We start from the raw sequence: 54,125 nt of genomic DNA on the forward strand, positions 1-54,125 counted from the left end.
TCATCTTAGGTGATGATCATGTTAAAGGTATCTTTGTTAATATCTTCGGCGGAATCATGCGTTGTGATGTTATCGCAGAAGGTATCGTAGCAGCAGTTAAAGAAGTCGACTTAACATTACCTTTAGTAGTTCGTCTTGAAGGTACAAATGTTGAAATCGGTAAACAAATCTTAAAAGATTCAGGTTTAGCAATTGAGCCAGCAGCAACTATGGCTGAAGGCGCTCAAAAAATTGTCAAACTTGTCAAAGAAGTCTAAGGAAAGGATGAGACACTAAGATGAGCGTATATGTAGATAAGAACACAAAAGTAATTGTACAAGGTATCACTGGGTCTACAGCCCTTTTCCATACGAAACAAATGCTTGAATATGGTACTCAAATCGTTGCTGGGGTAACTCCTGGTAAAGGTGGTCAAGTTGTTGAAGGTGTACCAGTATTCAACACTGTAGAAGAAGCGAAAAAAGAAACAGGTGCAAACGTATCAGTTATTTACGTACCAGCACCATTCGCAGCTGACGCAATTTTAGAATGTGCTGATGCTGAATTAGATTTAGCAATCTGTATTACAGAACACATTCCTGTATTAGACATGGTTAAAGTTAAACGTTACTTAGAAGATAAACACACTCGTTTAATCGGACCAAACTGCCCAGGTGTTATTTCACCAGATGATTGTAAAATCGGTATTATGCCTGGCTACATCCACAAAAAAGGCCACGTAGGTGTTGTATCTCGTTCAGGTACATTAACTTACGAAGCAGTGCATCAATTAACTGAAGAAGGCATTGGTCAAACTACAGCGGTAGGTATCGGTGGCGACCCAGTCAACGGTACAAACTTTATCGATGTATTAGATGCATTCAATAAAGACGAAGACACTAAAGCTGTCGTAATGATCGGTGAAATCGGCGGTACTGCTGAGGAAGAAGCGGCTGAATGGATTAGTAAAAATATGACAAAACCAGTTGTAGGATTCATTGGTGGTCAAACAGCACCTCCAGGAAAACGTATGGGTCACGCTGGTGCGATTATTTCTGGCGGTAAAGGTACTGCTAAAGAAAAAATCAAAACATTGAATGACAATGGTGTTAAAACTGCAGATACACCTTCTGAAATTGGTTCAACATTAATTGAAGCAGCTAAAGAAGCAGGTATCTATGAAGAGTTATTAACAGTTAAAAAAGACGCGTAATTCACTGCGTTTTATAAACCAGGCATGGATTTGTACTTAGATACAAGTCTGTGCCCTTTTTCATGTTAAAGTTGAGTATTCACATAGTCATTGAAACATAACTTGATTTTTCATATATAATAGTAGAAACTCTGAATAAGCTTTTTTATAGAAAAGTATTGTTTCCATTATATAAAAGGTCGTATAATAACGAAAAAACCACAAGAAAGCAGGTAAACGATTGAACCTCAAAGAATTAGATTTAGAACTCCTCAAATTACGCTACGCAGGTTACTCCACAAAGCAAATATACGCACTTTTATTCAGGTATCCAGACTATTTTGAACTAAATTTACCAGAAAGAATGACAAAACTTCGACAATTTTCACAAAATACTGCCTCTAAAACTATGCTTCTGCATTATCAAACATATTGTCAGATAGAGCCTAATGATATTTATCAATCTTTGGTCTCTCGAAACATCTACTTAATTTCCATTTTTAATCCTGATTATCCTCACTTGCTTAAACACATTTATGCACCTCCATTATTATTATTTTGTAAAGGCAATAGAACTTGCTTAAAAACACCTCACTATTTAAGTGTCGTCGGTTCTAGAGAAGCGACAAAGTATACACAAAATGCATTAGAATACCTCTTTAAGAATGAAGCATTACATGAACTCGTTATCGTTTCAGGTTTGGCTAAAGGCGGAGATGCATTTGCACATGAAGCGGCTTTACACTATAATATGGCAACGATTGGCGTTTTAGCATTTGGTCATTATCATCATTATCCTAAAGAAACGCGTGCATTACGAAAACGAATAGAACAAACAGGTTTAACCCTCTCAGAATATATCCCCACAGATAGACCTGCCAGATATAAATTTCCGGAACGTAATCGTATCATTAGCGGTTTATCGCAAGGCGTACTGATTACTGAGTCTAGAGAAAGAAGCGGCGCACAAATCACAGTAGATTTAGCTTTAGAACAAGACAGAAATGTTTATGTGTTGCCAGGCAGCTTATTTCAAAAATTGACCATTGGAAATTTAAAACGCGCACAAGAAGGCGCGAAAATCGTTTTGAGTGCGCAAGATATTATGGAAGATTATGAAACATTAAATTGATTGAAAAAATGAAATAAAGACTTAAATGAAATGATGTCTGTTCATTTTCAGGTGAATTAAAATATTGACAAATGTAAAATAAACCGTTTATCATTTATCTTTGTAACAAGGAACATTTTATTGAAGCAGAGGGGGATCTACTTTGGCAGATAATTTAGTCATAGTTGAGTCGCCTGCAAAAGCTAAAACAATTGAAAAATATTTAGGGAAACGATATAAAGTTATCGCTTCAATGGGGCATGTCAGAGATTTGCCAAGAAGCCAAATGGGCGTTGATGTTGAAGATGATTTTGAACCCAAATATATTACGATTCGTGGTAAGGGACCAGTCGTTCAAGAGTTGAAGAGACATGCTAAAAAAGCAAAGAAAATCTTCCTAGCAAGTGACCCGGACCGTGAAGGTGAAGCAATTGCATGGCACTTAGCAAACATTTTGAAATTAGATGAACATGCGAAAAACCGAGTAGTATTTAACGAAATAACAAAAGATGCAGTTAAAGAAAGTTTTAAAACGCCGAGAAGTATTGAAATTAATTTAGTGGATGCACAACAAGCACGTCGTATTGTAGACAGATTAGTAGGTTATAACATTTCTCCGGTATTATGGAAAAAAGTTAAAAAAGGACTTTCAGCAGGACGTGTTCAATCTGTCGCATTACGTTTAGTCATTGATCGTGAAAATGAAATCCGTAACTTCAAACCAGAAGAATACTGGAAAATAGAAGGGAAATTCCGTTATAAAAAATCTACGTTTACAGCGAAATTCCTTCATTATAAAAACAAACCGTATAAACTACAAAAAAATGAAGACGTTAAATTCATTACAGACCAATTAAATGGTAATGAGTTTGAAGTGACTAAAGTCACACGTAAAGAGAAGAAACGTAATCCAGCAAATCCATTTACAACGTCTACTTTACAACAAGAAGCTTCAAGAAAATTAGGCTTCAAAACAAGAAAGACTATGATGGTTGCACAACAACTTTATGAAGGTATTGACCTTAAACGTCAAGGTACAGTTGGTTTGATTACGTATATGCGTACTGACTCTACACGTATTTCTGCAGATGCGAAAGCAGAAACAAAAGATTTTATCACTGAAAAGTACGGTAAAGAATATGTATCTCATCGTAAACAAACAGGTAAGCAAGGGGACCAAGATGCACACGAAGCTATTCGTCCTACAAAGACTCTGCGTACACCTGACGAAATGAAATCATTCTTAACAAAAGACCAACACCGTTTATATAAATTGATTTGGGAACGTTTTGTCGCAAGTCAAATGGCACCTGCTGTAATTGACACAGTTGCGATGGATGTTGAACAAGGTGATATTAAGTTCCGTGCGAATGGTCAAGCTATCAAATTCAAAGGATTCATGACATTATACGTTGAATCTAAAGATGAAGAAGAAGAACAAAACAAACGCTTGCCGATTATTGATGAAGGTGAAACTGTAATCGCAACAGATATCGAACCTTCTCAACACTTCACACAACCACCTCCAAGATATACGGAGGCGCGTTTAGTTAAAACGTTAGAAGAATTGAAAATCGGTAGACCATCTACGTATGCGCCGACAATTGATACGATTCAAAAACGTAATTATGTGAAGTTAGAAAGTAAACGTTTCGTACCTACTGAATTAGGTGAAATTGTTTATGAGCAAGTTAAAGAATACTTCCCAGAAATCATCGATGTTGAATTTACAGTAAACATGGAAACATTGCTGGATAAAATCGCTGAAGGCGATGAAAACTGGCGTAATGTTGTCGGCAACTTCTACAATGGCTTCAAAGACGATGTAGAACGTGCTGAAAAAGAAATGGAAAAAATTGAAATTAAAGATGAGCCTGCTGGTGAAGATTGCGAAAAATGCGGTTCACCAATGGTGATTAAAATGGGACGTTACGGCAAGTTTATGGCTTGTTCAAACTTCCCAGATTGCAGAAACACGAAAGCCATCGTTAAAGAAATCGGCGTGAAATGTCCGAAATGTAAGGATGGCGAAGTGGTAGAACGTAAATCGAAGAAAGGCAGAATCTTCTACGGCTGTTCAAACTATCCAGAATGTGACTTTATCTCATGGGATAAGCCAGTCGGCAGAGATTGTCCGAAATGTGATCATCATTTAGTTGTTCGTAAAAAAGGACGTTCTAGTCAAGTTGTATGTTCGAACTGTGATTATAAAGAAGAAGTACAAAAGTAAAGTAAGAGCTGAGAGGTTGGACACAAAAAGCACAACGCTGCTTGCGTCTCGCCTCTTTTCATCTGAATGAGGAGGATTTATTTATGACAGAGACAGTTAACGTGGTCGGTGCAGGTTTAGCTGGTTCAGAAGCTGCATACCAGCTTGCGCAACGAGGTATCAAAGTTAATTTGATTGAAATGCGTCCAGTAAAACAAACACCAGCCCACCATACAGATAAATTCGCGGAATTAGTTTGTTCGAACTCATTACGCGGCAACTCACTGACAAATGCGGTAGGTGTGTTAAAAGAAGAAATGCGTCGCTTAGATTCATTGATTATTAGAGCGGCTGATAATGCACGTGTGCCAGCTGGCGGTGCGTTAGCAGTAGATAGACATGACTTTGCGGGTTATATTACTGATACTTTGAAATCACATCCGAATATTACAGTTATCAATGAAGAAATTGAGAAAATCCCTGAAGGTTATACAATTATTGCGACAGGTCCATTAACGACAGAAGGGCTTGCGAAAGAAATTGTGGACATTACAGGTGAAGATCAACTTTACTTCTATGATGCGGCAGCACCGATTATCGAAAAAGATACGATTGATATGGATAAAGTCTATTTGAAGTCACGTTATGATAAAGGTGAAGCGGCTTACTTAAACTGTCCGATGACAGAAGAAGAGTTCGACCGTTTTTATGATGCGGTGTTGGAAGCGGAAGTTGCGCCAGTAAACGAATTTGAAAAAGAAAAATATTTCGAAGGCTGTATGCCATTTGAAGTAATGGCTGAGCGTGGTCGTAAAACATTACTATTTGGGCCAATGAAACCTGTAGGATTAGAAGACCCTAAAACAGGTAAGCGTCCATTTGCGGTGGTTCAATTACGTCAAGATGACGCAGCAGGTACACTTTATAATATTGTCGGATTCCAGACACATTTAAAATGGGGTGCACAAAAAGAAGTTATCCGTTTAATCCCTGGTTTGGAAAATGTTGATATTGTACGTTATGGCGTTATGCACCGTAATACATTTATCAACTCACCGGATGTCTTAAGTGAAACATATCAACTTAAAGGACATGATCAAGTTTACTTTGCAGGTCAAATGACTGGTGTAGAAGGTTATGTGGAAAGTGCTGCCAGCGGTTTAGTGGCTGGTATCAATGTGGCGCATAAACTACAAGGCAAAGCAGAAGTGATTTTCCCGCGTGAAACAATGATCGGCAGTATGGCATATTATATTTCACATGCGAAGAACAATAAGAACTTCCAACCGATGAATGCAAACTTCGGTTTAGTGCCGTCACTTGAGAAAAGAATTAAAGATAAAAAAGAACGTTATGAGCAACAAGCGAATCGTGCTTTAACGTACTTAGAAAACTTTAAGCAAACATTGTGATAAATTATGAATATTTTGATAAAATAGATTTGTGTTTAGAAAACGTTTGCGGTTTCGAGACTTAAATCACTGCAGCTCCCTCTGTCTATATGCTACAATGCAAATGATGGAGGGGTTTTTATTGAATAAAATCCAAGATTCTTTTTTATACATGTTAAAGGTAGAACGCTTTTTTTCTAAACATACTTTGAAATCATATCACGACGATTTGATGCAGTTTAATTCTTTTTTAGAACAGGAGCATTTACAATTAAAATCTTTTGAATATAAGGATGCAAGAAATTATTTATCTTATTTATATTCAAAAGGCTTGAAAAGAACAACAGTTTCTCGTAAAATTTCAACGTTACGGTCTTTTTATGAATACTGGATGACGCAAGATGACACAGTAGTAAATCCTTTTGTTCAACTTGTGCATCCAAAGAAAGAGCAATATTTGCCTCATTTTTTCTATGAAGAAGAAATGAGTGCGTTATTTGAAACAGTTGAAGAAGATGAACATAAAGGCATGCGTGATCGTGTCATTTTAGAATTATTATATGGTACGGGCATTCGTGTTTCAGAATTAGTGAACATTAAGTTAGAGGATTTAGATTTAAATTCACCAGGTGTGAAAGTGCTTGGGAAAGGTAATAAAGAACGCTTTATTCCTTTTGGAAATATGTGCAGAGAGAGTATTGAACGTTATCTTTCAGAATTTCCTCCGCTCAAAAAAGCGTCTCATGATTATTTGCTTGTAAATATGAATGGGCGACCGATTACTGAACGGGGCGTTCGTTATGTGTTGAATGATATTGTGAAACGCACATCGGGCGTGACGGATATTCACCCGCATAAATTGAGACATACTTTTGCGACACATATGTTGAATGAAGGTGCGGATTTAAGAACAGTGCAATCTTTGCTTGGTCATGTCAATCTTTCAACAACAGGGCGATATACGCATGTTTCCAACCAACAATTGCGCAAAGTCTATTTAAATGCACATCCTCGAGCTAAAAAGGAGAAATAGGAATGAATAATTCAATTCATGCGACAACAATCTTTGCGGTCAGACAAAATGGTCATGCTGCAATGGCAGGCGACGGTCAAGTGACATTAGGACAACAAGTCATCATGAAACAAACAGCAAGAAAAGTTCGTAGACTGTATGATGGCAAAGTCTTAGCTGGCTTCGCTGGTAGTGTGGCAGATGCCTTTACACTTTTCGAAAAATTCGAAACTAAGTTGCAAGAATTCAGCGGTAATTTAGAACGTGCTGCAGTTGAACTTGCACAAGAGTGGAGAGGCGATAAACAGCTGAGACAACTTGAAGCAATGCTGATTGTAATGGACAAAAACGCAATATTAGTCGTCAGCGGTACAGGTGAAGTAATCGCACCTGATGATGATTTAATTGCGATTGGTTCAGGCGGCAATTATGCTTTAAGTGCTGGACGTGCTTTAAAACGTCATACAGACATGTCAGCAAAAGACATGGCTTATGCAAGTTTGAAAGTCGCTTCAGAAATTTGTGTTTTCACAAATGACAACATTATTGTCGAAGAATTATAAGTACAACGAAAATTAAGACAACATTATTTTTCCAAAACATTGGAAGAGGTAAATTATATATTGGAGGTTGATCAACGAATGGATGCTAGCGCAATCAAACTTACCCCAAGAGACATTGTATCGCGTTTGAATGAATACATTGTCGGTCAAGATGACGCTAAGAAGAAAGTAGCCATTGCTTTGAGAAACAGATATCGCCGAAGTCAGTTGGACGAAGAATTAAAACAAGAAATCGTTCCGAAAAACATTTTGATGATTGGTCCAACTGGTGTGGGTAAAACTGAAATCGCAAGAAGAATGGCCAAAATCGTCGGCGCACCATTTATTAAAGTTGAAGCAACTAAGTTCACAGAGGTAGGCTATGTTGGACGTGATGTTGAAAGCATGGTACGTGACTTGGTTGATGTTGCTGTCAGACTTGTTAAAGAAGCTAGAAAAGAACAAGTTAAAGACGAAGCGATTAAAAAAGCGAATGAAAAATTGGTTAAATTGCTCGTACCGAGTATGAAGAAAAAAGCGAACCAAAATGCAGGTAATCCTTTTGAATCATTATTCGGCGGAATGATGCCGAACTTTGGCAACCAAGATGATGAAGATGAAGAACCGCCAACAGAAGACGTTAAAACAAAACGTTCTGAAATTCGCCGCCAATTATTAAATGGTGAATTAGAAGAAGAAAAAGTTCGTATCAAAGTTGAACAAGACCCAGGTGCAATGGGAATGTTAGGTACAAACCAAAACCAACAAGTTCAAGACATGATGAATCAATTGATGCCTAAGAAAAAAGTGGAGCGTGAAGTTCCAGTGAAAACTGCACGTAAAATTCTAGCTGATGATTATGCAGATGAATTAATCGATCATGAAACAGCAAACCAAGAAGCGCTAGAATTAGCAGAACAAATGGGCATTATCTTTATCGATGAAATTGATAAAGTAGCCAGCAATAATCATGCAGGCGGCCAAGACGTATCAAGACAAGGTGTACAACGTGACATCTTACCGATTGTCGAAGGCAGTGTCGTTCAAACGAAATATGGTAGTGTCAACACTGAACACATGCTCTTTATCGGAGCAGGTGCTTTCCATGTGTCAAAACCAAGTGATTTGATTCCTGAATTACAAGGACGTTTCCCAATTCGTGTTGAACTTGAAAGTTTATCAGTTGAAGATTTCGTGAATATTCTTAAAGAACCAAAACTTTCACTGATTAAACAATACGAAGCATTATTACAAACAGAAGAAGTAACGGTTAACTTCACAGACGAAGCGATTACACGCTTAGCTGAAATTGCTTTCCAAGTTAACCAAGACACTGATAATATCGGTGCACGTCGACTTCATACGATTTTAGAAAAAATGCTGGAGGATCTTTCATACGAAGCACCTGGAATGCCGAATGCGGTGGTAGAGATAACAGCACAATATGTTGATGATAAATTGAAATCTATTTCTACAAACAAAGATTTAAGTGCATTTATCTTATAAACTTATAATTACAAATACAAAAGGAGAAGAAAAATGAGTTTACTTTCAAAAACAAGAGAATTGAATACACTGTTGCAAAAACATAAAGGAATTGCTGTAGATTTTAAAGACGTAGCGCGTAAAATTAGTGAGGTAACTGTAACTAATGTATTTATCGTTTCACGCAGAGGTAAAATCCTAGGAGCAAGCTTAAATGAATTGTTGAAAAACAGTCGAATCAATCAAATGTTGGAAGACCGCCATATTCCAAGTGAATATACTGAAAAATTAATGGACGTTAAACAAACAGAATCAAACATTGATATCGATGATGATTTATCTGTATTCCCTCCAGAAAACAGAGATGCGTTCATTGATAGTAAAACAACAATCTTCCCAGTATTAGGTGGTGGAGAACGTTTAGGTACTTTAGTACTTGGCCGTGTATCTGATGAGTTTAATGAAAACGACTTAGTACTAGGTGAATATGCAGCAACAGTATTAGGTATGGAAATCTTACGTGAAAAACACAGTGAAGTAGAACAAGAAGCACGTGATAAAGCAGCAATCAACATGGCGATCAACTCTTTATCATACTCAGAAAGAGAAGCAATCGAGCACATCTTTGAAGAATTAGGCGGTAAAGAAGGATTATTAATCGCATCTAAAGTTGCTGACCGTGTCGGCATCACGCGTTCAGTTATCGTAAATGCATTACGTAAACTTGAAAGTGCTGGTGTTATCGAGTCACGTTCACTTGGTATGAAAGGTACTTTCATCAAAGTTAAAAAAGAACAATTCTTAGACGAATTAGAAAAAACAAAATAAGACGATAGAACGCTGACAACTTAAATTTTAAATATTGCTTTATTGACGGCAGTATGTTATATTTAATGACGGCTATAAAGCCGATAACACACATAAAGAGCTGAAATGTAATTGGTGCGATGTTATTGCGTCGTTATTACATGAGCTATTTATGGAGGAAAATAACCAAATTGGAGGATTTTAATCATGGCAGTAATTTCAATGAAACAATTGCTAGAAGCAGGTGTTCACTTCGGTCACCAAACACGCCGTTGGAACCCAAAAATGAAAAAATACATTTTCACTGAAAGAAATGGTATCTATATCATCGACTTACAAAAAACAGTGAAAAAAGTTGACGAAGCTTACAACTTCCTTAAACAAGTATCAGAAGATGGCGGTAAAGTCTTATTCGTAGGTACTAAAAAACAAGCTCAAGAATCAATTAAAAATGAAGCTGAGCGCGCTGGTCAATTCTACGTTAACCAAAGATGGTTAGGCGGAATCTTGACTAACTACAAAACAATCTCTAAACGAGTAAAACGTATTTCTGAAATTGAAAAAATGGAAGAAGACGGCTTATTCGAAGTATTACCTAAAAAAGAAGTAGTTGAAATCAAAAAAGAATACGACCGTTTAATCAAATTCTTAGGTGGTATTCGTGATATGAAATCAATGCCTCAAGCATTATTCGTAGTTGACCCTCGTAAAGAGCGCAACGCGATTGCTGAAGCACGTAAATTACACATCCCAATCGTAGGTATCGTTGATACGAACTGCGATCCAGATGAAATTGATTACGTAATTCCAGCAAACGATGATGCTATCCGTGCCGTTAAATTATTAACAGGCAAAATGGCTGATGCGATCTTAGAAGGACAACAAGGTGTTTCTAATGAAGAAGTAGCTGCTGAGCAAAACATCGACTTAAAAGAAGAAGATAAAGGCGAAGCAAAAGAAACTGAAGAAACTTCTGTTGAATCAAACTAAGAATAATTCAAAATGGGTGATAAGATATTGAGGCTTATCACCTTTTTTTAAAAATAATATGAATAAAAAGTAAAGCTTTTATTGAGTATGCGATGCATACTTGATAAGCGTATAAAAAATAAAGAATAATCAGAGTTTACGCGTTTAACGCGAGACAAATAGAGTTATAATTAGAGAGAGAACTGATATACTATATTTGACTGATTATATTATGTTATATAAATGGAGGAAAATTGAATGGCACAAATTACAGCTAAATTAGTTAAAGAATTGCGCGAAAGAACTGGCGCAGGTATGATGGATTGTAAAAAAGCATTAGTAGAAACTGATGGCGATATCGAAAAAGCAATCGACTACCTACGTGAAAAAGGTATTGCGAAAGCTGCTAAAAAAGCAGATCGTATTGCTGCTGAAGGTATGACTTATGTTGGAGTTAACGGTAACGATGCTGTAATCGTTGAAATCAACTCTGAAACTGACTTCGTAGCACGTAACGAAGGCTTCCAAGAGCTAGTTAAAGAAATCGCTAACCAAATTCTTGAAACTAAACCAGAATCAGTTGACGCATTGTTAGAAACTAAATTATCAACAGGTGACACTGTTAGCGAACGTATCAACAAAGCAATCTCAACAATCGGTGAAAAATTAAGCTTACGTCGTTTCGCAGTTAGAACTAAAGGCGACAACGATGCATTCGGTGCATACGAACATATGGGCGGCCGTATCAGTGTATTAACAGTAGTTGAAGGTACAACTGACGAAGAAGCTGCTAAAGATGTTGCAATGCATATTGCTGCTATCAATCCTAAATATGTTTCTTCTGACCAAGTAAGCCAAGAAGAACTTGCACACGAAAAAGAAGTATTAAAACAACAAGCATTAAATGAAGGTAAACCAGAAAAAATCGTTGAAAAAATGGTTGAAGGCCGTTTACGCAAATATTTACAAGAAATTTGCGCAGTTGACCAAGACTTCGTTAAAAACCCTGATGTTACTGTTGAAGAATTCCTTAAATCAAAAGGCGGTAAATTAACTGACTTTGTACGCTATGAAGTAGGCGAAGGATTAGAAAAACGTGACGAAAACTTTGCTGACGAAGTTAAAGGACAAATGAAATAATAATCTATTAAAATGTTGAACAAGAAAGAAGACACCCTTGTATATCTATATAAATGCACACATTTGTATCGGACGTACCTCAATGTGTCTTCTTTACTTGTATCACATACATATTTTTACTATAGAGAGGATAAGAAAATGGCTGAAACTTCTAAATACAATCGCGTTGTCTTGAAATTGAGCGGAGAAGCACTAGCAGGAGAAAAAGGATTCGGAATTAATCCAATCATTATTAAAAGTGTTGCAAAACAAATTGCAGAAGTCGTAGAATTGGACTGTGAAATCGCAGTTATCGTTGGAGGCGGCAACATCTGGAGAGGTAAAACTGGCAGTGATTTAGGTATGGATCGCGGAACAGCTGACTACATGGGTATGTTAGCAACAGTTATGAATGCATTAGCACTCCAAGACAGTTTAGAACAACTTGACTGTGATACACGTGTTTTAACATCAATCGAAATGAAACAGGTCGCTGAACCTTATATTAGACGTCGTGCAATCAGACACCTAGAGAAAAAACGTGTTGTAATTTTTGCTGCGGGTATTGGCAACCCTTACTTCTCAACAGATACAACAGCTGCATTACGCGCAGCTGAAGTAGAAGCTGATGTAATTTTAATGGGTAAAAATAATGTTGACGGTGTTTACTCAGCTGATCCAAAAGTTGATAAAGACGCAGTTAAATATGAGCATTTGACATACATTCAAATGTTACAAGAGGGTCTTCAAGTCATGGACTCAACTGCCGCTTCATTCTGTATGGACAACAACATTCCGTTGAATGTGTTCTCTATTTCAGAAGAGGGTAATATTAAGCGTGCGGTATTAGGCGAAGAAATCGGAACAACTATAACTAAATAATTTTATAAATTTGAGGTGTAAGAAAGATGAGTGACATTTTAAGCGAAACGAAATCAAGAATGAAAAAATCTATCGAGAGTTTATCACGTGAATTTGCGACAGTTAACGCAGGTCGTGCAAACTCTAACTTATTAGCTAGTGTAAATGTTGATTACTATGGTGCACCAACACCTGTACAACAATTAGCAAGCATCAACGTACCTGAACCACGTTTATTAGTAGTATCACCTTACGACAAATCATCAATCTCTGAAATTGAGCGTGCAATCAACGCAGCAAACTTAGGTGTTAACCCTACAAGTGATGGTGAAGTGATTCGTATTACAGTACCTGCTTTAACTGAAGAACGTCGTAAAGAATTAGTAAAAGACGTTAAGAAAATGGCTGAAAATGCGAAAGTATCTGTACGTAATATTCGTCGTGACAGCAATGATGAATTGAAAAAAGACGAAAAAAATGGGGATATCTCAGAAGATGAATTACGTTCAGCAACAGAACAAGTTCAAAAAATCACTGATGATTCTATTAAAGAAATTGAAAAAGTATTAGATGAAAAAGAAAAAGACATTATGGCTGTCTAATCATCTAAACAGATTTAAGCAAGACAGTGTTTAAATCACTTATTAAAACTGTACCAACTCAGACTTTGGTACAGTTTTTTAATTGTTCTATTCATTGCGTTTAACGAGTGTGATAAAATGATAGATAATTGCATGAATAATCTATTATAATGTAACAGAGATAGATTGAGCTCGGAGGATAGACCATGTTTAAAAAGCTAAGAAATAAGAATCGTTCTGAAACTGAAACGAACCATTCAGAATTAGATTTACATAACATACCCGAACATATAGCGATTATCATGGATGGTAATGGCCGTTGGGCGAAGAAACGTAAAATGCCAAGAATCAAAGGGCATTATGAGGGAATGCAAACCATTAAGAAAATCACAAGAGCAGCAAATGATATTGGTGTAAAGTATTTAACGCTCTACGCCTTTTCAACTGAAAATTGGTCCCGTCCTGAACAAGAGGTAAATTATATTATGAATTTACCAGTGAATTTCCTTAAGACTTTTTTACCTGAATTAATTGAAAAAGATGTCAAAGTTGAAACTATCGGATTTACAGATGATCTGCCGGCATCAACGTTAAAAGCAATTAATCACGCGAAAGAAAAGACAGCACATAATCAAGGACTTAAATTGATTTTTGCGATTAATTACGGTGGAAGAGCAGAAATCGTAGACAGTGTTCGTCGAATGTTTGATGATATGCAGAAACAAGGATATAATAGCGAGGATATCACTGAAAGTATGATGAATCAGTATTTAATGACAAGTCAGTATCCTGATCCTGAATTATTGATTCGCACATCTGGGGAACAACGTATCAGCAATTTCTTAATATGGCAGATTTCATATAGTGAATTTATATTTGACCAGAAATTGTGGCCTGATTTTGATGAACAAGAATTGTATGATTGTATTAAGATATATCAAAAAAGACAACGTCGCTTCGGCGGGCTATTATAATTTAAGGTAGGAATTTAATATGAGAGTAAGAATGGTCACGGCTATTATTGCCTTAATCATCTTTTTACCGATATTAATTATCGGTGGTCAAGTACTGATGTACTTTTCATTTTTACTAGCGTTTATCGCTTTAAAAGAATTACTAAATATGAATAAAATCCGTTTTATTTCTATACCAGGGATTATCAGTGCACTTGGGCTCGTCATTATTATGTTGCCGCAAGATTTAGGTTCATTAGTCCCTGCTATACAGTTGAAGGGACTTGTAATCATGAGTTTCGTGGTACTAAGTTATACGGTTATGTCTAAAAACCGCTTCAGCTTCATCGACGCAGCCTTCTGCTTAATGTCTGTTGCATATGTCGGCATCGGCTTCATGTACTTATATGAAACACGTGAAGCAGGTCTTGCCTTCATTTTATATGCTTTCTTAGTCGTATGGACAACAGATACAGGGGCTTACTTATTTGGACGCAGTATCGGTAAACATAAATTATGGCCGGTTATCAGTCCAAATAAAACGATTGAAGGTTTTATCGGCGGCGTGCTATGCAGCTTGTTGGTACCGATCATTATGCAGATGTTTATTGAATTCCCAGTCAACATTTTCGTTATGATGGTTGTAACGGTTGTATTAAGTATGTTCGGACAACTTGGCGACTTAGTTGAATCAGGATTCAAACGTCACTTTGGTGTGAAAGACTCAGGTAAAATATTACCAGGACATGGTGGTATTCTCGATCGCTTCGACAGCTTTATGTTCGTATTACCGCTATTAAATATTTTACTTTTACAAAACTAAAAACGTGAGGCATGCGGTTATGCAAACAAAGAAACAGCGTTTGCTTAAGGCATGCCTCATTTTTGTAACATCGTATATTTGTTGTATGTTCGCATGATTTTCATTAAAATGATTTTATAAAATGTTACCGTCACATGTATCTTGTTTAAGCAAGTTTTACATATTTGATGGACCAATTAATTAAATAGGAGTGGCCCAATTTTGCTAATAACTATACTATCTTTTATTATCGTATTCGGCGTATTAGTCTTCGTGCATGAGTTCGGTCACATGTTCTTCGCGAAGCGTGCAGGGATTATGTGTCCTGAATTTGCGATAGGCATGGGACCGAAAATATTCAGTTTCAGAAAGAATGAAACGTTATATACTATCCGTTTATTACCCGTCGGCGGTTATGTCCGTATGGCAGGGGACGGTTTAGAAGAACCGCCTGTAGAACCAGGTATGTCAGTTAAGATTAAATTAAATGATCAAGATGAAATTACGCATATCTTGTTAGATGATCAACATAAATTCCAACAAGCAGAAGTCATTGAAGTGAAGAAAATTGACTTCAAAGATGAAATGTATTTAGAAGGTATTACATCTTATGATGACGAACGCCATCGTTTTTATATTGCGAAAGAAGCATATTTTGTAGAAAATGGTTCGTTAATCCAAATTGCACCGCGTAATCGTCAATTGGTACACAAAACACCATGGCAAAAATTCTTAACATTGTTTGCAGGACCATTATTCAACTTCTTGCTTGCGATTGTGATTTTTATCGGATTAGCATATTACCAAGGCACACCGAATAATGTGGTGAAACAAGTCGCGGATAATACACCAGCACAAGAAATCGGTTTGAAGCCTGGTGATAAAATTGAACAAATCGGTGATAAAAAAATTGAGAACTTTAAAGATATCACAAAAGCTTTAGAAGATAATAAAGGTCAAAAAGTTTCAATTCAATATGAGCGTGACGGTCACCAAAAATCAGCTGAATTCAAACCTAAAAAAGTCGTTGAGAAGTTAACCAAACTGACATCTCAAACACGCTATATCTTAGGTTTCCAACCTGATAAAGACCATAGCTCTCTGATTGCGCCGCTTACAACAGGTGTAGAGCAATTCTTCAAAGCAGGAACGATTATTTTCACAGCAATTGTGTCTATGATAGGGAGTATCTTTACAGGTGGATTTTCATTCGACATGTTGAATGGACCTGTCGGTATTTACCATAATGTTGATACTGTGGTGAAAACTGGTATCATTAACTTGATAGCATGGACAGCTATGTTAAGTGTGAACTTAGGTTTAATGAACCTATTACCAATTCCAGCATTAGACGGCGGAAGAATTCTGTTCGTTATTTATGAAGCGATTTTCAGAAAGCCCGTCAACAAAAAAGCGGAAGCCTACATTATTGGTGCAGGTGCTATATTTGTAGTAATTATTATGATATTAGTGACATGGAATGACATACAACGTTATTTCTTATAGGAAATGGAGGAGCTCAGTTTTATGAGACAGTCAAAAGTATTTATACCAACGTTAAGAGAGGTGCCAGCGGAAGCTGAAGCCTTAAGTCATCGATTACTGTTAAAAGCAGGATTGATTAAACAAAGTACAAGTGGAATTTATAGTTATTTACCGCTTGCGACACGTGTATTAAATAATATTACATCAATTATCAGAGAAGAAATGGAGAAAATTGATGCGGTAGAAATCTTAATGCCGGCATTACAGCCTTCAGAATTATGGGAAGAGTCAGGACGTTGGGAAGCTTATGGCAGTGAATTAATGCGTCTGACTGATCGTAATGGTCGTCAATTCGCGTTAGGACCAACACATGAAGAAGTCGTCACATCATTAGTACGTGATGAATTGAAATCTTATAAGCAATTACCTTTAACACTATTCCAAATTCAATCTAAATTCAGAGATGAAAAGCGTCCACGTTTCGGTTTATTACGCGGTCGTGAATTCATTATGAAAGATGCGTATTCATTCCATGCGGATGAAGCGTCATTAGATGAGACATACAATGATATGTATGATGCACATGGCCGTATCTTTAAGCGTGCGGGTATTAACGCACGTCCAGTTGTCGCAGATTCAGGTGCAATCGGCGGCAGCCATACTCATGAATTTATGGCGTTAAGTGAAATCGGTGAAGATACAATTGTTTACAGTGAAAACAGCGACTACGCTGCTAATATTGAAAAAGCAGAAGTTGTGTATGAGCCAAAAGCACACGATGAAGCTTTACTGGAATTAGAAAAAGTTGAAACACCAAATGCGCATACAGCACAAGAAGTGGCAGATTTCTTAAATCGCCCACTAGATCAAATTACGAAATCAATGGTATTCAAAGTGGATGGCGAATTTGTGATTGTCTTAGTACGTGGCCATCATGAAGTGAATGACGTAAAATTAAAAGCTTACTTCGGTACAGACAATATTGAACTTGCGAGCCAAGATGAAATTATCAACTTAGTGGGTGCAAACCCAGGTTCAATCGGACCTATTCAAGAAAAAGGCATCAAAGTATATGCGGATAATTTCGTACAAGAAATTCCTAATATTGTCGTTGGTGCAAATGAAGATGGTTACCATTATGTGAATGCGAATCCAGAACGCGACTTTAACGTAGAAGCGTTCGGCGACTTCCGCTTCATCTTAGAAGGTGAACCGCTCAGCGATGGTTCAGGCGAAGCTAAATTCGCAGAAGGTATCGAAGTTGGACAAGTCTTCAAACTTGGTACAAAATACTCTGAATCTATGAATGCGACATTCTTAGATAACCAAGGTAAAGCACAACCATTAATCATGGGTTGCTATGGTATCGGGGTTTCAAGAACATTAAGTGCGATTGTAGAACAAAACAATGATGACAATGGTATTATCTGGCCTAAATCAGTGACACCATTTGAAGTACACTTAATTACGATTAATCCTAAGAAAGATGATCAAAGAGAACTTGGTGATGAGTTATACCAAGCACTTCAAGCATCATTTGAAGTCTTATACGATGATCGTAAAGAACGTGCAGGTGTTAAATTCAACGATGCTGACTTAATCGGTTTACCAGTACGTGTTGTAGTTGGTAAACGTGCGGCAGAAGGTATTGTTGAAGTAAAACGTCGTGACAATGGAGAAAGCGAAGAAGTTGCGGCAGCAGATTTAGTGAATTACGTGAAAGATTTATACGAACAGATTTAATTTTATAAATCAACAAGCCGAAGTGCTCTGACTGCACTTCGGCTTTTTACATAGAGAAAAATTCAGTTTGCTCATTTTAAGTATTACTGGAAATTTGGTATAATATTTTAGAACTTCAGAACAGAGATGAAAATCAACCGCGTTGTCAAACGTGGTTCCATTTTTTCTATACTCAAAAGGGCATGCACCTTTTTAAATAAATTAAAATTCTCCCTAACCGTATGAACGATGTAATTAATGACTAAGGTGGTAATGGTCTTGGCAATGACAAATCAAGAAAAATTTAAAGTGTTAGCTGATCAGATTAAAATTGCGAATCAGCTCGAACCAGATATTATAGAAAACAGTGAATTAAACCGCATTGATGTCTCTCAAAAAGAGCGGACATGGTTATTTCAAATTACACTGCCTCGCTTTTTAACTTATGAAGACTACATGTTATTTACCCACGCTTTGATTGAAGAATTTAAAGAGATTGCGACTGTAGATTGGCATTTTGTTGTTCAAGATACAAGAAACCAAGATGAGTTTGCGATGAAATACTTCAACCATTGTATTGAACAGACGAGATTGTCACCCAAAGTAAAAGGACAATTAAGACAAAAACGTCTGATTACTTCAGGTAATGTCTTAAAAGTGATGGTTTCAAATGATATTGAACGTGATTATTTCCATAAAGCGTGTAACGGAAGCTTAGTCAAAGCATACCAACAATGCGGCTTTGACGTGAATAAGATTGTCTTTGAAACAGACACGTCTGAACATGATAATGATTTAGCTTCATTAGAAGCACATATTCAAGAAGAGGATCAACAAAGCGCAAGAGAAGCAACTGAAAAATTAGAACGTATGAAAGCTGAAAAAGCTAAGCAACAAGATAATAACGAAAGTACTGTTGATAAATGTCAAATCGGTAAACCAATCCAAGTGGATAACGTCAGACCGATTGAATCTATTATTGAAGAAGAATTCAAAGTGGCGATTGAAGGCGTTATCTTTGATATGAATATCAAAGAACTAAAAAGTGGCCGTCACATCGTAGAATTAAAAGTAACAGATTACACAGATTCACTCGTACTAAAAATGTTTACACGTAAAAATAAAGACGATTTAGAACATTTCAAAGCGTTAAGTGTCGGTAAATGGGTACGTGCGCAAGGCCGTATTGAAGAAGATACTTTCGTACGTGATTTAGTCATGATGATGTCTGATATTGAAGAAATTAAGAAAACACCAAAACTAGATAAAGCAGAAGATAAGCGTGTGGAATTACATCTGCATACAGCGATGAGTCAAATGGACGGTATTAATCAAATCGGTGATTATGTGGCACAAGCTGCGAAATGGGGACATCCTGCTATCGCAGTAACAGACCATAATGTCGTTCAAGCTTATCCAGATGCGTTCAGTGCTGCTGAAAAGCATGGCATTAAAATGATTTACGGTATGGAAGGTATGCTGGTCGATGATGGTGTACCGATTGCATACAATCCGACTGACCGTAATCTTAAAGACGCGACTTATGTGGTATTTGACGTTGAGACGACTGGTTTATCAAACCAATACGACAAAATTATCGAGTTAGCCGCTGTAAAAGTCCATGATGGCGAAATCATTGATAAGTTCGAACGTTTCAGTAATCCGCATGAGCGTTTATCTGAAACTATCAAGAATTTGACGCACATCTCAGATGAAATGTTAGTTGATGCTCCTGAAATTGATGATGTATTAACAGAATTCAAAGAATGGGTCGGAGATGCGATATTCGTAGCCCATAACGCATCTTTCGATATGGGCTTCATTGATACTGGCTATGAACGTGCAGGTTTAGGCCATTATACAAATGGTGTTATCGATACTTTAGAATTATCACGTACGATAAATACAGAATTTGGTAAACATGGTTTGAACTTCTTAGCCAAAAAATATGGTGTTGAACTGACACAACATCACCGTGCCATCTATGATACAGAAGCTACGGCTTATATCTTTATTAAAATGTTGAAACAAGTGGATGAACTCGGTGTTAAAAATCATCAAGATATCAACCAATCACTATCAAACGAAGATGCTTATAAACGTGCACGTCCAAGTCATGTGACGATTTTAGTTCAAAACCAAACAGGTTTAAAAAACTTATTCAAGATTGTCAGTGAATCCTTAGTGACGTATTACTATCGTACACCGAGAATTCCACGTTCATTATTAGATGAGTACCGTGAAGGTTTATTAATCGGTTCAGCATGTGATGAAGGTGAAGTCTTTACTGCGGTAATGCAGAAAGACCAATCACAAGTTGAACATATTGCGAAATATTATGACTATATAGAAGTACAACCGCCTGCGTTATACCAAGATTTAATCGATCGTGAATTGATTCGTGATAATGAAACTATGATTGAGATTTATCAGCGTTTGCTTGAAGCGGGTAAAGCGGTCAATGTGCCTGTGGTTGCGACAGGTAATGTGCATTATTTAAATGAACATGATGCAATTGCACGTAAAATCTTAATCGCGTCTCAACCAGGTAACCCATTAAATCGTTCTACGTTACCTGAAGCACATTTCAGAACGACAGATGAAATGTTAGATGCATTCCATTTCTTAGGTGAAGAGAAAGCGAAAGAAATTGTCGTTGATAATACACAAGCACTAGCTGATCGTATTGAACGTGTTGTACCGATTAAAGACAAATTGTATACACCTAATATGGATGGTGCGAATGAAGAAATTCGTGAAATGAGTTATGCGAATGCGCGTAAATTATATGGTGATGATTTACCGCAAATTGTTATTGATCGTCTTGAAAAAGAATTAGAAAGTATTATTGGTAACGGATTCGCTGTTATCTACTTGATTTCACAACGTTTGGTTAAGAAATCACTCAACGATGGTTACTTAGTAGGTTCACGTGGTTCTGTCGGCTCAAGCTTCGTTGCGACAATGACTGAAATTACCGAAGTGAATCCATTGCCGCCGCACTACATTTGTCCAAAATGTAAGAAGAGCGAGTTCTTTAATGACGGTTCCGTCGGCTCTGGTTTCGACTTGCCAGATAAGACATGTGAATGTGGTGCTGAAATGATTAAAGAAGGTCAAGATATTCCTTTCGAAACATTCTTAGGCTTCAAAGGTGACAAAGTACCAGATATTGACTTGAACTTCAGTGGTGAATATCAACCTGAAGCACATAACTACACGAAAGTCTTATTCGGTGAAGATAAAGTATTCCGTGCCGGAACTATCGGTACAGTCGCAGAGAAAACTGCATTCGGTTATGTCAAAGGTTATTTAAATGACCAAGGTATTCATAAACGTGGTGCTGAAATTGACCGTTTAGTTAAAGGTTGTACTGGTGTTAAACGTACAACAGGCCAACACCCTGGCGGTATCATTGTAGTACCTGATGATATGGATATTTATGACTTTACGCCGATTCAATATCCAGCGGATGACCAATCATCAGCTTGGATGACAACGCACTTCGACTTCCACTCCATTCATGATAACGTCTTGAAACTCGATATTCTTGGACACGATGATCCAACGATGATTCGTATGCTTCAAGATTTATCAGGCATTGATCCGAAAACAGTGCCGGTCGATGACAAAGAAACAATGCGTATTTTCAGTACACCAGAATCTTTAGGTGTTACAGAAGAAGATATTTTATGTAAGACAGGGACGTTCGGTGTACCAGAATTCGGTACAGCGTTCGTTCGTCAAATGTTAGAAGATACGAAACCGACAACATTCTCTGAACTCGTTCAGATTTCTGGATTATCCCATGGTACAGACGTATGGTTAGGCAATGCCCAAGAATTAGTACGTTCAGGTACATGTGATCTATCTGGAGTTATCGGTTGTCGTGACGATATCATGGTGTATTTAATGTATGCCGGATTAGAACCATCATTAGCCTTCAAAATTATGGAGGCAGTACGTAAAGGTAAAGGCCTGCAAGAAGAATGGGAAGAAATTATGAAAGAGAATAATGTACCGGATTGGTATTTAGACTCATGTAAGAAAATCAAGTACATGTTCCCGAAAGCCCATGCGGCAGCTTACGTATTAATGGCGGTACGTATCGCTTACTTCAAAGTGCATTATCCGTTATATTATTATGCGTCTTACTTTACTGTTCGTGCATCAGACTTTGACTTATTAACCATGATCAAAGATAAAGAAGGTATCAAAGCGGCAGTGAAAGATATGTATTCTAAATACATGGAACTTGGCAAGAAAGAAAAAGACGTTTTAACTGTGCTTGAAATCATGAACGAAATGGCGCATCGCGGTTTCCGTATGCAGCCGATCAGTTTAGAAAAGAGTCAGGCATTTGAATTTATTATTGAAGGCGATACATTGATTCCACCGTTTATCGCGGTGCCAGGTCTAGGTGAAAACGTAGCGAAACGTATTGTTGAAGCGCGTAATGAAGGACCGTTCTTATCAAAAGAAGACTTGAATAAGAAAGCGGGTCTTTCTCAAAAAGTCATTGAGTATTTAGATGATTTAGGTTCATTACCTGGTTTACCCGATAAAGCACAATTATCAATTTTTGATATGTAATGCTTAAAAAGTGTCAACTGTGCTACAATTGGCATTTAAAGATGTACTGTGTTATAATCATAGTGCGTAAAAAATGAACTTTAGTCACGAAGAGTGGGGTTTACCCGCTCTTTTCTATTTGTATAAAGGAGGTCAGCATGAGTAAAATTACTGAACAAATCGAAACAATTATTCAACCGGTTTTAGATGAATTGAATTTTGAACTCGTGGATATTGAATTCACAAAAGAAGGTAGAGACCGCTATCTTAGAATCTCTATTGATAAAGAGGGCGGCGTTGATTTGAATGATTGCACATTAGCATCAGAAAAAATCAGCGCAGCAATGGATGAAGCAGATCCGATTGAACAAATGTATTACCTAGACGTTGCGTCACCAGGTGCTGAGCGTCCTATCAAAGACGATAAGGCGTTTCGTAATGCAGTCAATCAACCTGTATTTGTCACTCTTTATGCGCCGGTTGAAGGTGCTAAAGAATGGTTAGGTGTCTTGCAGTCAGTAGATGACGAGTCAGTTGTGATCGAAGTGCAAGTCAAATCAAAGAAAAAGCAAGTTGAAATCCCAAGAAATAAAATTGCTAAAGCACGTCATGCAGTTTTGATTTAACGTGAGTAGGAGGATTTAACCGTGTCAAATGAATTAATATTAGCAGTAGAATATTTGGAAAAAGAAAAGAAAATTCCTAGAGAAGTACTAATCGATGCGATTGAAGCAGCATTGATTACTGCTTATAAAAAGAACTATGAATCTTCACGTAATGCACGTGTGGAATTGAATATGGACGAAGGTACGTTCAAAGTTATCGCACGTAAAGAAGTCGTAGAAGAAGTATTTGATGACCGCGATGAAGTGGACATCAGTACAGCGTTGGTGAAAAACCCAGCATATGAAATCGGTGATATCTACGAAGAAGATGTTACACCGAAAGACTTCGGCCGTGTGGGTGCACAAGCAGCAAAACAAGCTGTGATGCAACGTTTACGCGATGCTGAAAGAGAAATTCTTTATGATGAATTTATCGATAAAGAAGAAGATATCATGACTGGTATCATTGACAGAGTCGATCACAGATATGTGTATGTTAACTTAGGACGCACTGAAGCGGTATTATCTGAAGCTGAAAGAAGTCCAAATGAAAGTTACATTCCAAATGAACGTATCAAAGTATACGTTAATAAAGTAGAACAAACGACAAAAGGTCCTCAAATCTATGTATCACGTAGTCATCCTGGCTTATTGAAACGTTTGTTTGAAGAAGAAGTACCTGAAATTTATGATGGTACTGTTGTGATTAAATCAGTTGCACGTGAAGCGGGCGATCGTTCAAAAATCAGTGTCTACTCTGAAAATGATGATATTGATGCTGTCGGCGCATGTGTAGGTGCAAAAGGTGTCCGTGTTGAAGCGATTGTTGAAGAGCTTGGCGGAGAAAAAATTGATATCGTACAATGGAATGAAAATCCTAAAGTCTTTGTGAAAAACGCATTAAGCCCTTCACAAGTTTTAGAAGTAATTGTAGACGAAGACAATCAATCTACAACAGTAGTCGTTCCTGATTATCAATTATCACTAGCTATCGGTAAACGTGGTCAAAACGCACGTTTAGCAGCGAAATTGACAGGTTGGAAAATCGATATTAAATCTGAAACAGATGCACGTGAAGCAGGTATCTACCCAGTGCCAGAACAAGACGAAGTTGAAGAAACACCAATCGAAGAAGATCTTTCTGAAGATGTGGTAGTGGCACAAGTAGAAGAAGTACCTGAAGCTGAAGATGTTGAAGTAGAAGAAGCGGAAGACATTGAAGCAGCTGAATCAGAAGAAGACGAAGCTTCAGAAGAAACAGAAGCTAAAAAAGACGTAGAAGAATAATTTGGAGTGAATGCCTTTATGAAGAAAAAGAAGATTCCAATGAGAAAGTGTATACTTTCAAATGAAATGCGTCCCAAAAACGATATGATTCGTGTGGTTATAAACAAAGAAGGCGAAATTTCTGCAGATGCGACAGGTAAGAAACCTGGACGTGGTGCGTACGTTTCTAAAGATGTAGCACTTGTAGAAAAAGCACAGCAAAAAGGGATTTTAGAGAAGTTCTTTAATGCTGATGCTGAAACTTTAGAGCCTGTCTATAAAGAAATCATACGTCTCATTTACAGAGAAGAGATTCCAAAATGAATAAGAGCAACATCTTGAATTTTTTAGGATTGGCAATGCGGGCTGGCAAGGTTAAAAGTGGTGAGTCAGTTATTCTGACAGAAATCAAAAAACGAAAAACATCGTTAGTGATTCTGTCTGAGGATGCGTCATCGAGGACAACCAAAGAAATCAGTCAAAAATGTGAGAGTTATCACGTTCCGTTGCGTATATTCGGTACAAGAGAAGAGTTAGGCCAAGCACTTGGCAAATCTTCTCGCGTGAATATAGCTATAATGGATAACGGTTTTGCCAAAAAGCTATTATCAATGATAGATGAATAACGTAAGGAGTGATTATATGAGTAAAAAGAGAATTTACGAGTATGCAAAAGATTTAAAATTAAAAAGTAAAGATGTTATTGATGAATTGAAGAAGATGAATGTTGAGGTGTCTAACCACATGCAAGCGTTAGAACCGAATGAAATCAAAGAGTTGGATAAAAAATTCAAACCAAATTCATCTAAAGATAAGCAAAACGATAAAGCTGCTCAAAATAATCACAAAAAACATCAAAACAATAATAAAGATAAAAATAAAAATAATAACAATAATAGCGGTAATGCTAAAAAGAATAATAAAAAAGGCAACAAGAACCACAACAAAAATAATAATAAAAACAACAACAAACATAAGAAAAACAATAATCAAAAACCAGCACCAGAACAACCGAAAAAAGAAATGCCAGAAAAAATTACTTATTTAGAAGGTATTACGGTTGGCGAATTAGCTGACAAAATGAATATTGAGTCATCAAGTATTGTTAAGAAATTATTCTTACTTGGTATTATGGCAAACATTAACCAATCATTAGACGATGAAACAATTGAGTTAATCGCTGATGATTATGGTGTAGAAGTAGAAAAAGAAGTAGTCATTGACGAAGAAGACTTAGATATCTACTTCGATGATGAAGAAGAAGATCCGGATGCAATTGAGCGTCCAGCAGTTGTAACAATCATGGGACACGTTGACCATGGTAAAACAACGCTACTTGACTCAATCAGAAATACACATGTGACACAAGGTGAAGCGGGCGGTATCACACAACATATCGGTGCTTACCAAATCACAAATGACGGCAAAAAAATCACTTTCTTAGATACACCTGGACACGCAGCCTTCACTACTATGCGTGCACGTGGTGCGCAAGTCACTGATATCACAATCTTAGTGGTTGCAGCAGACGACGGTGTTATGCCTCAAACAATTGAAGCGATTAACCATGCTAAAGAAGCAGATGTGCCGATTATCGTAGCGGTAAACAAAATTGATAAACCAACAGCAAACCCTGATCGTGTTATGCAGGAATTAACTGAACATGGTTTATTCCCTGAAGACTGGGGAGGCGACACAATCTTCGTACCACTTTCAGCATTAAGCGGTGACGGTATTGAAGACTTATTAGAAATGATTGTCTTAGTATCAGAAGTACAAGAATTAAAAGCGAACCCAGACAAACGTGCTGTCGGTACAGTTATTGAAGCTGAATTAGACAAATCACGTGGTCCTGCGGCATCATTATTAGTTCAAAATGGTACGTTGCATGTGGGAGATGCTATTGTAGTAGGTAATACGTTCGGTCGTATCCGTGCAATGGTGAATGATTTAGGTCAACGTATCAAATCAGCTGGTCCATCGACACCGGTTGAAATTACGGGTATTAATGATGTACCACAAGCCGGTGACCGCTTCGTTGTCTTCTCAGACGAAAAACAAGCACGTAGAATCGGTGAAGCACGTCATGAAGAAAGCATCTTACAACAACGTCAAGAAAGCAAAAACGTTTCATTAGACAACTTGTTCGAACAAATGAAACAAGGTGAAATGAAAGACCTTAACGTAATCATCAAAGGTGACGTACAAGGTTCAGTAGAAGCATTAGCAGCTTCACTTATGAAAATTGATGTTGAAGGTGTTAACGTTCGTATCATCCATACAGCAGTGGGTGCAATCAACGAATCTGACGTTACACTTGCGAATGCTTCAAACGGTATCATCATCGGCTTCAACGTACGTCCTGACTCTGGTGCGAAACGTGCAGCTGAACAAGAAAATGTAGACTTACGTTTACACCGTGTTATCTACGACGTAATCGAAGAAATTGAATCAGCGATGAAAGGTATGCTTGACCCTGAATACGAAGAAAAAGTTATCGGACAAGCTGAAGTTCGTCAAACATTCAAAGTTTCTAAAGTCGGTACAATCGCAGGATGTTATGTAACTGAAGGTAAAATCACACGTAACGCAGGAGTACGCGTCATCCGTGACGGTATTGTCATCTTCGAAGGTAAACTTGATACGTTAAAACGTTTCAAAGACGATGCGAAAGAAGTGGCAAAAGGTTACGAGTGTGGTATCACAATTGAAAAATACAACGACTTAAAAGTTGACGATATTATCGAAGCATACGAAATGGTTGAAATCCAACGTTAAACTTGATAGTTTAGATAAAAGCACTTCCTTAAGCGGGAGTGCTTTTTCGTATGATTAAGGGATTACTATCATAAATATAATTGGGAGGTGTATGTATGATGGTTAACAATATTTGGTTTAATCTTGCGAGTCAGGACTTAGACAAAAGCAAGAAGTTTTATCAAAATATCGGCTTTGAGATTATGGAACGTCCGGAACAAGAGGGTAAGATGTTCGGTATCAAAGCAAAAAAAGGCTCTCCGATAATGATTGTAGCCATGAAATACTTTGAATCATATATTCATCGCGTACCTTATGGTAATGATGCGTTGATTTCACTTTCGGTTGATACAAAAGAAGAAGCACATCAACTTAAAGAAGATGTACAGAGTTTCGGAGGTAAAATTATCGATCAACCTAAAGAACGTGATGGTTTTTATGGCTTCACATTTGAAGATATTGATGGGCATTTCTTCAACATTCTAGTTTTTGATGAATAAAAATCATAAATCATATTAAATATCCAATCTGATGATAGTCTCAGCACTGTATTCAGATTGGATTTTTTATTTTAAAACAGATTGACCTCTATAAGAACTGGGTTTGTAAATGTATTGTAAAGTTTCAATAAAAACCATAAAACTTATTGAAATAGGCTTTGTATAGGCATATGATTAAATTGAAATTATACATAACTTTTAACAAGTTGTGAGAAGTTGAATTTAATATCACTACAGCAATCTATTTTATAATCTAGAAGGTGAACAGCTATGAAAACAATCTTTGGACACAGGGGTGTACCAAGTGTCGCACCAGAGAACACGTTAGCATCTTATCATGCCGCAGCAGAAATTCCTGAACTGCAATGGATTGAAGTCGATGTCGGAATTACTGCAGATGAACAATTAATAATGATTCATGATGATTATTTAGATCGTACAACTTCAATGACAGGAGAAATCAGTGAAACCTTATTTAAAGATATCCAACAAGCGAGTGCAGGTTATTGGTTCCATCCAAAATTCAAAGAAGAAAAAGTTCTAACTTTCGATGAATTTATTGATTTTGTGAATGCCTCTCAACTAAATGTCAATATTGAACTAAAAGGTATTACAGGTAATCATGGACCAAAATTAGCTAAATCATTAATTAAAGAGTTAGTTGAAGCAATGCCGAAATTTAGTCCTGAAGTAGAAATATTATTTTCAAGCTTTAATATTCCATTGCTTAAAGCAGTTCAAGAAGCACTTCCTCAATATCCTAGAGCGGTACTCTATGAAATGTGTGCATTTTATGAAGATTGGCGTACAGTTTTAGATTTTTGTGATACACATATTTTGCATTTGGAAGATATTGATTTGACTGAAGCGTTAGTCAGACGTATCAAAGATGATGGTTATATTTTAAATGTATATACCGTGAATGATGTAGATAGAGTGAACCAACTCTTTAACTTTGGTGTGGATGGTGTGTTTACAGACTATCCGCAAAATTTAGTACATTTGCAAGAATCACTTTGACATAGGCCGCAACTAGGAGGAAAAACAACATGAATTGGCTGATGCATAAACTAGGATTGAAAAATGCGAGACAACTGGCAGGATACCTTTCTGTTGTCACTGCAGGACAAATTATTTATTCAGGATTCGAAGCTTTTAAAGGTACGTTTTATCACCAACTCTTGCAGGTACTGCATGTTAATAATGCGGAACTTGGTGTGATTTTTAGTTTAATCGGGTTATCAATGTTCTTCTATATTCCAGGTGGATGGATCAATAATAGATTCTCGATTCGTTCTTTACTCATCACGGGGATGTCAATTCGTTTTATTACGATGTGTATCGTGATTTTCTTGAATCCAAGCTTTACGATATTAAAAGTGATCGCAGTCATTTGGGGGTTAGTTGAAGCGTTCTTCTGGCCTGCAGTATTGAATGGGGTAGTTTTCTTCACTGATCGTGAACATAGAGGTTTAGGTTTTGGATTATTAGAATCCATTCGCCGTGCACAAGAAATGTTGATGAACTTATTACTTGTAGCCATTATGGCTGCGGTGAGTGGCGTCGTCGTATTAAAAGGCGGTATGTTAGCCTATAACTTATTATTAATCCCGATGATTATTTTAATATGGAAATTTGTACCGAAAAATGGGATTGCGGCTGATGAATCGCATAATCAAGAAACAGGTTATAAATCTGCGAAAGCTTTAAAAGGGTTATTGTATGTGTTAACACAACCAAAAGTGTGGTTAGCCGCGATTACCGCAATGTCAGTATATTGGGGCTATATTATTTTGATATACACTGTACCTTACTTACAAAGTGTTTATCATTTAACAACAGCACAAACTGCATTTTTCGGTGTAATCAATACAGCATTGATGGGGGTTATCGCTGGTGTTATTGCGGGAATGATTTCGGACTTTGTCTTTAAATCTTCAGCGAAAATGATTGGTGTAGCATTACTCGCATCAACAGTTATTTTAATCATTATTGTATACTTTAAAATCGGAACACAGTTAAGTATTGTCTTGTTAGTAATCTTGTCATTAACGACATTCTTATCAAAAAGTGTATTGCTTGCGCCAATTTCAGAATTGAAATTACCTGAAGATTTTTCAGGGTCTGCGATGAGTGTCGGTTCGTTTTTAGCGTATGCGCCAGTCTTTTGGGTGTATCAATTAAATGGTAATTTACTGGATGCATTTAAAGGACATGAAGCTGTTGCCTACCAAATGATTTTTAAAATTGGTATTGTGGTCGCATTATGTGGTGCAGTTTCAGCATTAGTATTAACGTATTTGATGAAACGTTCACGACAACGAGAAGTTCAATAATGAAATGAAATTTAAAAATGAAACGACTAAAAATAACATAATAGTGATTGAATTATTTTTAGTATGAATAAGAAATTTTAACCCAAGTACTTTAAACGCTTGATACAGCTATAAAGTGCTTGGTTTTATTTTTGAAGGAGACTATTATTTTTAAAAAGTATGTGTTCATTTCTGAAATGTAAAGATTGTTTTGAAATGATATCTTATACGTTTACGCAAAATTAATATGCTTAACTGTTTCTTAACATGTTGCGCGTGTCATATTGATTAATTGCTCAATATAAAGGGAAAAGTTTTGTAAAAGGGACGATTATAGTTTATAATCTTGGATTGAACTCAATCGTTCATTGTTGAAATAAAGAGGTGAAACACACATGAGTAAAATGAGAGCAGAACGCGTTGGTGAACAATTGAAACAAGAGTTGATGGATATTATCAACAATAAAGTTAAAGACCCGAGAATCGGATTTTTAACTATCACTGACGTACAAGTGACAAACGATTTATCTCAAGCTAAAGTCTACTTAACAGTATTAGGTAAAGAAAAAGAAGTAGACGATACGTTTAAAGCGTTAGAAAAAGCGCGAGGCTTTATTAAAGCGGAATTAGGTTCAAGGCTTCGTCTAAGAACAATTCCAGAATTATATTTCGAATATGATCACTCAATCGAGTACGGTAATAAAATCGAAAGAATGATTCAAGATCTTCATAAAAATGACTAATTAAATGAAGTTATGGGCAGCTATGCAAGTGCATAGCTGCTTTTTTAATTGAATTCTAATAATTCTCTAATTCTTTACAAACTTAACCTCCTTAACATAGGCGATAAGGATTTTTACTAGGAGGTTATAACAATGAAAATTGCAGTGATACCCTCAGGCTTTAAAGAAAGCTTGAGTTCAGCAGAAGTCGGTACAGCAATTCAAAAAGGTCTGCATGAAGCAGATGAAAGTTTAAATATTCAAGTGATTCCCATGGTGGATGGAGGCGAAGGATTTGCGCAAACTATCACGCAAATTAAAAATGGTCAGCTTTATCATTTAAATGCAGAAGATCCATTAGGACAAAAACGCAAAACATTTTATGGTATGTTTTATGAAAACAAACAAAAAGTTGCGGTAATTGAGATGGCCGCAATTGCGGGTCTAAGACATGTGCCTAGCAACCAGAGAAATCCGCTTCACACTTCTACATACGGTGTAGGTGAAGCAATTATCCACGCATTAGATCATGGCGCTGAACGTATCTTAATCGGCTGTGGTGATTCGGGAACATCTGATGGCGGTGTCGGCATGGCACAAGCAATCGGTGCACGTTTCAAAGATTATAAAGGTAAAACAATATTTATCCATGGCGGAGGTGAAATTGACCGTATTCATGATATGGATTTATCTCATATTGATCCGCGTGTATTAAATACACCTATAGATGTAGCAGTGAATTGGTCGAATATTTTATGTGGACCAAAAGGTGTCGCAAAAGTATTCGGTCCACAAAAAGGTGCAAGTCCAAAAGAAGTCGAACATTTATCGGACAACCTTGATCATTTGGCACGTTTAATAAAACGTTCAACAGGTGAGTCAGTTGCTTATCAACAAGGTTCTGGCGCATCTGGTGGATTAGGTGCAGGGTTAATCGCTTTTGCGAACGCTACATTGCATCCACGTTTTGAATTAATTCAACAGTACTTGCATATTGAACCTGTTATTGCACAAGCTGATTTAGTCATCACAGCAGAAGGGTGTTTAGATTTCCAAACGCCAAACGGAAAAATTCCTGCTGAAGTAGCGAGAATCGCTCAACAATATGATACACCTGTGATTGCATTAGCAGGCACAATCGGTCAAGATGCGGAATTTAATTATCAAAGTGGTATTAATGCCTTTCACAGCATTATTAAACAGCCTTCAAGTTTAGATGATTCTATTGAGTATGCATCAAAATGGCTAAAGGAATGTGCACGAAATATATATCACTCAATTCAAATCGGTATGAAGATGAATCAAACAAAGTCACAAACACACACAACTAAACAAAGACATTTTGTGCTTTAAAGATGAGTTATTCTAAATTAATCGCAGTCATTCTTTATCTTATTTTCACGCTATGGCTGTTTTTAGAAACAAATTTGTCCTATTTAGGACAATTGAGTGTGGCTTTGTTTGTGTTATCTTTAGGACTATTTATTTTTAGTAAAATGCCAGCAGGGTTATCTGCGATGTTGGTTGTATGTTTAGGTATTTTACTCGGTATGCCGCAAGATATTTTGTATCAATCATTAGAAGAACATGTGATTTGGTTAATGATTGGCGCATTTATTATTGGTGGCGTAGTGGAAACCAGTGGTTTATTAGATCGTTTGATTCGTTGGATTGAAGCGAAGTGTACGTCTGGAAAACGTATGAATATCTTTGTCTTTATCTTAGTACAAATTTTATCTTTAATTATTCCATCTACTTCAGGTCGTGCAGCAGCACTTCTACCTGTATATCAAGCATTTGGCAATCGTTTTAATTCAAATCGTCAGTATTTAGGCATATTGATGCCAGTGTTAATTTTGATGGGAACAAACTTATCTTTAATTGGTGCAGGCAGTCATATTATTGGGATTGGACTGCTTGAAAATCAAACAGATGGTTCTATTTCTTATCTTCAATTCTTACTATGGGGCTTTCCATTTGGGATAATTATTGCAATAATAAGCTTATTTATGATAAAAAAGTTTTATATGAAGCCTGTTGAAAAGATTTCAACAGAAAATATAATACAATATGAAAAACAACCATTGACTAAAAAAGAGAAAAAAGCAGCAGTCCTCATTAGTTTGACAGTGATACTTTGGATAACTGAACCACTGCATGATTTCGATATCGCCTTTGTGACAATTTTAATGAGCTTGATTATGATTATGCCTAAAGTTGATTTGATCGGATGGCGTGAAGCATTTAACAGAGTGTCATGGAGCTTAATTTTCTTTGTAGCGGGTGCGACTGCACTTGGCAATCTATTGGTGAAATATAAAGTGCTCGATGTCATTCAACATCAATTATATCAAGTGATGCATCATGTCAAACTGGTAAATGAATTTGTGCCGCTAGTGATTATTGTAGTATTGACTGTGACTTCTCACTTGTATATTACAAGTCATACAACACGTGCAGTCGTCTTTATTCCATTACTGATTGTTTTTGGTAAAATGTTTGGTTTAAACCTGACAGCAGTTGTATTTATTGCGCTGATCGGTACGAACTACTGCTTAACTTTTCCAGTCAGTTCTAAAGCCTTGTTATTGTTTTATGAGAATAAAGAAAGACCATTTACAATTAAACAGCTCATGTATTTAAGTTTAGGTATCATGCCAGTATATATGCTTACCATGATTGTGATGTATTATGTTTATTGGCAATATGTTGGGCTTGCATTGAAATAGGAGTGAATAGAAAGTGGAAACTATCTTAATTGTGGAAGATGACGAGAAAATAGCACGCGTCATTGAACTAGAATTGGATTATGCAGGCTATGATGTCTGTATAGCGCATTCTGGTAAAGCAGCATTACAACTTTATCAAGAACGTCACATTGATTTGATTTTACTTGATGTGATGATACCAGATTTAAATGGATTAGAAGTGCTCAGACGTATTCGAAATGATGATGACTATATTAAAATTATTATGTTAACTGCACGTGATGAAGTCATGGATAAAGTCAGCGGTTTAGATTCTGGTGCAAATGATTATATGACTAAGCCATTTGAAATTGAAGAATTATTAGCACGTATTCGTGTACATTTAAAACAGCAGCAATTAAATCAAAAAGAAGCTGTTGAAGTTTTAACACATGATCACATCGAATTGAATCCACAATCTAGAGAAGTTTTTGTCGATGGCAGTCTAGTCGAACTCACACAAAAAGAGTACGATTTGTTGTACTACTTTATGACTAACCAAAATATTGCTTTAGATCGTGCGCAGATCATTGAGTATGTCTGGGGTTATGATTTCGTAGGTGATACGAATGTTGTAGATGTTTATGTCAGATACTTAAGAAAGAAATTAGATACGGCTGATACTTCAATTATATCAAGTGTCAGAGGTATCGGTTATATGATGAGAGCTTAGTTATGAAACTAGGAACACAACTTCAAATTTATATCACTTTGATGATTGCGATTGTTGTCATTATTACTAATTTGACGATCTATTTTATTTATCGTACCACTTCGTTAAATGCGGAAACCGCACAATTAGAAGATAAAGCAATCAGCACGATGGAAGAATTACGAAAGGCCAAAGAAAATCATAACGACAAAGAAAAAGTATTGCAAAGTTTGATTTTAACTGATGGTTATATTGCGATTGTAGGTAAAGATGATGATAGTAAATTTCAAGTCACATCTAATCCAAAATATAAAGATTTAAGTGAACCGTATAAAAATAAACAATATAAAAAGGCGATTTATAAAAAAGGGCATCATTTTGTCTTAGTCAGTATTCCGCTCGTTTGGAAAGATGGAGAAGTCAGTAATTTACAAATTTTTGAGAATATCGATTTCAAATACAGTAAATACGATATTTTAAAAGTGGTATTAACACTTTCTACATTGTTTATTTTGTTGATTGTCTTTTTATTAAATCGATTACTGACTCAAATTATTTTACAACCGATAAATCAATTGATTGAGAAAATGAAAAAAACGATTGAAACGAATCATTATGTCATTATGGATATTAATCAAAAGGATACTAAAGAGTTGCAAGCATTAACCCAGACATATAATGATATGATGGGAAATTTAAAGGAACATGATGAAAAGCAGCAAGCATTTATATCCAATGCTTCTCATGAATTGAAAACACCGATTACAGTGATTAATTCATATAGTCAGATGTTGAAGCGGTTTGGAAAAACTAGAGAAGATATTTTAAATGAAAGTATAGATGCGATCAGCGATGAAGCACAACGGCTGAAATATTTAACTGAGCAAATGTTGGATTTAGCTAAAGTAGAGCGCAGTAATCAACAGGCAGAACGGCAATCTGTTGATTTAAATGAAATATTAGAGCATAAGGCTTCACGTTTCGCACATGCATATGATAGAGATATTGTATTTCACTGTGATAATACTGCACGTGCATTTGTGAATGAAGATCAGTTCAAACAATTGATGACAATTTTTTTAGATAATGCGATTAAGTACAGTCAAGATGATGTGATGATACATGCGATGGAACATCCAACGCACATACACGTGAATATTTCAGATCGTGGCATTGGTATTCCGCCAGAAGATTTAGAACAAATCTTCAATAAATTTTATCGTGTGGACAAAGCAAGAGCAAGACAATCTGGGGGTTCTGGTTTAGGACTCTATATCGCGTTTGAATTAGCCAAACGTAATGACATAGAAATTCAAGTACAAAGTGTGCTTGATGTTGGCACAACGTTTATTTTGATTATAGAAAAGGTGACTTCAAATGGTGCTCAAAAAGATGATTAAAATACTGTTGATAGTCATTATTTGTATATTGATAGTGATATTATGTGCAGTGATTTATTTCAAGTCCACGCAACACGACTACACCCAACAAGAAGTTAAACAACTAGTAGATGATCGTTATGACGGCAAAATTCAATCTATTTCTTTGAACAAAGCTAAAACAACTTATAAGGTAAAATTGTTAGATGAAGGGTTAAAGTATGATTTAGAAGTGGATAAAAAAGACGGCGCAATTAAAAATGTCCATACAGTAAAAGTCAAACAACCGACTAAGTCAAAATCACAGCAAGAAAAAGCAACTAAGAAGAAAGAGACACCTTATATTTCAGAAGAAACAGCAAAAGCAGTCGCACAACATCAAGTGCCAGGTCAATTTGTTTATATTGATTTAGAAAAAGAGCACAATCCACCTTTTTATACGGTTCAACAAATCGTAGACGATGATGAAGGCGCAGTAATTAAAGTGAATGCCCTCAATAAAAAAGTACTGTCTGTGTCATGGTTCGAAATTAAAGATGATGACGACGATGATGATTTTGATGATTAAAAATATAAGCAGCTGTTGAAGGGTTATATGCGTTCAACAGCTGCTTATTTTCTTTGCCTATATTTCATTTTGAATTTATTGTAAAATAGTAGAGGTATGACAGAGAGAAGAGGTGTAGTTGATGGAGGGTATTTTACCTGTATTTAAAGAACGTGGTTTAACAAGCCATGATGTTGTATTTAAATTGCGTAAAATTTTACATACTAAAAAAGTAGGACATACAGGCACATTAGATCCAGAAGTAAATGGCGTTTTACCGATTTGTGTCGGTGGTGCCACTAAAGTCAGTGACTATATCATGGAAATGGGTAAAGCATATCAAGCAACGGTTACGGTCGGTGTGAGTACAACTACTGAAGACCAAACTGGAGAGGTGCTAGAAACGAAAGCAGTCAGTAAAGATTTAACAGCTGATAAAATTGATGAAGCGATTTTATCATTTGTAGGTGAAATTGAACAAATTCCGCCGATGTATTCTTCTGTTAAAGTGAATGGACGTAAGCTTTATGAGTACGCACGTAATAATGAAACAGTTGAGCGCCCTAAACGAAAAGTGCGCATTTATGAAATTGAACGTAATTCTGAGATTCGGTATAAAGATGACACATGTTCATTTGATATATTTATACGTTGTGGGAAAGGGACATATATCAGAACGTTAGCAACTGATATCGGCAGAGCATTAGGTTATCCGGCACATATGTCTCAATTAACACGTGTAGAAAGCGGCGGCTTTTCTATCGATGAAAGTTTAACTTTGGATCAAATTGATGAATTATATAAGCAAGAAGCATTACAGGAAAAGCTATTTCCGATAGAATATGGTTTGAAAGGGTTGCCTCATATTCAAATTGACGACCCGAACATCAAAAAACGTATTTTAAATGGACAGAAATTTTATAAAAATGAATTTTCTGAAGCGATTGATGAAGTAACAGTGATGGAAGATAAAGAAACAGAAAAAGCGTTAGCACTTTATATTCCGCACGCTGAGAAACCGAATGAAATCAAACCTAAAAAGGTATTTAACTAAAGGAGCATCGCAAAATGAAAGTAATTGAAGTTACACATCCAATTCAACCTGAGCAATATATACAAGAAGACGTTGCGATGGCATTGGGATTTTTTGATGGCTTGCATAAAGGACATGCGCAAGTCTTTCATACTTTAAATGAGATTGCGAAAAAACGTAATTTGAAAAAAGCGATTATGACGTTTGATCCCCATCCATCGGTTGTATTGAATCCTAAACAAAAAAGAACGGATTATTTAACGCCGTTAAGTGATAAAATTGAAATTTTAGAATCATATAACATCGATTATGTTATTATTGTGAATTTCACATCTAAATTTGCGGATGTTTCGATTGATGAGTTTGTGAACGAATATTTAATCGCAAACCATGTGAAAGAAGTCGTTGCAGGCTTTGATTTTACATTCGGCAAACACGGTAAAGGCAATATGTCTGTACTCCAAGAATTAAAAACACACTTTAATACAACGATTGTGAGCAAACAAGAAATGTTCTCAGAGAAAATATCAACAACTGAAATTAGAAAAGCATTAAAAGAAGGCGACTTGCAGAAAGCAAATGATGAACTAGGCTATCGTTACCGCATCAAAGGAACAGTAGTCCAAGGTGAAAAACGTGGCAGAACAATCGGGTTCCCAACAGCAAATATTGAACCGAGCGACGATTATGTATTACCTAAAAAAGGTGTGTACGCAGTCAGCTTAGCTATCGGTACAGAACAACGTATTTATAGAGGCGTATGTAATGTGGGTGTGAAACCGACATTCCATGATCCTAAGAAATCACATGTCGTGATTGAAGTGAATATCTTTGATTTTGAAGAAGATATTTATGGTGAACGTGTGATTGTCTTTTGGCACCACTATTTAAGACCGGAAATCAAGTTTGATGGTATTGATCCGCTTGTAGAACAAATGAATAAAGATAAAGAACAAGCGAAATATTTATTATCGGTTGATTTCGGTGATGAAGTATCTTATAATATTTAGGTCGGAATGATTACACATGTGGTAATCAAAACAAGATTAAAAACAGTCCTCACTCTTGGCAGGTCGATACTCCGACGCCTGACTCAGACTGGGGAGACTAAATTATTAAAGGAGGAAATTGACAATGGCAATTTCACAAGAACGTAAAGACGAATTAATCAAACAATACCGTGTACACGAAACAGACACAGGTTCACCAGAAGTACAAATCGCAGTATTAACTGCAGAAATCAATGCTTTAAACGAACACTTACGTACACACAAAAAAGACCACCATTCACGTCGTGGTTTATTAAAAATGGTAGGTCGTCGTAGACATTTATTAAACTACTTACGTAAAAAAGATATTCAACGTTACCGTGAATTAATCAAATCATTAGGTATCCGTCGTTAATCTTTTCTTAAGTAAAACGCTGATACCAGTTAGAGGAAAGGACCATCGTTGGTTGCTTTCCTTTTTTTATAGCTTAGATACGAATGTGCGTATAAAAATAATCATGTAAATGATATGATAGAATTATTAATGTAAAAGAGGTAGTAAGAGAAAGGAGATTCCTAATGTCTCAAGACAAGAAAGTGTTTAAGACCGAATGGGCAAACCGTCCGTTAACAATTGAAACTGGGCAGATGGCAAAACAAGCAAACGGTGCGGTACTCGTACGTTATGGGGATACAGTTGTATTATCTACTGCGACAGCATCAAAAGAACCGCGTGATGGAGATTTCTTCCCATTAACAGTTAACTATGAAGAAAAAATGTATGCAGCAGGTAAAATTCCTGGGGGCTTTAAAAAACGTGAAGGTCGTCCGGCTGACGAAGCAACTTTAACTGCGCGTTTAATCGATAGACCAATCCGTCCATTATTCCCTAAAGGTTACCGCCATGATGTTCAAATCATGAATATCGTGTTAAGTGCTGATCCGGATTGTTCACCAGAAATGGCAGCAATGATCGGTTCATCAATGGCATTAAGTGTATCAGATATCCCATTCCAAGGTCCGATTGCAGGGGTAAATGTCGGTTATGTTGATGGTCAATATGTGATCAACCCGACTGTAGAACAAAAAGAACAATCTCGTTTAGATTTAGAAGTTGCAGGCCATAAAGACGCAGTTAACATGGTTGAAGCAGGCGCAAGCGAGATTACTGAAAAAGAAATGTTAGATGCAATTTTCTTCGGTCATGAAGAAATCAAGCGTTTAGTAGCGTTCCAAGAGGAAATTATTGATTACCTTAAACCTGAGAAATCAGAATTTATTCCAGTTGAACGTGATGCAGAAGTCGAAGAAAAAGTAACTGCATTAACACAAGAAAAAGGTTTGAAAGAAGCAATTCAAACATTCGATAAAAAAGAACGCGAAGAAAATATCGACGCAGTTCGTGACGAAATTATTGAGATTTTCGAAGATGAAGAAGATCCGGAAAACGAAGCGTTACTAGCTGAAGTAAATGCAATCTTAAATGATTTAGTAAAAGAAGAAGTCCGTCGTCAAATCGCGGATGAAAAAGTACGACCAGATGGACGTAAACCAGATGAAATTCGTCCATTAGAATCTGAAGTAGGTCTATTACCGCGTGCACATGGTTCAGGTTTATTCACTCGTGGTCAAACACAAGCGTTATCTGTATTGACATTAGGCGCATTAAGCGAATATCAATTAATTGACGGTTTAGGACCTGAAGTTGAAAAACGCTTTATGCATCACTATAACTTCCCGAACTTCTCAGTAGGTGAAACAGGTCCAGTTCGTGCACCAGGTCGTCGTGAAATCGGACACGGTGCATTAGGCGAACGTGCTTTGAAATATATCATTCCTGACACACAAGATTTCCCATATACAGTACGTATTGTCAGCGAAGTGCTTGAATCAAACGGTTCATCATCACAAGCATCTATTTGCGGTTCTACACTTGCTTTAATGGATGCAGGTGTACCAATCAAAGCACCAGTTGCTGGTATTGCGATGGGTCTTGTAACACGCGATGATAACTATACAATTCTTACAGATATTCAAGGTATGGAAGATGCTTTAGGCGACATGGACTTCAAAGTTGCCGGTACTAAAGATGGTATCACAGCAATCCAAATGGATATCAAAATCGATGGTTTAACTAGAGAAATCATTGAAGAAGCTTTAGAACAAGCACGTGTCGGTCGTTTAACAATTCTAGAACACATGCTTCAAACAATCGATCAACCAAGACCAGAATTAAGTGCGTATGCACCTAAAGTTGAAACAATGACAATCAAACCAGACAAAATCAGAGATGTTATTGGACCTGGCGGTAAGAAAATCAATGAAATCATTGATGAAACAGGTGTTAAACTGGATATCGAACAAGATGGTACTATCTTTATCGGTGCAGTAGATCAAGCGATGATCAATCGTGCGCGTGAAATTATTGAAGAAATTACACGTGAAGCAGAAGTGGGTCAAACATATAATGCGAAAGTTAAACGTATTGAAAAATACGGTGCGTTCGTAGAATTATTCCCAGGCACTGATGCGTTATTACACATCTCACAAATTGCGAATGAGCGTATCAATAAAGTTGAAGATGTATTGAAACTTGGCGACTCAATTGAAGTTAAAGTAACTGAAATTGACAGTAAAGGCCGTGTGAATGCATCTCACCGTGTATTATTAAATAAAGAAAACTAATAGAATATGAGATTGAATAAGAAGAATGCTTGTACAACTTGATGTTGCTTCACAAGCATTCTTTTATACATATGTACGGTTTAACATCGTGCTGGCCTATGGATTCATTAGTGTACATTAAAAAGATTTTAACTTATAATATAGAGTGAATACTTATATGGTCGGGGATTATAAATAGGAGGAGAAAAATTGAATTTAGTAAAGAAAAAGAATAATGATATTCGCATCATCCCGCTTGGCGGCGTGGGTGAAATTGCGAAGAATATGTATATCGTTGAAGTTGACGATGAAATGTTTATGTTGGATGCAGGTCTTATGTTCCCAGAAGACGAAATGCTGGGTGTCGACATTGTAATTCCTGATATTCAATATGTCATTGAAAATAAAGATAAATTAAAAGGTATTTTCTTATCGCATGGACATGAGCATGCGATTGGTGCAGTCAGCTATGTTTTAGAAAAAGTTGACGCACCAGTATATGGTTCTAAATTGACATTAGCACTTGTTAAAGAATATATGAAAGAACGTAAAATTGATAAGAAAGTCAGATATTATACAGTCAACAATGAATCTGTAATGCGCTTTAAAAATGTCAATGTTTCATTCTTTAATACATCACATAGTATTCCAGATAGTTTAGGTGTAACGATTCATACGTCATATGGTGCAATTGTGTATACTGGTGAATTTAAATTTGACCAAAGTTTACAAGGCAACTATGCGCCAGATCTTAAGAAAATGACTGAAATCGGAGACGAAGGTGTCTTTGCGTTAATCAGTGATTCGACTGAAGCGGAGAAACCAGGTTACAACACACCTGAAAATGTGATTGAATCTCATATGTTAGATGCATTTACAAAAGTGAATGGCAGATTGATTGTGTCTTGTTATGCATCAAACTTTATCAGAATTCAACAAGTGTTAAATATTGCTTGCAAATTGAATCGTAAAGTCTCATTCTTAGGACGTTCACTAGAAACATCATTCAATATTGCACGTAAAATGGGATACTTTGATATTCCAAAAGACTTATTAATTCCAATTAATGAAGTTAAAAATTATCCGAAAAATGAAGTGGTAATTATTGCGACAGGTATGCAAGGAGAACCTGTAGAAGCATTGAACCAAATGGCGCGTCAAAAGCATAAAATTATGAATATCGAAAAAGGTGATTCAGTCTTCTTAGCCATGACAGCGTCAGCTAACATGGAAGTAATTATCGGTGACACGTTAAATGAATTAGCACGTGCCGGAGCAGATATCATCCCAAATAATAAGAAAATCCACGCATCAAGTCATGGTTGCATGGAAGAACTCAAAATGATGATTAACATCATGAAGCCAGAATACTTTATCCCTGTCCAAGGCGAGTTCAAAATGCAGATTGCCCATGCAAAATTAGCGGCTGAAGCAGGTGTAGCACCTGAAAAGATTTTCTTAGCTGAAAAAGGCGATGTCTTAAACTTCGATGGCGAAGATATGATTTTAAATGAAAAAGTAGAATCAGGTAACGTACTGATTGATGGTATCGGTGTCGGTGACGTCGGTAATATCGTTTTACGTGACCGCCATTTATTAGCAGAAGATGGTATTTTCATTGCGGTTGTGACTTTAGATCCGAAAAACCGACAAATTGCGGCAGGACCTGAAATTCAATCACGTGGTTTCGTGTATGTCAGAGAAAGTGAAGAATTGTTGAAAGAAGCGGAAGAAAAAGTACGCGAGATAGTGGAACAAGGTCTTCAAGAACGTCGTATTGAATGGTCTGAAATCAAGCAAAATATGCGTGATAAAATCAGCAAGTTGTTGTTTGAAAACACAAAACGTCGTCCAATGATTATCCCAATTATTTCTGAAGTTTAATTAAAAGTATGCAAGATTAACATACAAGAATGCTATGGTGTGCAAACATGCGTACCATAGCATTTCATCGTATAGCTCATATTTTAATCATGTGTAACTATGTGGTCTATACGTTAAATGTTAAAATAGAAGGATAGTAAGTTTAGCATGTGTGCGTATAGGTACCTTAGTTTGTCTGTACGCATAATACATATTCACTAAGACATATTTTATGGAAAAGAAGGTGTATGTTTTGGCACAAAGAAAGAAAAGAACAACAAATACGAAACGTAAAACGACAGCAAGAAGAAAAACCACAAAGAAAAAACAAAATGAAGCACCGTTAAGCTATATTGCTGCGATTATTACGGTAGTGCTTGTTGTTCTAGGTGCCTTCCAATTAGGAATAATCGGAAGAGTAATTGATACCCTTTTCAATTACTTGTTTGGCTATAGTAGATACTTAACCTACATTCTCGTTATATTAGCATCAGGCTTTTTAGCTTATAACGGCAAGCTGCCGAAAACTAGAAGATTAACAGGTTCAATTGTGTTACAAGTTGCGTTGTTATTTGCGACACAGTTGTATTTAGTCTTTACGAAAGGTGCTGCGGGCGACCGTGAACCTGTTATTTCTTATGTGTATCGTCAATATGATAAAACCCATTTTCCGAATTTCGGCGGCGGGGTGCTTGGTTATTATTTAGTTCATTTCTCTATACCGCTTGTATCTATTGTCGGCGTTGTCATCTTAACAATATTACTTTTTATTTCTAGTTTTATTTTATTATCTAAACAACGTCATCGTGATGTGGCTAAAATTTTCTTAGAGAAATTAAAATCAGGCAGTGAAAAAGCAGCAGTACATAGAAAAGAACGTAAAGCACGTCAAGCTGAGCGTGCAGAAGAAAAACAACGCCGTAAAGAAGAAAAAGCAGCAGAGCGTGCACAACAAGAAGAAGTGAAGGATGTCAGCGACTTTACAGAAGTTCCCATGTCAGAAGCAGAGAAGCAAGAAGCTGCGATTCCGATTTTCGGTGATGATCAAAAAGAAGAGACACCAAAACCAGCAGAACCTAAACCCCAAGCAGAACCTAAACCCCAAGCAGAACCTGCACCTAAAAGAAAACGTGAAAAACGTCAGTTGGTAGAACAAACACAAACAAATGAATCAACAGAATCATCTGAAGATATGGGCAGTATTTCTGAAGCGGGTGAAGTTGAAAATTCAGACTATCAATTACCGCCACTTTCTATTTTGAATGAACCAGTGAAACAAAAAACAACTTCACGTGCTGAAGTTCAAAAGAAAGGGCGCTTACTTGAAAACACATTGAAGAACTTTAATGTTAATGCGAAAGTAACCCAAATCAAAATCGGTCCAGCAGTGACTCAATATGAAGTACAACCGGCACAAGGGGTTAAAGTCAGCAAAATCGTCAACTTGCATAATGATATTGCGTTAGCTTTGGCTGCCAAAGATGTGCGTATTGAAGCGCCGATTCCTGGTCGTTCAGCAGTAGGTATCGAAGTACCGAATGATAAAATCGCATTAGTTTCATTAAAAGAAGTCTTAGATGAAAAATTCCCTTCTAAGAATAAATTAGAGATAGGTTTGGGTAGAGATATATCAGGCGAACCTATCAGCGTAGAATTAAATAAAATGCCGCACTTGCTTGTGGCAGGTTCTACCGGAAGCGGTAAATCTGTATGTATCAATGGTATCATTACGAGTATTTTACTGAATGCGAAACCCCATGAAGTAAAACTCATGCTAATTGACCCAAAAATGGTAGAATTGAATGTATATAACGGTATTCCGCATTTATTAATTCCAGTGGTCACAAATCCTCATAAAGCATCGCAAGCGTTAGAGAAAATTGTGGCGGAAATGGAACGTCGTTATGATTTATTCCAACATACGGGTACGAGAAATATTGAAAGCTATAATGACTATATGAAGCGTCAAAATGAGGAATTAGATGAAAAACAATCTCTATTACCTTATATTGTCGTAATTGTAGATGAATTAGCTGACTTGATGATGGTTGCAGGTAAAGATGTTGAGAATGCGATTCAACGTATTACACAAATGGCTCGTGCTGCAGGCATTCACTTAATTATTGCGACACAACGTCCATCTGTGGATGTTATTACGGGATTAATCAAGAACAATATTCCATCACGTATTGCCTTTGCGGTCAGCTCTCAAACAGACTCTCGTACGATTATCGACCGAGGTGGAGCTGAGAAGCTATTAGGTAAAGGGGATATGTTGTACTTTGGTAATGGCGGTTCTATTCAAACGCGTATCCAAGGTGCATTCTTAAGTGATCAAGAAGTTCAAAATGTAGTGAATTTTGTAATTGATCAACAAAAAGCGAATTATGTTAAAGAAATGGAACCTGGTACAACACCAGAGGGCGGAGAAAAGAAAAGTGAAGATCCGCTATATGATGAAGCTTATCAATTTATTGTCGAACAGCAAAAAGCGAGTACATCCCTTTTACAACGTCAATTCAGAATCGGTTACAACCGTGCATCACGTTTAATGGATGATTTAGAAAACAACCAAGTGATTGGACCACAACGAGGCAGTAAACCACGACAAGTATTAGTGGATTTAGATAATGGTGAGGTGTAATGATGACAAATACGAATTCGATATACAGAATTAAAGAATGGATATTAAATGAAATTGAAGAAGGTAACTTGCAACCGGGTGATCCGGTTCCAAGTACTTTATCAATCGCAAGAGAAGTTAACGCAAAAACTGATGATGTATATGATGCAGTGGATGAACTTATTACGGAACAAGTTTTAACACAAAACTTTGAAGCAACAGCGAGTGTTAAAACTTCTCAACCTTTCTTCTATCCACTTGATAAGTTGTTAAGCATCAGCAAAATGATTGAAAATGAAGGTTATAAAGCGGGCACTATTTTTATGAATTTAGATCAACAACCAGCAACAATGTATGATCGTAAAGCGCTGGATTTAAAAGAAGGAGAATTTGTCACGTTGATTGAAAGAATCAGAACCGCTGATGGTAGTCCTGTTGTTTATTGTTTAGATAAAGTGGCAACGAGTTACCTGACTTGTGCTGCATTTCAAGCGCATGATGAATCCATTTTAACTGCAATCAAAGCTTTTGCTGATATCAGTATCGCATATTCAGAAACAGAGATTGAATCGGTCAGCTATGAACCTAAAGTGTCAGAAGCTTTAGAGTCAGCACCAAATGAAGCATTGATGCTATTAAGACAAATCCATTATGACCATCAAAACAGACCGATTCTTTACTCTTATAATTACTTCAAGAGTGAAGTAGTCAAATTTAAAACAATACGTAAAATTGAAGAAAATTAAGAAAGGGTGTGACAGTGTGAGTCAACAACACAATCATACAGAGCCGCGCATTAAGGTGATGCCGACGGATAAATTTAAAACAACAATTATCACATTCAAATTTATGGCACCGCTGGATGAAGAAACGATGACTGCGCGTGCCTTGTTAAGTAAATTACTTGTCAGAGCCACAAAACAATGGCCGACAGATAAAGCGTTTAACAGAAAACTTTCAGAGTTATATGGGGCTTATGTCAATAGTTTCGTGACAAAGTTCAAGGATAAACATGTCATCACAATTACATTAGAAATTGTGAACGAACGTTACTTAAAACATAAAGACCCTTTGTTTGATGAAGGTTTAGCATTACTTCAACAAATTCTTTATCATCCGTTAGTTGAAAACGAACGTTTCAATGAAACATTTGTGACACAAGAAAAGACATTATTGAAAAAGAAACTAGAAGCAATCAATGATAATAAAGCACAACTAGCTTTCTTAAAATTAATGAAAAACATGTTTGGCAATCAACCATATAGTTATCTAGCATCAGGTTTAATCGAACATATACCTCAAATCACACCAGAATTGTTATATCATACATACCAATCCATGTTAGAGAACGATGATTGTGCTGTTTATGTCGTAGGTAATGTCGATTCAGAAGAAGTCACAGACAAAATCAAACAACTGTTTGATATTAAACCACTACAACAAGTGTCTTCAGTCATTCAAGCACAACGTTCTAAAGACGAACTGCCGCAAACTATTGTAGAATATGACGAAATTGACCAAGCGAAGTTGAACATCGGTTATCGCTTCAACACATATTATGGACAACCAGATTACTATACCTTTGTGGTCTTCAACACAATGTTCGGTGGTGATCCATCATCTGTCTTGTTCAATGAAGTGCGTGAAAAACAAAGTTTAGCATATTCTGTACATTCACAAATTGATGGTAAGAATGGCTACATGTTTGTGTTAAGTGGTGTTTCTGCTGAAAAATATGAAGTTGCGAAAGATACGATTTTAGCGGAATTTGAAAAATTCCAACGTGGTGGATTCAGTGAAGAGAAATTAGAACTTGCGAAGAAAATTTTAATTTCACAACGTAATGAATCACAAGACCGTCCGAAAAGTATGGTAGAAATTGCGCATAATCAAATCTTATTACCGAAAGATTTAACAAATGGTAATTATGGACAAAAAATTCACGATGTGACGAAAGAAGATGTTATTCGTCTCACACAAAGTGCCATCCTAGATACGATTTATGTGTTGACGAAGGAGGACGAAGCATAAATGAAAAAACGTTATTATGAGTTAATCGATGAAACAGTATATGAAGCGCAAATGGATAATGGTTTAAAAGTTTTTATCATTCCAAAGCCAGGGTTCCAAAAAACATTTGTTACATATACGACACAGTTCGGTTCATTAGACAGCAAATTTAAACCTTTAGGCAGTGATGAATTTGTGACAGTACCGGATGGTGTTGCGCATTTCTTAGAACATAAATTATTTGAAAAAGAAGAAGGCGACTTATTTACTGACTTTGCGGAAGATAACGCACAAGTCAATGCCTTTACAAGTTTCGATCGCACAAGTTATTTATTCAGCGCAACCTCAAATGTAGAGTCTAACATTTTACGTTTGATGAACATGGTAGAGACGCCTTATTTCACTGAAGCAACAGTTGAAAAAGAAAAAGGGATTATTGCTGAAGAAATAAAAATGTATCAAGAACAACCAGGTTATAAGCTAATGTTCAATACATTACGTGCAATGTATAAACAACACCCTGTTAAAGTAGATATTGCTGGCAGTGTTGAAAGTATTTATGAAATTACAAAAGATGATTTATATCTTTGCTACGAAACATTTTATCATCCATCTAATATGGTGATGTTTGTTGTAGGTAATGTCGATCCTGAACGTATTCATGATTTAGTACGTGATCATGAAGCAAAACGAGAATTGACAGCACAGCCTGAAATTGTACGAGATAGCTTAGAAGAGCCTGAAGCAGTTCAACAAACCAAAGTGGTTGAGGAAATGAATATTCAAATTCCAAGATTGATGCTTGGCTTTAAAAACGTACCGCAACAAGCATCAAAAGAAGTCTTTATGATACGTGATATTGAAATGACATTCTTCTTCGAAATGGTATTAGGTGAAGAAACGGACTTCTATCAAAACTTATTAAATGAAGGCTTAATTGATGATACATTTGGTTATCAATTTGTGTTAGAACCTTCTTACAGCTTCTCTTTAATTACAAGTTCAACACCAGACCCAGATAAGTTGAAGTCATTATTGTTGGATGAGTTGAAAGCTAAGGTCGGCAATTTAGAAGATGAAGAAGCCTTTGAATTGTTGAAGAAACAATTTATTGGAGAGTTTATTTCAAGTTTGAACTCACCAGAATATATTGCGAATCAATATACAAAACTTTATTTCGAAGGTGTCAGCTTATTCAATATGTTGGACATTGTAGATAGTATTACGTTAGAGAGTATTAATGAAGCGGCAGAGAAAAGTTTAAACTTTGATCAAATTGCTGACAGCAGACTGGAGATTAAGAAGTAAATGAAAGCATTAGTCATTGGAGGTTCTGGCTCTATTGGTTCCGCTATTGTAGAACAATTATTGTCAGATGGTTATGAGGTCATTGTTCATTATAATCAATCGTCACCAGATCAGCTAAAAGCTAAATATGAGAGTCAGAATGTATCGTTTGTACAAGCGGATTTGACGCAAGATATAAACATGGAATCTGTATTTTCATTTATTCATAATTTGGATGTTTTAGTTTATGCAGCTGGTCGCAGTTTATATGGCATGTTTCAAGATATGACAGCAACAGACATTGATGCATGTTATCAGTTGAATGTTAAAAACATGATGCTTATTACACGTTTCTTTTTAGAACAATTAAGAGCAAGTGCTCATGGTCGCATTTTAATTATCTCTTCAATATGGGGAGAAACAGGTGCGAGCATGGAAACTGTTTATTCTGCGATGAAAGCGGCACAAATCGGCTTTGTGAAAGCTTTAAGCCAAGAACTTGCGATGACAAATATTACAGTCAATGCTGTGACACCTGGTATGGTCAGTGGTAATATGGCAGATGAGTTTGAACCTTCTGAATTAGCAGCTATTATTGATGAACTGCCACAACAACGTATGGTTACACCAGATGAAGTTGCGTACACATGTGCTTATCTTTATGATAAACGTGCACAAAGTGTCACAGGTACAATACAGAAAGTCAATGGCGGTTGGTATATTTAAACATGAATTCCATATTCATATACTTAGAGATAATGTATAATGTAGATATCTTTCAATTCTATTGAAAATGAGTATGTATCACTTCATTCTGATGAATTCTATATGTTGTTGAACTAAGGGGCGTGTTAAAACATGATAGCACCAGAAAGAAAAATTGAATGGTATTTAGAATATGAAATTACCTTTAACCGAGCTGGACTTTTAGGAGATGTCGCAAGTCTATTAGGGATGATGGGGATCAGTATTGTGACAATTAATGGCGTCGATCAAAATCGTCGAGGTCTATTAATTCGTGCAGACAGTTTAGACAAAATGCGACGCTTTGAAGATATTGTAAGTCAAATTGATGAAATTTCGATTACTAAAATGCGTAAACCGCAATTACGTGATCGTTTAGCAGTCAGACATGGCCGCTATATCAAACAAGATGCAGATGATAAGAAAACGTTCAGATTCGAACGTGAGGATTTAGGTCTGCTGGTAGACTTTTTAGCAGAAATCTTTAAAGAAGAAGGCCATAAACTAATCGGTATTCGTGGCATGCCACGTGTCGGTAAAACAGAATCAATTGTAGCAGGCAGTGTCTGTGCGCATAAGCGTTGGCTGTTTATCAGTTCTACATTGATTAAACAAACCATACGTAATTCTCTATTAAAAGGAGAATACGGACCAGAACATGTTTATATTATCGATGGGGCAGTGACTGCCAGAGAAAATGATCCTAAGCATCGTCAATTAGTCGATGAAGTGATGGCTTTACCAGCAATCAAAGTGGTAGAACATCCGGATTTATTTGTAGATTCTTGTGATTATCAGTTAGAAGACTTTGATTATATTATTGAGTTGAGAGAAACTGAAGATCAAGAAATCAAATATGAACATATGAAACAACAAACAGTTAAAAGTAAGAATAACTTAGATTTCGGTAATTCCTTTGATGACTTTGGCGGAGGATTCGGATTTTTTGAATAATGTTTCAAGGAGTGTCAAAACATGAGCAATACAATTGGACAGACATTAAAAGGGAAAAGAGAACGCTTAGGCATGACGTTAAATGAATTAGAGTCAAAGACTAAAGTGAAAAGAGAAACTTTGACTCTTATCGAAGCGAATGATTTTAATGCGCTTTCTAATCCGAATTATGCGGAAGGTATTATTGAGAAATATGCCAAAGCAGTGAATACAGATGCTTCTATCCTGATTGCTCATCATCAAGAGGAGCTGCCGAATTCTGCAGATAGCCACTATGATGAAACTATTGAACAATTCAGTGGTTCAAATCCGCCAGATTATAAAACACAAAGTAAAGATTCTAAGCAACTGGTTGTTTGGCTCAGTATTTTTATTGTGGTAACTTTGGTCTTATGGGTGGCAGCAGTATTCTTATTATAAAATAGCAAGAAAAGAGGAAATGTTTATGAATCTACCCAATCAGATAACAATCTTCAGGGTAATTTTAATACCGGTATTTATTCTTTTTGCGTTAGTCGACTTCGGCTTTGGCAATATGACATTTATCGGAAGTCATTCGATTCGTATTGAGTTCTTTATCAGCGGTTTGATTTTTATCATCGCTTCACTCAGTGACTTTGCGGATGGCTACTTAGCACGTAAATGGAGTTTAGTGACAAACATGGGGAAATTCTTAGACCCGCTAGCAGATAAATTGTTAGTTGCGAGTGCTTTAATCGTACTTGTTGAGCTAGGTTTAACGAATTCAGTTGTAGCGATTATTATCATTGCACGTGAATTTGCGGTAACAGGCTTACGCTTACTTCAAATTGAACAAGGCTTTGTCAGCGCTGCAGGTCAATTAGGTAAAATTAAAACAGCAGTTACAATGGTTGCATTAGTTTGGATTTTACTTGGTGAACCACTTGTCGTATGGATTGGTTTCCCAATCGGACAAGTATTGTTATACATCGGTGTATTCTTTACAGTTCTTTCAGGTATTGAATATTTCTACAAAGGTAGAGATGTATTTAAAAAACAATCATAATCTATATCATCTTAAGGGTGGCATATACATAGCGGTGAACTGAATGCATATGAGTTCACAAATCACTATGTTTATGCCACTCTTATATTTGTATGGTATGAATTAAGATTCTCAAAGGTAATGGAGGAAATTTTATGAAAATTTCTATTGTAGCAGTAGGATCAGAACTCCTATTAGGACAAATACTCAATACAAATGCGAAGTTCCTTTCTCAATTATTTAACGGTGTTGGCTTAAATGTCGTGGAACAAGCGGTAATTGGAGATAATGAAGCTAGATTAGAACGCTTATTGCGTCAATCTCTAGAAGTTAACGATACGATCGTAATGACAGGCGGACTTGGTCCGACAAAAGATGATTTAACGAAACATACGGTAGCAAAAGTCTTAGGGCGTGAACTGGTTACAGACGAAACAGCATTAGAATATATTGAAAGCTACTTTAAAGAACAAAAACAAGAAATGAGCGAAAATAATAAACAACAAGCATTAGTGATTGAAGGGGCAACGGTTCTGCCAAATAAAGTAGGTATGGCACCTGGTATGTTAGTAGAACAAGATGGTAAACGTATTGCGTTAATGCCTGGACCACCAAAAGAAATGAATCCGATGGCAGAAGAAGAATTACTTCCATTATTAATGCAAGAAAACGGTACAATCTTTTCTGAACAATTGAAGTTTGCGGGTATCGGAGAATCACGTGTTGAAACAGAATTGTTAGACTTAATCGACAATCAATCTAATCCGACTATTGCGCCTTTAGCCGGATCTCATGAAGTTAAAATTCGTGTTACAGCAAGTGGACCAGATGAAGCTACATGTAAGTCTTTAATCAAACCAATTAGAACAGAAATTCTTAATCGTATTGGAGATTATTATTTTGGTTCTGATGAAACAACAATCGAACAAGCAACACTTGAAAAAGTACCGGGTACTTTTGCGATTTATGATGGTGTTACATCAGGAGAAGTTTACTCTAAACTTAAAGAAGATGATAAAGTTGATAAATTAAGAGGTATGTTAGTTGATGATGTTATCTTTGTAGAACAAGACTTAGATATTAAAACACGATTAAAATCAGGTGCAGAACAAGTACGTAAACTTTATCAAAATGATATTGGTGTAGCCTTATTGCATGAAGAGGATGAAGTATATTTAGGTGTACGCACAGAAGATGACTTCAAAATAGAAGCGTTTACTATGACGCAAAAAAGGAATTTAATTAAACATAGAACGCCAAACTATGTCTATATCCGTTTGATAAATATGTTTTCTAAGTAAGAAATAGACAAAAAATTACGTTTATAAGTACTAGTGTTCGGTTGGTTATCACTAAAAACAAGAAATAACCGAACAAATATTCGTTTATTTCTTGTAATTTAGGATAGAAACCTGTATAGTATGAATTAAGATAAATTTGAGAAGATATCTCGAATAGGAGGCCAGACATTGAATAATGAACGTCAAAAAGCGCTAGATACTGTAATTAAGAATATGGAGAAATCGTTTGGTAAGGGTGCGGTTATGAAGTTAGGCGATAACAAAGCACGCCGAGTTTCAAGTGTATCAAGCGGTTCTGTTACATTAGATAATGCCTTAGGAGTAGGCGGATACCCTAAAGGAAGAATTGTAGAAATTTACGGACCAGAAAGTTCTGGTAAAACAACAGTTGCATTGCATGCGATTGCTGAAGTACAAAAACAAGGCGGCATTGCAGCATTTATTGATGCTGAGCACGCGTTAGATCCTGTATATGCAGAAGCATTAGGTGTAGATATCAATAACTTATACCTTTCACAACCTGACCATGGGGAACAAGGTTTAGAAATTGCAGAAGCATTTGTGCGTAGTGGTGCAGTAGACATTATTGTTGTCGACTCAGTTGCAGCATTAACACCTAAAGCTGAAATTGAAGGTGAAATGGGAGATACACACGTTGGTTTACAAGCTCGTTTAATGTCACAAGCTTTACGTAAACTTTCAGGTGCTATTTCTAAATCAAACTGTACAGCGATTTTCATCAACCAAATCCGTGAAAAAGTCGGCGTAATGTTCGGTAACCCTGAAACAACGCCAGGTGGACGTGCATTGAAGTTCTACAGCTCAGTACGTTTAGAAGTACGTCGTGCAGAACAATTAAAACAAGGCCAAGAAATTGTAGGTAACCGTACTAAAATTAAAGTAGTTAAAAACAAAGTTGCGCCACCATTCAGAGTAGCAGAAGTTGATATTATGTACGGACAAGGTATTTCTAAAGAAGGCGAATTAATCGACTTAGGTGTTGAACATGATATCGTTGATAAATCAGGTGCTTGGTATTCTTACAATGGCGACCGTATGGGTCAAGGTAAAGAAAACGTTAAGAATTACTTGAAAGAACATCCTGATGTTAAAGCAGACATCGATCAAAAATTACGTCAAAAACTTGGTATTTTTGATGGAGATGTTGAAGAGAAAGAAGAAAAAGAAGCAGAAAAAAATAGTGAAAATGCATCTTTATTTGAAGAAGAATAGTATCTATTTTATAAACCTGGAAATAGCTTCCAGGTTTTTCTTTTTGCGGTGTAATTATGAAGGTTATGTAAACTATTAACCTTGACACTTCTCATGTTAAAAAAGTACAATTGGTATGTATGATTCTTATATAACT

Annotated in this window: 47 protein-coding genes (1 of these 47 only partly in view); all 47 read left to right on the forward strand. The window is 36.4% G+C overall.

The features are described 5' to 3' along the window. A protein-coding gene (gene sucC / locus CD112_RS03490; RefSeq protein ID WP_002480685.1) for an ADP-forming succinate--CoA ligase subunit beta crosses the window boundary here: on the forward strand, window positions 1-257 show its 3' end. The gene continues 910 nt to the left of window position 1, outside the view; 257 of the gene's 1,167 nt are visible here — the last part of the coding sequence; its start codon lies beyond the left edge, outside the window; it ends in the stop codon at window positions 255-257. Between the two features lie 20 nt (window positions 258-277). Further along, on the forward strand, window positions 278-1,192 hold the full coding sequence (gene sucD / locus CD112_RS03495; RefSeq protein WP_023015699.1) for a succinate--CoA ligase subunit alpha: 915 nt from the start codon (window positions 278-280) through the stop codon (window positions 1,190-1,192). 220 nt (window positions 1,193-1,412) lie between these two features. Further along, on the forward strand, window positions 1,413-2,303 hold the full coding sequence (gene dprA / locus CD112_RS03500; RefSeq protein ID WP_103363870.1) for a DNA-processing protein DprA: 891 nt from the start codon (window positions 1,413-1,415) through the stop codon (window positions 2,301-2,303). A 142-nt stretch (window positions 2,304-2,445) separates the two neighbouring features. After that, window positions 2,446-4,512, forward strand: coding sequence for a type I DNA topoisomerase (topA, locus tag CD112_RS03505; protein WP_023015697.1), 2,067 nt, complete (start codon window positions 2,446-2,448; stop codon window positions 4,510-4,512). A gap of 83 nt (window positions 4,513-4,595) precedes the next feature. Continuing rightward, window positions 4,596-5,903 carry an FADH(2)-oxidizing methylenetetrahydrofolate--tRNA-(uracil(54)-C(5))-methyltransferase TrmFO gene (gene trmFO / locus CD112_RS03510; RefSeq protein ID WP_002480689.1) on the forward strand — a complete coding sequence of 436 codons (1,308 nt, stop codon included), beginning with the start codon at window positions 4,596-4,598 and terminating at the stop codon, window positions 5,901-5,903. Window positions 5,904-6,024: 121 nt separating this feature from the next. Beyond that, window positions 6,025-6,915 (forward strand): tyrosine recombinase XerC, encoded by an 891-nt coding sequence (gene xerC / locus CD112_RS03515; protein ID WP_002480690.1) that lies wholly within the window; start codon window positions 6,025-6,027, stop codon window positions 6,913-6,915. 2 nt (window positions 6,916-6,917) lie between these two features. Beyond that, window positions 6,918-7,457, forward strand: a complete 540-nt coding sequence (gene hslV, locus CD112_RS03520; RefSeq protein ID WP_023015696.1) for an ATP-dependent protease subunit HslV — start codon at window positions 6,918-6,920, stop codon at window positions 7,455-7,457. Window positions 7,458-7,535: 78 nt separating this feature from the next. Further along, on the forward strand, window positions 7,536-8,942 hold the full coding sequence (hslU, locus tag CD112_RS03525; protein ID WP_002480692.1) for an ATP-dependent protease ATPase subunit HslU: 1,407 nt from the start codon (window positions 7,536-7,538) through the stop codon (window positions 8,940-8,942). Window positions 8,943-8,975: 33 nt separating this feature from the next. Next, window positions 8,976-9,749, forward strand: a complete 774-nt coding sequence (codY, locus tag CD112_RS03530) for a GTP-sensing pleiotropic transcriptional regulator CodY (RefSeq protein ID WP_002480693.1) — start codon at window positions 8,976-8,978, stop codon at window positions 9,747-9,749. A gap of 186 nt (window positions 9,750-9,935) precedes the next feature. Continuing rightward, window positions 9,936-10,718 (forward strand): 30S ribosomal protein S2, encoded by a 783-nt coding sequence (gene rpsB, locus CD112_RS03535; protein WP_002480694.1) that lies wholly within the window; start codon window positions 9,936-9,938, stop codon window positions 10,716-10,718. Window positions 10,719-10,955: 237 nt separating this feature from the next. Next, window positions 10,956-11,837 carry a translation elongation factor Ts gene (tsf, locus tag CD112_RS03540; protein WP_002480695.1) on the forward strand — a complete coding sequence of 294 codons (882 nt, stop codon included), beginning with the start codon at window positions 10,956-10,958 and terminating at the stop codon, window positions 11,835-11,837. Window positions 11,838-11,975: 138 nt separating this feature from the next. Further along, window positions 11,976-12,698: a UMP kinase gene (gene pyrH, locus CD112_RS03545; RefSeq protein ID WP_002480696.1), complete on the forward strand. Its 723-nt coding sequence runs from the start codon at window positions 11,976-11,978 to the stop codon at window positions 12,696-12,698. 26 nt (window positions 12,699-12,724) lie between these two features. After that, on the forward strand, window positions 12,725-13,279 hold the full coding sequence (gene frr, locus CD112_RS03550) for a ribosome recycling factor (protein WP_023015695.1): 555 nt from the start codon (window positions 12,725-12,727) through the stop codon (window positions 13,277-13,279). Window positions 13,280-13,464: 185 nt separating this feature from the next. Then, entirely contained in the window at window positions 13,465-14,232 is a 768-nt protein-coding gene (uppS, locus tag CD112_RS03555) for an undecaprenyl pyrophosphate synthase (RefSeq protein WP_002480698.1), read from the forward strand. Window positions 14,233-14,251: 19 nt separating this feature from the next. After that, window positions 14,252-15,034, forward strand: coding sequence for a phosphatidate cytidylyltransferase (locus CD112_RS03560; protein ID WP_103363871.1), 783 nt, complete (start codon window positions 14,252-14,254; stop codon window positions 15,032-15,034). Between the two features lie 201 nt (window positions 15,035-15,235). Beyond that, the gene (gene rseP / locus CD112_RS03565; RefSeq protein WP_002480700.1) at window positions 15,236-16,519 is read left to right on the forward strand and encodes an RIP metalloprotease RseP; all 1,284 of its coding nucleotides are present in this window, start codon (window positions 15,236-15,238) and stop codon (window positions 16,517-16,519) included. A 21-nt stretch (window positions 16,520-16,540) separates the two neighbouring features. Next, window positions 16,541-18,241: a proline--tRNA ligase gene (locus tag CD112_RS03570; RefSeq protein WP_103363872.1), complete on the forward strand. Its 1,701-nt coding sequence runs from the start codon at window positions 16,541-16,543 to the stop codon at window positions 18,239-18,241. Between the two features lie 264 nt (window positions 18,242-18,505). Continuing rightward, complete coding sequence (locus CD112_RS03575) at window positions 18,506-22,813, forward strand: PolC-type DNA polymerase III (protein WP_103363882.1); 4,308 nt, start codon at window positions 18,506-18,508, stop codon at window positions 22,811-22,813. A gap of 137 nt (window positions 22,814-22,950) precedes the next feature. Beyond that, window positions 22,951-23,418, forward strand: a complete 468-nt coding sequence (gene rimP / locus CD112_RS03580; RefSeq protein ID WP_002480703.1) for a ribosome maturation factor RimP — start codon at window positions 22,951-22,953, stop codon at window positions 23,416-23,418. A gap of 21 nt (window positions 23,419-23,439) precedes the next feature. Next, the gene (gene nusA / locus CD112_RS03585; RefSeq protein WP_060803511.1) at window positions 23,440-24,684 is read left to right on the forward strand and encodes a transcription termination factor NusA; all 1,245 of its coding nucleotides are present in this window, start codon (window positions 23,440-23,442) and stop codon (window positions 24,682-24,684) included. Window positions 24,685-24,702: 18 nt separating this feature from the next. Next, window positions 24,703-24,987 (forward strand): RNase P modulator RnpM, encoded by a 285-nt coding sequence (gene rnpM / locus CD112_RS03590; protein WP_057509824.1) that lies wholly within the window; start codon window positions 24,703-24,705, stop codon window positions 24,985-24,987. Beyond that, complete coding sequence (locus CD112_RS03595; RefSeq protein WP_023015690.1) at window positions 24,984-25,289, forward strand: YlxQ family RNA-binding protein; 306 nt, start codon at window positions 24,984-24,986, stop codon at window positions 25,287-25,289. The genes rnpM and CD112_RS03595 overlap by 4 nt, the downstream gene beginning before the upstream one ends. 16 nt (window positions 25,290-25,305) lie before the next feature. Next, window positions 25,306-27,441 (forward strand): translation initiation factor IF-2, encoded by a 2,136-nt coding sequence (gene infB, locus CD112_RS03600; RefSeq protein ID WP_060803512.1) that lies wholly within the window; start codon window positions 25,306-25,308, stop codon window positions 27,439-27,441. Between the two features lie 95 nt (window positions 27,442-27,536). Further along, a complete protein-coding gene (locus CD112_RS03605) occupies window positions 27,537-27,920 on the forward strand; it encodes a VOC family protein (protein WP_002480708.1) in 384 nt (127 codons plus the stop codon). Between the two features lie 270 nt (window positions 27,921-28,190). Then, window positions 28,191-28,940: a glycerophosphodiester phosphodiesterase family protein gene (locus CD112_RS03610; RefSeq protein WP_103363873.1), complete on the forward strand. Its 750-nt coding sequence runs from the start codon at window positions 28,191-28,193 to the stop codon at window positions 28,938-28,940. Window positions 28,941-28,969: 29 nt separating this feature from the next. After that, entirely contained in the window at window positions 28,970-30,256 is a 1,287-nt protein-coding gene (locus tag CD112_RS03615) for an MFS transporter (RefSeq protein ID WP_023015686.1), read from the forward strand. 374 nt (window positions 30,257-30,630) lie between these two features. Further along, entirely contained in the window at window positions 30,631-30,978 is a 348-nt protein-coding gene (gene rbfA, locus CD112_RS03620; protein WP_002480711.1) for a 30S ribosome-binding factor RbfA, read from the forward strand. Window positions 30,979-31,110: 132 nt separating this feature from the next. Beyond that, on the forward strand, window positions 31,111-32,310 hold the full coding sequence (locus CD112_RS03625; RefSeq protein ID WP_023015685.1) for a glycerate kinase family protein: 1,200 nt from the start codon (window positions 31,111-31,113) through the stop codon (window positions 32,308-32,310). 2 nt (window positions 32,311-32,312) lie between these two features. Continuing rightward, window positions 32,313-33,686, forward strand: coding sequence for an SLC13 family permease (locus tag CD112_RS03630; protein WP_031262697.1), 1,374 nt, complete (start codon window positions 32,313-32,315; stop codon window positions 33,684-33,686). A gap of 13 nt (window positions 33,687-33,699) precedes the next feature. After that, window positions 33,700-34,377, forward strand: coding sequence for a response regulator transcription factor (locus CD112_RS03635; protein WP_002480714.1), 678 nt, complete (start codon window positions 33,700-33,702; stop codon window positions 34,375-34,377). Between the two features lie 2 nt (window positions 34,378-34,379). Beyond that, complete coding sequence (locus CD112_RS03640) at window positions 34,380-35,756, forward strand: sensor histidine kinase (protein ID WP_103363874.1); 1,377 nt, start codon at window positions 34,380-34,382, stop codon at window positions 35,754-35,756. After that, window positions 35,734-36,303 (forward strand): PepSY domain-containing protein, encoded by a 570-nt coding sequence (locus CD112_RS03645; protein WP_002480716.1) that lies wholly within the window; start codon window positions 35,734-35,736, stop codon window positions 36,301-36,303. The genes CD112_RS03640 and CD112_RS03645 overlap by 23 nt, the downstream gene beginning before the upstream one ends. Window positions 36,304-36,421: 118 nt before the next feature. Then, window positions 36,422-37,336: a tRNA pseudouridine(55) synthase TruB gene (truB, locus tag CD112_RS03650; RefSeq protein ID WP_103363875.1), complete on the forward strand. Its 915-nt coding sequence runs from the start codon at window positions 36,422-36,424 to the stop codon at window positions 37,334-37,336. Between the two features lie 14 nt (window positions 37,337-37,350). Continuing rightward, window positions 37,351-38,325 carry a bifunctional riboflavin kinase/FAD synthetase gene (locus CD112_RS03655; protein ID WP_002480718.1) on the forward strand — a complete coding sequence of 325 codons (975 nt, stop codon included), beginning with the start codon at window positions 37,351-37,353 and terminating at the stop codon, window positions 38,323-38,325. Window positions 38,326-38,449: 124 nt separating this feature from the next. Beyond that, on the forward strand, window positions 38,450-38,719 hold the full coding sequence (gene rpsO, locus CD112_RS03660) for a 30S ribosomal protein S15 (protein ID WP_002480719.1): 270 nt from the start codon (window positions 38,450-38,452) through the stop codon (window positions 38,717-38,719). A 164-nt stretch (window positions 38,720-38,883) separates the two neighbouring features. Beyond that, on the forward strand, window positions 38,884-40,989 hold the full coding sequence (gene pnp, locus CD112_RS03665; RefSeq protein WP_002480720.1) for a polyribonucleotide nucleotidyltransferase: 2,106 nt from the start codon (window positions 38,884-38,886) through the stop codon (window positions 40,987-40,989). A gap of 189 nt (window positions 40,990-41,178) precedes the next feature. After that, the gene (gene rnjB / locus CD112_RS03675; RefSeq protein ID WP_002480721.1) at window positions 41,179-42,852 is read left to right on the forward strand and encodes a ribonuclease J2; all 1,674 of its coding nucleotides are present in this window, start codon (window positions 41,179-41,181) and stop codon (window positions 42,850-42,852) included. Window positions 42,853-43,084: 232 nt separating this feature from the next. Further along, the gene (locus CD112_RS03680; RefSeq protein WP_103363877.1) at window positions 43,085-45,475 is read left to right on the forward strand and encodes an FtsK/SpoIIIE family DNA translocase; all 2,391 of its coding nucleotides are present in this window, start codon (window positions 43,085-43,087) and stop codon (window positions 45,473-45,475) included. A 2-nt stretch (window positions 45,476-45,477) separates the two neighbouring features. After that, window positions 45,478-46,200 (forward strand): GntR family transcriptional regulator, encoded by a 723-nt coding sequence (locus CD112_RS03685; RefSeq protein WP_002480723.1) that lies wholly within the window; start codon window positions 45,478-45,480, stop codon window positions 46,198-46,200. Between the two features lie 58 nt (window positions 46,201-46,258). Beyond that, complete coding sequence (yfmF, locus tag CD112_RS03690; RefSeq protein WP_060803549.1) at window positions 46,259-47,485, forward strand: EF-P 5-aminopentanol modification-associated protein YfmF; 1,227 nt, start codon at window positions 46,259-46,261, stop codon at window positions 47,483-47,485. Beyond that, window positions 47,486-48,772 carry an EF-P 5-aminopentanol modification-associated protein YfmH gene (gene yfmH / locus CD112_RS03695; RefSeq protein ID WP_060803522.1) on the forward strand — a complete coding sequence of 429 codons (1,287 nt, stop codon included), beginning with the start codon at window positions 47,486-47,488 and terminating at the stop codon, window positions 48,770-48,772. Further along, entirely contained in the window at window positions 48,773-49,477 is a 705-nt protein-coding gene (ymfI, locus tag CD112_RS03700) for an elongation factor P 5-aminopentanone reductase (protein WP_023015676.1), read from the forward strand. Window positions 49,478-49,609: 132 nt separating this feature from the next. Continuing rightward, entirely contained in the window at window positions 49,610-50,449 is an 840-nt protein-coding gene (locus CD112_RS03705) for a DUF3388 domain-containing protein (RefSeq protein ID WP_023015675.1), read from the forward strand. Between the two features lie 21 nt (window positions 50,450-50,470). After that, complete coding sequence (locus CD112_RS03710; protein ID WP_002480728.1) at window positions 50,471-50,869, forward strand: helix-turn-helix domain-containing protein; 399 nt, start codon at window positions 50,471-50,473, stop codon at window positions 50,867-50,869. A gap of 25 nt (window positions 50,870-50,894) precedes the next feature. Beyond that, the gene (pgsA, locus tag CD112_RS03715; protein WP_103363878.1) at window positions 50,895-51,476 is read left to right on the forward strand and encodes a CDP-diacylglycerol--glycerol-3-phosphate 3-phosphatidyltransferase; all 582 of its coding nucleotides are present in this window, start codon (window positions 50,895-50,897) and stop codon (window positions 51,474-51,476) included. 134 nt (window positions 51,477-51,610) lie between these two features. Further along, window positions 51,611-52,756 (forward strand): CinA family nicotinamide mononucleotide deamidase-related protein, encoded by a 1,146-nt coding sequence (locus CD112_RS03720; protein WP_103363879.1) that lies wholly within the window; start codon window positions 51,611-51,613, stop codon window positions 52,754-52,756. 168 nt (window positions 52,757-52,924) lie between these two features. Further along, window positions 52,925-53,989 (forward strand): recombinase RecA, encoded by a 1,065-nt coding sequence (gene recA / locus CD112_RS03725; protein ID WP_002480731.1) that lies wholly within the window; start codon window positions 52,925-52,927, stop codon window positions 53,987-53,989. Window positions 53,990-54,125 lie beyond the last annotated feature (136 nt).

The sequence above is a fragment of the Staphylococcus simulans genome (assembly GCF_002902285.1).
Lineage (GTDB): Bacteria > Bacillota > Bacilli > Staphylococcales > Staphylococcaceae > Staphylococcus > Staphylococcus simulans.

What these genes read in the sequence shown, in the direction of transcription:
- CD112_RS03630 (WP_031262697.1), top strand. Translation starts at nt 32,313, where the DNA reads ATGAGTTATTCTAAATTAATCGCAGTCATTCTTTATCTTATTTTCACG.
- CD112_RS03720 (WP_103363879.1), top strand. Translation starts at nt 51,611, where the DNA reads ATGAAAATTTCTATTGTAGCAGTAGGATCAGAACTCCTATTAGGACAA.
- CD112_RS03615 (WP_023015686.1), top strand. Translation starts at nt 28,970, where the DNA reads ATGAATTGGCTGATGCATAAACTAGGATTGAAAAATGCGAGACAACTG.
- CD112_RS03655 (WP_002480718.1), top strand. Translation starts at nt 37,351, where the DNA reads ATGAAAGTAATTGAAGTTACACATCCAATTCAACCTGAGCAATATATA.
- rpsO (WP_002480719.1), top strand. Translation starts at nt 38,450, where the DNA reads ATGGCAATTTCACAAGAACGTAAAGACGAATTAATCAAACAATACCGT.
- CD112_RS03595 (WP_023015690.1), top strand. Translation starts at nt 24,984, where the DNA reads ATGAATAAGAGCAACATCTTGAATTTTTTAGGATTGGCAATGCGGGCT.
- pnp (WP_002480720.1), top strand. Translation starts at nt 38,884, where the DNA reads ATGTCTCAAGACAAGAAAGTGTTTAAGACCGAATGGGCAAACCGTCCG.
- trmFO (WP_002480689.1), top strand. Translation starts at nt 4,596, where the DNA reads ATGACAGAGACAGTTAACGTGGTCGGTGCAGGTTTAGCTGGTTCAGAA.
- tsf (WP_002480695.1), top strand. Translation starts at nt 10,956, where the DNA reads ATGGCACAAATTACAGCTAAATTAGTTAAAGAATTGCGCGAAAGAACT.
- rimP (WP_002480703.1), top strand. Translation starts at nt 22,951, where the DNA reads ATGAGTAAAATTACTGAACAAATCGAAACAATTATTCAACCGGTTTTA.
- rnpM (WP_057509824.1), top strand. Translation starts at nt 24,703, where the DNA reads ATGAAGAAAAAGAAGATTCCAATGAGAAAGTGTATACTTTCAAATGAA.
- frr (WP_023015695.1), top strand. Translation starts at nt 12,725, where the DNA reads ATGAGTGACATTTTAAGCGAAACGAAATCAAGAATGAAAAAATCTATC.
- sucD (WP_023015699.1), top strand. Translation starts at nt 278, where the DNA reads ATGAGCGTATATGTAGATAAGAACACAAAAGTAATTGTACAAGGTATC.
- uppS (WP_002480698.1), top strand. Translation starts at nt 13,465, where the DNA reads ATGTTTAAAAAGCTAAGAAATAAGAATCGTTCTGAAACTGAAACGAAC.
- rpsB (WP_002480694.1), top strand. Translation starts at nt 9,936, where the DNA reads ATGGCAGTAATTTCAATGAAACAATTGCTAGAAGCAGGTGTTCACTTC.
- CD112_RS03610 (WP_103363873.1), top strand. Translation starts at nt 28,191, where the DNA reads ATGAAAACAATCTTTGGACACAGGGGTGTACCAAGTGTCGCACCAGAG.
- pgsA (WP_103363878.1), top strand. Translation starts at nt 50,895, where the DNA reads ATGAATCTACCCAATCAGATAACAATCTTCAGGGTAATTTTAATACCG.
- CD112_RS03645 (WP_002480716.1), top strand. Translation starts at nt 35,734, where the DNA reads ATGGTGCTCAAAAAGATGATTAAAATACTGTTGATAGTCATTATTTGT.
- ymfI (WP_023015676.1), top strand. Translation starts at nt 48,773, where the DNA reads ATGAAAGCATTAGTCATTGGAGGTTCTGGCTCTATTGGTTCCGCTATT.
- CD112_RS03710 (WP_002480728.1), top strand. Translation starts at nt 50,471, where the DNA reads ATGAGCAATACAATTGGACAGACATTAAAAGGGAAAAGAGAACGCTTA.
- CD112_RS03570 (WP_103363872.1), top strand. Translation starts at nt 16,541, where the DNA reads ATGAGACAGTCAAAAGTATTTATACCAACGTTAAGAGAGGTGCCAGCG.
- CD112_RS03625 (WP_023015685.1), top strand. Translation starts at nt 31,111, where the DNA reads ATGAAAATTGCAGTGATACCCTCAGGCTTTAAAGAAAGCTTGAGTTCA.
- pyrH (WP_002480696.1), top strand. Translation starts at nt 11,976, where the DNA reads ATGGCTGAAACTTCTAAATACAATCGCGTTGTCTTGAAATTGAGCGGA.
- yfmH (WP_060803522.1), top strand. Translation starts at nt 47,486, where the DNA reads ATGAAAAAACGTTATTATGAGTTAATCGATGAAACAGTATATGAAGCG.
- CD112_RS03640 (WP_103363874.1), top strand. Translation starts at nt 34,380, where the DNA reads ATGAAACTAGGAACACAACTTCAAATTTATATCACTTTGATGATTGCG.
- codY (WP_002480693.1), top strand. Translation starts at nt 8,976, where the DNA reads ATGAGTTTACTTTCAAAAACAAGAGAATTGAATACACTGTTGCAAAAA.
- CD112_RS03685 (WP_002480723.1), top strand. Translation starts at nt 45,478, where the DNA reads ATGACAAATACGAATTCGATATACAGAATTAAAGAATGGATATTAAAT.
- yfmF (WP_060803549.1), top strand. Translation starts at nt 46,259, where the DNA reads ATGCCGACGGATAAATTTAAAACAACAATTATCACATTCAAATTTATG.
- hslV (WP_023015696.1), top strand. Translation starts at nt 6,918, where the DNA reads ATGAATAATTCAATTCATGCGACAACAATCTTTGCGGTCAGACAAAAT.
- rbfA (WP_002480711.1), top strand. Translation starts at nt 30,631, where the DNA reads ATGAGTAAAATGAGAGCAGAACGCGTTGGTGAACAATTGAAACAAGAG.
- infB (WP_060803512.1), top strand. Translation starts at nt 25,306, where the DNA reads ATGAGTAAAAAGAGAATTTACGAGTATGCAAAAGATTTAAAATTAAAA.
- CD112_RS03605 (WP_002480708.1), top strand. Translation starts at nt 27,537, where the DNA reads ATGATGGTTAACAATATTTGGTTTAATCTTGCGAGTCAGGACTTAGAC.
- CD112_RS03705 (WP_023015675.1), top strand. Translation starts at nt 49,610, where the DNA reads ATGATAGCACCAGAAAGAAAAATTGAATGGTATTTAGAATATGAAATT.
- CD112_RS03560 (WP_103363871.1), top strand. Translation starts at nt 14,252, where the DNA reads ATGAGAGTAAGAATGGTCACGGCTATTATTGCCTTAATCATCTTTTTA.
- hslU (WP_002480692.1), top strand. Translation starts at nt 7,536, where the DNA reads ATGGATGCTAGCGCAATCAAACTTACCCCAAGAGACATTGTATCGCGT.
- CD112_RS03575 (WP_103363882.1), top strand. Translation starts at nt 18,506, where the DNA reads ATGACAAATCAAGAAAAATTTAAAGTGTTAGCTGATCAGATTAAAATT.